This window comes from Candidatus Paceibacterota bacterium, assembly GCA_035452965.1.
GTDB lineage: Bacteria > Verrucomicrobiota > Verrucomicrobiia > Limisphaerales > UBA8199 > UBA8199.
In genome coordinates this window covers 115,343-173,013 of sequence record DAOTCE010000004.1, presented here as the reverse complement: position 1 = coordinate 173,013, position 57,671 = coordinate 115,343, and the positions used below count along the sequence as shown (strand labels likewise).

Below are 57,671 nucleotides of genomic sequence, written 5' to 3'. Positions count from 1 at the left end.
TGAGTTACATTGACCAGGCCGGGGCGGTGGAGGCGCTCCAGCATACGAAGAAGACGCTGGTGACAGTGGCCATGCACGAGGTCAAATTCATCGCCCCGGTCTTTGTGGGAGACCTGGTGAGCTTTTATACCGAGGCCGTGAAGTTTGGCAATACGTCCCTGACTGTTCGCGTGACGGTGGAGGCTCGGCGCCGCCAACCGCCGCATGAGACGGTGCGGGTGACGCAGGCGGAAGTGGTCTATGTGGCCGTTGACGAACCCGGCCACGCCGTGCCGCTATGACGCGGTGGGGCTTTCCGAGACACGCCTTTGTCTGCTTTGTTAAACCCAATCGCTCTGGAGTCGGGGCGTTGCTTGGCCTTCGAACCGGATAGGCGGCTATACCATCACCCGTTTCCGTGTGATTGCGATGTGAGTTAAGTTCGTAGCCGTTCAAGGGCCTCGCTGCGAGAAGGTGAGCATTTCCTCCTGTCGTTTGATCAGCGCGCTTTGTCCCGTGGTTGAAGCTGTGCGCGTAAACAGTTGCACTGCGGCATCATAATCCGCCAAGCTGCGAGCCTCTAAGTATGATTTCCTGGCTGGAAACAACCGACACGGCGCTTTTTCGTGTCATGAATCAGTCGCTGGCGAACCCGGCGTTTGACGGGTTGATGCCGCTGCTGGCGGGTCATGCCTTCTTCATACCGCTTCTGCTGGCGGCGGGGCTGCTGCTCATTTGGAAAGGAGGCCGCCGGGGGCGCATCTTTGTGTTGATGCTGGCTCTTGCGCTTAGCCTGGCTGACGGTTTTGTCTGCAATGTGATTCGTGACGCCATCGGGCGTCCTCGTCCGGGCTTGGCCCTGCCGGAGACCCGCGCACTGCTTCGCTCGTCCAGTCGCGGCAGCCTGCCCTCGGCGCACGCTGCCAACTGGTTTGCCGCGACAGCGGTGGTGTTTGTTTTCTACCGGCGGCGGTGGCTGCCGGTGGCGGCTGTGGGTGCGTTGGTTGCATTTTCGCGCGTTTACAACGGCGTGCATTACCCGGGAGACGTGCTGGTGGGTGCGGTGTTGGGAGCCGGTGCGGGCTTGGCGGCGGTCTGGCTGGCGACCACGCTCTGGAGCTGGCTTGGACGCCGATGGTTTCCGCTTTGGTGGGCAAGATTGCCGTCCCTGGCCAATCCGGACGCGCCGCCCATAGACATTCCCGCATCCACGACCGCGGCGGCGGCTGACCGGCAATGGCTGCGGCTGGGCTGGCTGCTGATCGCAGGACTGCTTCTGTTCAGGCTGAACTATATTGCCTCCGGCACGATCCTGCTGAGCGAAGACGAGGCCTACCAATGGCTTTGGTCCAAGCACCTGGCGCTATCCTACTTCAGCAAGCCGCTGGGCATTGCGCTCATTCAGTTTGCCGGGACGGGGCTATGGGGCGACACGGAGCTGGGTGTTCGATTCTTCGCACCGGTGTTTGCGGCAGTTCTGGGTCTGACGCTGTTGCAGTTCATGGCCCGGGAAGTGGGCGCGCGCCAGGGATTCCTCTTGTTGCTGGCGGTGACGGCGACGCCATTGCTCGGCGTCGGCTCCGTGTTCATGACGATTGATTCTCCGTTGGTGCTGTGCTGGACACTGGCAATGGTGGTAGGCTGGCGGGCGGCGCAGCCGGGCGGACGGACCTGGCACTGGCTGCTGGCCGGGCTCGCGCTGGGGCTGGATTTCCTGAGCAAGTACAGTGCGGTTTACCAGATCGCGTGCTGGGCGTTGTTCTTCGCGCTGTGGCGTCCGGCGCGGGCGCATCTGTGCAAACCGGGGCCCTACCTGGCGTTGCTGCTGTTTTGCACTTGCACGGTGCCGGTGATCATTTGGAACGCCCAGCACGATTGGATCACGGTGACCCATGTGGCCGACAACGCCGGGCTGGACAAGCAATGGCAGCCCACGCTGCGGCATTTTGGAGAGTTCCTCGGCGCGGAGTTTGGCCTGCTGAATCCGGTGTTCTTTGTGGCGGCGCTGTGGGCGGGGGCGGCGTTCTGGCGCCAGCGCAAGGAGCGGCCGCTTTGGCTCTACTTCTTCTGCATGGGCATGCCCGTGTTCCTGGGGCACGCGGCCTACGCCCTGCATTCGGGCATCCACCCCAACTGGATTGCGCCCGCCGTGCTGCCGATGTTCTGCCTGATGGTGGCGTACTGGGACGCCCGGTGGCGCGCAGGGGGGCGCGCGGTGGCGCGCTGGTTGGGCGTCGGGCTGGTGCTGGGCCTGGCGGTGGTCGTGGTCATGCATGACAGCAGGCTGTTCGGCAAGATCGCCGGGCGCCCGTTGCCGGCCGCGCTGGACCCGCTGCGGCGCGTGCAAGGCTGGAAGGATGCGGCAACGATTGTCGAAGCCGCGCGCGCGAGGCTTTCAGCAGAAGGACCACCGGCCTTCATCATTGCCCATCATTATGGCCTGACAGGATTGTTGAGTTTCTACCTGCCTGCGGCACGAGGAGCCTCGCCGCCTTTGGTTTATCCACGAAGTTCCCCCACGCCCGGCAACCAGTTCTACTTCTGGCCGGAGTACCGCTACGACACCAACCGGCGAGGGCAGAACGCCATCTTCGTTCGGCGATTGGCAGGCGATCGGCTGAAGCCGGGGTGGTTTTGGAATTGGCTTGGCGGGCGCGAGGTGGAGGTTGTCGCCTCCCCGCCGCTAGTGTCGCCACCGGCAGTGCTGGAAAGTGAGTTTGAAACAGTGACCAGCTTAGGAGTCTATGAGGTGAAGCGGGGCAGCCGGGTGTTGCACCGGCTGCATCTCTTCGAATGCCGCCATCTGCGCTAATGCGGGGCTGCGCTTGAGACAAGGTCCCGCCAGGTCCGCTGCCTTCCGGTGCAGCGCGCCACCGCATCGTCAGTCGTCCCTGGGCCGTTTTTGTGGGATCGCCTAGGGGGAGAAGTGATTGCGGCACTCCCGATTAATCGCTCCGTGAAGGTGGAGCGCCCGTGAGCAAGAGCCATCGTGACGTCAATTGTGGAATGCAAGTTCGCGGCCTCTTCACGGGCTTCTCTCCCCAGGTCGTCCGGATGCGGACTTTCAGCCGGCAGCGGGCGTTGTTTCGAGGTCTGAACAATGAGCTTGCCGACAACGCGTGTTCGTGCGAAATACGTCCTTGATGGCGTGAAGCGGATTAGGTTCGCAGACCACGCGGTTTTCCTTTGGGGTTTCGTGCCCAGGGTGTTCACCCGTGATCTGTAACATTTATCCAATTCTTGGTTCCGTAAAGCGTCTTAGTTCAAATGGTTGCGCCCGTAGCTCAGTTGGATAGAGCATCTGCCTTCTAAGCAGAGGGTCCCGCGTTCGAGTCGCGGCGGGCGCGCCACCCTTCATTAACCCTTCGAACGGCTTTTTTCCTTCGAAAGCGCGTGGGCAAGAGCGTGGCCGCAGTTGGCAGGTCCCTCTATCCAATGCGTGCAAATCCAGCCGTGCACCTCCAGAGCTTCCCGGCGCACCCTTTCCATGAGCTCGCGTGGCGGCGGAATTCCATTTCCGCGCCGGAATTCATTTTGCCTCGGCGCCGGGGCTCGGTAAAGTGACTGGGCGGCTTGCTCGCCCGACCGCTGCAACAGGATGTCCGGATGAAGAACATTGTCTATTTTGACCTCGAAACGCAGAAGTCCGCCGAAGATGTCGGCGGCTGGGAGCACATCAACCGCATGGGCATGAGCGTGGGCGTGACTTACAGCACCGCGCAAGGCGGCTACAAGATCTACGGCGAAAAGCAGGCCAGCGAACTCATCACGGACCTGCAACACGCCAGCCTGGTGGTGGGGTTCAACATCCTGCGCTTCGATTACGAGGTCCTGCACGGCTACACGTCGTTCGACCTGCGCCAATTGCCCACGCTGGATATGATGGTCAAGCTGGCGGAAACCTTGCGTCACCGGCTCTCGCTGGATTCCATCGCCACCGCCACGTTCGGCGTGGAGAAGACCGCCGAGGGGATGCAGGCCATCCAGTGGTATCGGGAAGGCAAGCTGCTCGAAATCGCCGAGTATTGCTGCTACGATGTGAAGCTCACCCGGCTCGTGCACGAATACGGCGTTCAACACCGGAAACTGCATTACCACAACCGGTTCGGGAAGAAGATGACCGTGCCGGTTGACTGGTAGCGGAACATCCCGCTTTCCCATTTCCACTTCGGCCTTTTCTTCCGCGCTTAACCGTGTTCACCTGAGGTCCTATCTATGGGCAAAGAATTCAGCATTACGCCGCGCGCCGTTGCGCGGGTCGAGACCAAGTATCGCCGCATTGTCACGCCGTTGCCGCATCCGGATTCGGTGCCGACACTGGAGAAGCTGCGCCAGTTCGAGCCGCAGTCCATGCGGGGCCAGCCGCCGCTGGTGTGGGACCGGGCCGAGGACGTCTTCGTCTATGACAAATACGGCAACCGCTGGCTGGATTGGAGCAGCGGCGTGCTCGTCACCAACGCGGGCCACGGCGCGCCCGAGGTGCGCCAGGCCATCCTGGACCAGGTCAACAGCGGCCTGCTGCACAACTACGTTTTCCCCAGCGAGGAACGCGCCGCCCTGGTCGAACAGCTCGCCAAGGTGGCGCCCAAAGGTCTCGAGAAGGTGTTTCTGCTGACGACTGGCTCGGAAGCCACCGAGTGCGCCATCAAGCTGGCGCGCACGCACGGCATCCGCAAAGGCGGCAACCAGAAGATCGGCATTGTGGGCGCGGAGCGCGGCTTTCACGGGCGGACTCTGGGCGCTCAGCAGGCAGGAGGCATTCCCGGGCAGAAGAACTGGATTGTCAACGAGGACCCGGCGATTGTGCAGGTGCCTTTCCCGGATGGCTATTGGACCGAGGACACGAGCTTCGAAGGGTTCCTCGCCACACTGGCGAAGAAGGGGCTGCAGCCGGAGAACGTCGCGGGGGTGATGTTCGAAACGTATCAGGGTGTGGGGCCGGACTTTGCTCCGGTGGAATATATCCGCCAACTCGCGCAGTGGTGCAAAGCACAGAACGCGCTGCTGATCTTCGACGAGGTCCAGGCCGGGTTTGGCCGCACCGGCAAGTTCTGGGCCTTCGAGCATTACGAGGTCACGCCCGATGTGATCTGCTGCGGCAAAGGCATCAGCAGCTCTCTGCCGCTCTCGGCGGTCATCGGCCGCCCGGAGATCATGGACCAATTTGCGCCGGGCTCGATGACCAGCACGCACACCGGCAACCCGGTCTGCTGCGCCGCGGCGTCTGCCAGCGTGAAGAAGATCGTTGCGGAAAACCTCGCCGCCAACGCCGCCCGGCTGGGCGAGATCCTGGAACCGGGCTTGCGGGCGATCCAGCAGCGCCACGGAAAGGTCATTGGCCATTACAGTTGCCGGGGGCTGGTCGGCGGGCTGCAGATGACCAAACCGGGCAAGAAGGAGCCGAACCATGACCTAGCGCATAGCATCGTCGAGCGCTGCTTTCATAAAGGGCTGCTGTTCTTCTCACCGGTGGGCGCGTGGGGGCAGACCGTGAAGATCGCGCCGCCGCTGACCATCACCGAGGAAGCGCTGTGCGAGGGCCTGGCCGTGCTCGGCGAAGCCGTGGACGAAGCGGTTGCCGCGTTGAAGTAGCGAACCCCGGCGCGCCAGGCAACGACGGGTTCTCGCCGGATTCAAGCCGCGCTGGCCAGTGCACGAAAGCCGCGACTGCTGCACTGCGGAGCGCGCGGAAAGCAGCGGTTACTTGAGGCGTGTGCTGCGTTCCTGCAGCCATTCGACGTCCACATTGCCCGGTGAGGGCGTGGAATAGACTGCCAGAGGATCGCCCCCAGGCACGAGCGGAGGAGTCGTTCGGGGGTCGATCCATTTGCGGATTTCCGAGTGGCCATCCGCGAAAGAAAAGCTGCACGCCCGATGGTGGTACATTCCCGGCAGATCGCTTGTGAAGGCATAAAGTGCCGGATTGCGGGGCGAGTAGCCGGACATATCCGCCATGAAATTGCTCCAGTTGACCCGATCCTCGCGCATGTCCAGGAAGACAAAGATGCGCGCGGGCGAGGAGACCCCGGTGATTGCGGAAAGCTTGGAATAGACCTGGTAGTTCCTGGCGAAATACCAATGGCCGTCAGTGCCACCCGGCAGCGGATCCACGCCGGGCACGGGCGCGAATCCGCCGACGTAGAGGTTCATGGACATGGTGAGGATTCGAGGTTTCTCGACCCCGCCGACGGTGATCGTCGAGCGGTCGGAGGGGCATTTGTACAGACGCACGTCCTTCGTGTAGGGCCAAAGCGGCCGCTTCATCATGTCGTATTCCGGATCCCAGTTGGCCCGGTTGCCCGGGTTAAAATCCATGTGGGCGCCCGACCAGGCGTATTGGTCGGGCCAGTTGTTGCCATAGCCGCTGGTGCTGGCGTAAACCAGAATGTCGTTGCTGTCCTCGGTGTACATGCGCCAGGCCATGCAGAGCTGGCGATGGCCATTCATGCAGTAGATGCCTTGGGCCTTGACCTTGGCAACGTGCAGCGCAGGCAGCAGCAGGGCGGCGAGGATCGCGATGATGGCGATCACCACCAGCAATTCAACCAGCGTGAATGCCTGGCCTCTTGCCGTGATCCGTTCCTGCTTCATGCGTGGGTTCACTCGCCGCGTCAACGACGCACTGGGCCTAATATAGACCATACTTGGGAGGGGAGCCAGCAAAGGAGGGCAGCAAATAAAGCCCCCTCTGGCCTAAAGCCCTCCCCCAGGCGCTGTTCCTGCCCCTGCGCCTCAGTCTGCAATGTCAATGCGGTCAATCACTCCGACAATTATCGAGCGGACGGGGGCGTTGGCGTCGCCGACGATCTGGCGGGCGGAGTTGCCTTCGTCAATGACCAGCACGCGCTCGCCGACGCCGGCCTGGAATCCGCCGTCCATCGCGATAAGGTAGCCGCCGGGCTTGCCGGACGGGTCTTCCTTCTCAACCACCAGCAGCTTCTTGCCGGTGCAGAAAGGGTGATGAATGGTCGAGACGATGTCCCCCCTGACGGTGCCAATGATCATGACGGGATGTGCAAGTCGTCCACGATGCCGATGATGGTGTGATCCACGGGGACAAACCAGGGATCGAGCGCCAGAGCGGCTTCGCGTCCGCCTTCATAGTAGATAAGTTCGCCCGGGCCTGCGGCGCGGGTCGAATCGCAGGCGACGAGCGGCTCACCTTTGGGGCTGCCTTGTTTGTCGAGGGGTTGGACCCAGAGCATAGGCACGCCTTCAAGGCCCTTATATACAGCGCACGGCGTGAGGGTGCCGATGACCTTGCCGAGCAGCATCAGGATACCTCCTCGCCCTCAAGTTCGATCGGCCTGGCCCCGGCGAACCGGGTGCCGTTGTCGAGTTGCTGCAGCACCGTCTCGTGCGGCCGGGCAATGATGCGGTGCTGGATGTATTCCTTCCGGCCACGCAGGAAGTCGCAAGCCAGCTCCATGGCGGCCTGGACTTCGTGCAACTCGCCGTTGAAGAGGCTGATCGCCTTGCCCGACATCTCGTATTCGGCGAGGCGCAGCTCCGTCAGCCGCACCCGGGTGCCCTTGAGCGCCAGCTCGGCGGCGCGAACATTGGCGGCGACCGTATCTGTTTCCAGAATAGCCACTGCGTCCTGGATGACCGGCTGTCGCTGGCCGAGGACGGCATTGTGCACCTGTTCGTGAACGTCGGGGAGGAAGGCATGATCGAGCCGGCTGGCCTGGCCGGCCTCCAGCGCCTCGTTGAGCGACTCCTCGACCGAACTGGTCGAGCCGCCAATGACGATGAGGTAACGGCCGCGGCTGACGGTGCCGGACTTAATCATGGCGATGGGCGCCTTCTTCAGCAGCGCGTCGGTGCAGCAGATGCCGTCGGCGATGCTGCTGAACTCGATGACCGCGATGGCCGGGTAGGTCCTCATTAGACGATCCTGAATGCGCCGACCAGCGTGCAGCGGCGCCAGCGGGAGAAGCTGCGCGCGCTGGTCATGCCTTCGCCGGTCGGACTGGCAATGGTGAACGAGGTGGGCCCCTCGCCCTTCCAGCCCAAGCCAGCCTGCGAGGGGCCGTTCTTCACAAAGATGCTGGCGTCGCACTCGCGCGCCATGCGGCTGAGGTGGGACAGGTTGTCGGAGTGCATGACGAAGGTGTGGCGGCGCGGATGCTCCAGCGCGATGGCCAAATCAATGCCTTCGTCGGCATCGCGCACGCGTGTGACCGGCAGGATCGGCATCATTTGCTCGGTCCAGAGCAGCGGGTGGTCGTGGTCCACTTCGACGATGCCCAGCCGCACGGATTCGTCGCAGGTGATGCCGGCCTTCTGGAGGATGACGCTCGCGTTCTTGCCAATGAGGGAGCGGTCTATCTCGGCTTCCTTGCGCGGTCCGCGGGTCTTCTTGAAGATGACCTTCTCCAGCGCCGGCAACTGGTCTTTCCAAACCAGCGCCGCGCCGTTGTATATCATGCCCTGGATCAGCTTGTCCGCCACGCTCGAAACAACGAGGCATTCCTTTTCGTCGGCGCAGATGATGTTGTTGTCGAAGGAAGCGCCGAAGACAATGTCCCGCGCCGCTTTGTCAATATCCGCCGTCTCATCCACTACCACCGGCGGATTGCCGGGGCCGGCGCAGATGGCGCGCTTGCCCGACTCCATCGCCGCCTTGACCACGCCGCCGCCGCCCGTGACGACCACGAGCCGGATGCCGGGATGTTTCATCAACGCCTGCGCGCTCTCGACAGTAGGATTGGCAATGCAGGTGATGAGGTTGCGCGGTCCGCCGGCGGCCAGGATGGCTTTGTTGAGCAGCGCGACGTTGTGGCAGGAGACGCGCCGGGCGTTGGGGTGGACATTGAAGACGACGGCGTTGCCCGCTGCGATCATCCCTATGGCGTTGTTGATGATCGTTGAGGTCGGGTTGGTGGTCGGGGTGATAGCGGCAATGACACCGTAGGGAGCAGGTTCGGTGAGGTTGAGTCCGTGGTCGCCGGTGATGGCCTGCGGCTGCAGGTCTTCCGTGCCGGGGGTCTTCTCCGTGACGAGCTGGTTTTTGAGGATCTTGTCCTCGTAACGACCCAGCCCGGTTTCCTCGTGCGCTTCGCGGGCCAGCGCCTGGCCGTGCTCGCGCATCGCGTCCCGCATGGCGGCGATGACGGCGTTGCGTTTCTGCAGGCCCATGTCGTCGAATTGGACAAAGGCGTCCCGGGCCGCGCGCACCGCCTGGTCAATGCCGTCGAAGATGCCCAATTCGCCCGCCAGCGACAGCCCGGCTGACCGGTCCGGGCGCGCACCCCCTCCACCACCGCCCCCGGTCAAATCGGCGACGATGTGCTGCGCGATAGCCTCGATTTCCTGGTCGCTAAGGCCGGACACGCTTCACCTAGTCCTTTTTGTACTTATCCACTCCGCCGATTTCCCAGCTATCCACGATGGCCATGATGACGGCGTCGCAAGGGCGGTTCTGCGTCGCCACGGTCTGGCGGGCCGAGCTGCCGGCGGCGATGAGGACCATTTCGCCGGGGCCGACCCCGACGGCGTCCGCGGCGACGACATGGCCGCCGGTTTCCTTGCCTTCCGTATCCACGGTCTTGACGACCATGAACTTCAGGCCGTCCATGCTGGCTTCCTTGCGCGTGGCGACAAGCGTGCCGACTACTTTCCCAAGAGTCATAAACGGCTCCTGCCGGGGCGGACCAACGCGGCCCGGCCCGGCGACGAGATTGGCGTTACTTCTTGGCGGCCTTCGTGCCCCGGCCCAGCGGCAGCACTTCGTCCACGTTTGTGTGCGGGCGAGGGATGACGTGCACGGCGACCATCTCGCCCACGCGGCTGGCGGCGAGGCGGCCGGCATCGGTCGCGGCCTTCACTGCGGCGACGTCGCCGCGGACGACCGCCGTGACGTAACCGCCGCCGGTCTTCTCAAAGCTGACGAGTTCGACCTTGGCGGCCTTAACCATTGCGTCGGCGCCTTCCACCATTGCGGCGAAGGACCGTGTTTCGAGCAAGCCTAATGCTTCTGCCATATGTGTTCTCCTTACGTTGTCTGTGTTGTGTGTTGCGATCAGTTCTAAACGGATTACGCGCTGCTGCCCTTCATCGGGCGGCCGGTGAGGCTGTTGATGGCGGCTTCGGCCGCTTTGGACGCGACGTCAATGTCCTTCTCTTCGCCGCCGAGATAGAGACGGCCGAAGCTGCCAAAGGCGCGGATTTCGAGGATGTTGATCTCGGCGGTCTTCTCGGCCTCGTTCGCGGCAAACGCGGCGTAGGCGGCGGGGGCCACTTCCATCGTGAAGAGGCTCTGGCCGGGCAGGATCATGTTGCCGTGCCGGGTGCGGTTGATCAGCATCGTGTGGTGGTCGTCAATCTGGCGAATGATGCTGTTGCTGTAGATGACCGGCTTGTAGCGGTCTTCCTCCTTCAGCCCGAGCGCCTCCAGGATGGCCGCGCCGGCAGAGCGCACGTCCGCCTGTGACTCCGCATGGATCTCCAGCATGCCGTAGAGGCGCTCGATGATTTGCATGCCGGGCGTGACCTTGGTGCACTTGAGCGCCACGTCGGTCACGAAGTTGATCTCCATGCCGGGAGAAATCTCAACGAAGAGGGAGGCTTGTCCAGCAATGGGCAGGAAGCCCTGCGAGACGGTCGCAAAGAACGACGCCACCTGCGGCTGCAGGCTGTCCAGAAATATGTATGAGCGTAGGTCTGCCATGATTCTATCCTTCAATATTTGGCTGCGTCACCCGTGACGGCCTGACCGGCGGCTTCCTGGAGGATCTTGATGCCGCTGCTGGTGCCGATGCGCGTGGCGCCGGCCTGCACCATGCGGCGCAGATCGGCCAGCGTGCGGATGCCCCCGGAGGCTTTTACCCCGAGCTTGTGCTCGCGCACGATCCGGCTCATCAGAGCCACGTCCTCCACGGTCGCCCCGCCGGTGCTGAAACCAGTCGAGGTCTTCACGAAATCAGCCCGGGCTTTGACGGCGATTTCGCAGGCGCGCCCCTTTTCTTCGTTGGTCAGCAAGGAAGTTTCGAGGATCACCTTGCACCTGGCGCTGCCGTCGCGGCAGGCCTCGACGACCGAGCGAATGTCGCGCAGTACCAGGGCGTCGTCGCCGCTCTTGAGCGCGCCGACGTTGATGACCATGTCAATTTCCTTGGCGCCGTGCCGGATGGCAGCGCGGGCTTCCATGGCCTTGCTCTCCGGGGGTTGCGCGCCGAGCGGGAAGCCGACCACGCAGCAGACCTTCACGCCCGAGCCGTCCAGCAGCCGGCGGGCGAGCGAGACCCACGTCGGGTTTACGCACACGGAATAGAACTTGTGCTGGCGCGCCTCGCGGCAAAGCTGCTCGATGTCGGCCCTGGTGGTGTCGGGGCGCAGGATGGTGTGGTCAATGAGTTGCGGGATGTTCAACGGCGGCGTAACGGGCGGGGGCGCGGCCGGTGCGCCCTGCGCGGCCAGCAGCTCCTTGACCCGCCTGGCAACTTTCTCCACGTCCGGCTCGGCCGGGGCGGGGCGGGGCTCGCCGACGCTGCCCAGCAGCGTGGCCTGGTGCGGGCCGACCTCGATGGGGCCTTCCTGGACGGCGTTGATGAGTTGCGCCCGCTTGCGGTGACGCTCCTCGACGCACTCGGCGGTGAGGAACATCTCCACGATGGGCGCCGCCTGCTCGAAACTGGTCTGTGCCGCCCCGAGTGTCAGCACGTTGGCGTCATTGTGCTCGCGGCTGTTCCTGGCCAGGGCGACACTGTAGCAGGCTGCCGCCCGGATCCCGCGCACCTTGTTGGCCGTCATGGCGGAGCCGATGCCGGCCCCGTCAATCATGATGCCCAGGTCGCACTGGCCGCCGGCTACCAGTCGCGCCACCGTATAGGCAATGCGGGGGTAATCAACGGCCTCCTTGCTGTGGGTGCCGCAATCCTGGACGGAGCAACCCTTCTCGCGCAACCAGCCCAGGAGCTGGTTTTTGAGCTCGAACCCGCCGTGATCCGCGCCGATGGCAAGCTTGAGGTCTTTCACGCTGGGGAATGGAAGGGTGTGACCACCCTCACCGCAACGAGTTGAATGGAGCGATTCTTGTTGGGTTCACTCACGTGCGCAACTCTATCAGCCGTCCAAGGGGTGTCAAGGGCAGGGCAATATCTCTGCCGCCGGTCCTGCCATTTTGTCGCGCACTGGGCTTACAGAACCAGCACCGCTGCTGGCATTTCCTGTCATGACCAGCACATCCTTCAGCTTGGGCGAGGCAGGCTGGATTGGGCCCGACAGCCCGGTTAGATACCGATGCGAACCCGGCGAGGCCCCTGTGTGTATCCCATGGGGAGCGCTCCCCATGGCATACACACAGGGATTGCACCATGGTCTAGCCGGTGCGACACGGTGCCGCCGCGCTGTTCTGTCCAATTTTTGGACAGTTGGCGGAAGGTGGTAGCTGGGGAACGGCGCACTCTCTCCGGTGCAGCCTGGAGCCATTAAGTGCCGAACAGACAGAAGGGTTGACGCTCTTTTGCAGGGAATTGGCGTGCGCGCCTGCTCCCGAATGAGGTAGTGACCAAATGAGCCGGGAGAGAGCGCCTTAGTCTTGACACCGGTTTCGTGTGGCTTATAGTCGCGGCTATGAACTCGATCGAGAGTCGATCCTCGATGGTTTACGCAAGGTCAACAAACTAACTCCTGAAGCCTATGCCAGAGAATCCTCCTGTACCGCCGGTTCAACCGCCCCAGACGCCACCGTCCGCTGCGTCCGGCAATGAGAGCCAGGCTCGCATGTGGAACATGTTCTGCCACCTCAGTGCCCTGGCGGGTTACGCAATTCCCTTCGGCAACGTCCTGGGCCCGCTGCTGATTTGGCAGATCAAGAAGAACGAGTTCCCCTCGGTGGAGGAACACGGCAAGGCGGCTCTGAACTTTCAACTCACGGTGCTGATTGCGCTGCTCGTCGGCGTCATTGCTGCCGTCCTGCTGTCCTTTGTCTGTATCGGCTTCCTGCTGGTCCCGGTGGTGGTGGTGATCGGATTGGCCGGGCTGGTCTTCGCGATTATCGCTGGCATCAAGGCCAACAACGGGGAAGCCTATCGTTACCCGTGGAGCCTGACACTGGTGAAGTAGGTCCGGGCACAACAGCCCGCGAGACATCGCGAGCCGGGATTGCGTTTGCGATCAGAGCGCTCGCTGCAAGATCGCGCCCAACTCTTCCGGGGTAAGGGCAATCGGGTTCGCCTTCATGCTGCTGGCCTGGAAGGCTTTCGGCACCAGTTCGGCGGTGTGCTCGGCAGTGAGGCCGTAATGGCCCAGGCTGGGGATGCGCAGATCGGCGACCAGCCTGCGGACCCACTCGACGCCGGCCTCGGCAGTCGCGGTCGCGCTGCCGGTCAGCAATCGCGCCACCTCGTCGTAGCGGCGCAGACCGCCGGCGCCCGGCAGGCGCTGGCGCAGGGCACGCAGGTTTCCTTCCATCACGTGCGGCAGCAGAGCGGCGCAGACGGCCCCGTGGGGCGCGGGGAACTGGCCGCCAATGGGCCCGGCAAAGCCGTGCACGGCTCCGAGGCCGGCGTTCGCCAGCGCCAGTCCGCCGAAGAGGCTGGCCACGCACATATCCATCCGGGCAGCGGCGTGGCGGCCATCCGCAAAGGCAGTCCGCAAGGAGCGGGCCGCCCGGCGGATGCCTTCCACGCAAAGCGCATCGGTCATCGGGTTGGCGCGAGAGGAGACGTAAGGCTCGATGAGCTGCGTGAGAGCATCGAGGCCGGTGCTGGCGGTGAGGGCGGGCGGCAAGTCATAGGTCAGCTCCGGGTCAACGACTGCCACCTTCGGCAACATGAAGGGACTGCGCAGGCTGACCTTCACGCGATGCTGCGGCGAGGCAAGCACAGCGTTGCGGGTGACTTCGGAGCCCGTGCCGGCGGTGGTGGGGATGGCGATGAACGGGACCGAGGGCTGGGTGAGCGCCTTGCCGTGCCCGATCACTTCGAGGTAGTCGAGCAACTCGCCGGAGTTGGCGAGCATGGCGGCGATAGCTTTGCCGGCGTCCACTACGCTGCCGCCGCCGAAGGCGATGATGAGGGTGCAATGCAACTCCCGCGCGAGCGCCACACCTTGCCGGACAGTCTCGGGCTTCGGCTCGCCGCGAACCGAGAAGACGCTGCTGGCCAGACCGTGCTCCCGCAACAGCGCGAGCACCGGAGCCGCCCGGCGCGGGTCGGAGCCGGTCACAACCAGGACGTTCGGCCCGAAATCCCGGGCGAGCGGGCCAACGTCGTGCAGCGCGCCGGCACCGCAGATGATGCGGGTTGCCGTGGCAAATTCAAAGCGCATGACTGGGGGAACCAAGCCGACCGCGCGTCACCAGGCGGACTCTTCCGGGAAAAGACTTGTGAATTTCACGCTGGCGCGCGGCTCGGCCATCATGGGCGCGACGGCATCGCGCCAGGCCTGGTAATGGGCGGTGTCCTTATGGGCCGCGGGCGCCTGCGGGGTGCGGTAGGCTTCCACCAGCACGAAACGCGTCGGGTCATCCTGCTGCTGAACGCAATCAAAGCGCGCAATGCCCGGTTCCTTGATGCTCTCCCGCGCATTGGCCAGGCTGGCCTGTTTGAAAGCCTCAACGAATTCCGGCTTCACGTGAACATGGACATGAACGACTAGCATATGGTTAAGGCGTTAGATCCGAGATGCCCGAATGATGCTTCAAGCCCGCGGCCGGCTCAATCCTAATCGCGCCCCCGCGAAGTCACTTTTTGGCGGGCGCAGCCTGGTTGGTGTCATTGGGCTGGTAGAGACCGGCTTTGATGAACGGCTCCAGGCAGGCCTCGTAGCCGGCGCGCTTGATTTCCGCTAAAGGGATGAAGCGCAGGGAAGCGGAATTGATGCAGTAACGGAGGCCCGTGGGACCGGGGCCGTCATTGAAGACGTGGCCGAGGTGCGAATCTGCGGCGGTGGAGCGCACTTCAGTGCGGACCATGCCATGGGAATAGTCCGGGCTCTCGGCGACCGCGTTGGTCACGAGCGGGCGGGAGAAGCTGGGCCACCCGCAACCGGAGTCAAACTTGTCCAGCGAGCTGAAAAGCGGCTCGCCCGAGACAATGTCCACGTAGATACCCGGGCGGTGGTTGTTCCAGAACTCGTTGCGGAAGCTCGGTTCGGTGGCTGACTGCTGGGTGACAGCGAACTGCATCGGTGTCAGCTTCCGCTTCAGATCGGCGATGGGGGGCTTTTGGAATTTCTGCATGGCAGCATTGGTGCTTGAGGGTGAACCACTGGGGGGAGTAGTGGCGGTGGTCTGCGATGAGGCGCGCGAGCAGCCAGTCAGAAGGAGCGCCGACAGCGCGGCGGCTGTGGCCAGGCCAGCTACCGGTTTCACCATGTTCATGGGGGAAAATAGCACAGACGAAGCCGTGCCCAAAGTGGCAAGTATCGGGGACCGAATTACCGCAGGAGACCTTTGAGCAGGGGGGGGCGACACCTCGAACCCTTGACCCGGCACATTAGAATTCCACAATCTCCGGCCAGGTAGCCGGCAACCGCACCCGAGGCTTGCCTCTGTGTTACTGAAGCAGGGTTCCGGTCATGCCCAATGCCGGAGATTCCCTTGAGGTGTTATTCCCCCGCTACTTGGAACCGGAACGGTGAAAGATGTACCAGCCGTAGCCATTCAGGTTGAAGTCGGGAAGGGCGGTGTTGAGCGGTTCGGGCATGCCGGTGATCTTCACCGCGCCAAAGCCTTCCTGACTGGGCATTTCCAGCGTGCCGGCCGCGCGGCGGCTGGAAAGGTTGATCAAGACAAGGAACTCGTCCTTGGCATCACGCCGCAGGAAGCTGACCACTTCTCCGGGAGCCGAGTTCTGGACCCAGATAACGTCCTCGTTGCAGAAGGCAGCGTATTTCTTGCGAAGCTTGATAAGATCCCGGTAGATGTCGCGCAGCGGCGGGCGCCCGCCGGGATTCCAGAACACCGGCATTTTCTCAAACATCGCCGGGTCGCCGGATTCGGTCGCATCGCCCACTTCCTGGCCATTGTAGAAGAGCGGCACGCCGTCGAGCGTCAGCATCAGGACCTGGGCCGCGAGCGCTCCGCGCAAGCCGTAGCGCACCGTCGCGCGGGTCTCGGATTGATTGTCGGTGAATCTGAGGTGCAACACGCCCTTGGGGAACTGCTGATGGGTGTGCTCAAACGACTGCCTCAACATATCGGCGGTGGATACGCTGTCCATGACGTTCTTCAGCCACGAGTAGAGGTTCCAGGAGTAATCCATGTCGAAGGCCTTGGTCAGCAGCGATGGCCGGGCGCCCGCGTCCGCGATGATAATGAGCTGAGGGTTGACCTTTTCGAGTTCAGCCCGGGCAGTTTCCCAGAAATCCACCGGCACCGTGTAGGCCACATCGCAGCGGAAGCCGTCCAGGTTGAAGTTCTTCAGCCAGTATTTCATCATGTCAATCATGTAGCGGCGCAGGTCGCTGTTCTCGTAATTCAACCCGGCCACATCCGTCCAGGCGGGATTGGGCGGGATGATCTGCCCTTTCTCATTCTTCAGGTAATACTCGGGATGTGCCATCAGCGCGCTGTCCCAGGAGGTCTGACCGGCCACGATATCTATGATGATCTTCATGTCGCGCTTGTGGACTTCCTCAACCAGTCGCTTGAAGTCGTTGGTGGTGCCGCAGGCGGGGTTGATGGCATGAAAGTCGCGCACGCAGTAAGGGCTGCCGAGAGTGCCCTTCTTGAGCTTCTCGCCGACCGGGTTGATCGGCATGAGCCACAGGATGTCCACGCCCAGATCCTTCAACTCATCCAATCGGCTGGTGATGCCGTTGAAATCGCCGGCCGGAGAGAAGTTGCGGGTGAAGACCTCGTACACGACCGCGCTCCGCAACCAATCGGGTGACTTGCGGGCGCTCGGTGCGGCGGATTCCGTCTCCGCCGCGCCAGCGACGTTGAGCGTGAGCGAGCCAATGGCGATGGCGGCAAACAGGCGATGCAGTTCTTGCTTAATCAGGTTCATGATGTTAGCTGGCAATTTCGGTGTTGCGGGCGAGGCCCTATGACGCGCCCCGTGCGAAGGACTCAATGAATCTACTAGAGTAAAATGTGCAATTCCGTTTCTCACTGAACCCCAAACCAGGAATCAACTCCCAGTCATGTTGCATATTGTAGGCGAGGGTGTGCGGGAGGGCAAAGGTTGTCAACTGGAAAGGTAGGGCGTTCTCGCCGAGAGCGCCGGGGGACGGCGGTTTGCGGCAAAACCGCCGTGCCTTCGCTTAGGATTGAGGTGGATAAGGATGACCGGAATTAATGGTTGTCATTTGGCCGGAAATCCGCATGATAGGGTGATGTCTAGTCGTTTCCTTCGCGCCGTCCTCCCCGCCTGCTTCCTCGCTATCGCCTGCTGTGCCCTGTCCGGCATGGAAGACCGAATGGTGGATGAATCTCTGATACCCAAACTGCCGCCATCGCCCGATTGGTCGAGCATTGATGTCCCGCCGCAAGACCCGGGCAAACCCATAGCGGCACCGTCCTACGGCCCCATCGCCCCGGCGGCGCGCCAGCCGGCCGGCGCGCTTTCGGGCAAATTGGTGTTTATGAACTGCGGGCACGGCTGGACGTATTTGTCGTCTTGGGTCTTGCTCCGCCCCGAGCTGTTGGAGATGAACGAGGATTACGGGAATATTGACCAGTTGAACATGTTCGCCACCTACTGCTTCAACGCGGGAGCGGTGGTAATTCCCTGCCGGCCGTTGGGTTACCAGAACAACGAGGTCGTGCTCGATAATGATGCCACCTCAGTGGCTTTTGCCGGCACCTGGTTCAACAGTTTGGCCACCAATTACTTCTACGGCACCACCGGGGACGTGGCATACCGGTACGCGAATTTGTCAGACACGGAGACGGCGACAGCGACATACACGCCGACCATCCCGGCGGCGGGCTACTACCCCGTGTATTGCTGGGCATCTCACGGGGGCAATCGAGGCGACCAGTTGTATCGGATTATTCATACCGGTGGCGAATCCCAGGTACGCATTCCCCATTACCGGGTTGGCAACGGGTGGGTGTACCTGGGGGAATACTACTTCAACGCCGGCGCCAACGCGGCGGTGGGGGCGGTCATTGTGAGCAACCTGCGGTCCTCGACCAATGGCAGCGTTGTCATCGCCGACGCGATCCGGTTCGGGAACGGCATGGGCAGTATCAACCGCGGAGGCGGTATCTCGAACTACCCGCGGGAAGAGGAAAACTGCCGCTACTGGGTGGAGGCGGGCCTGGGCGTGGGGATGCCGACTTCCATTTACGATTCGGGCTCCGACGATCAGAGGGATAGCTGGTCCACCCCGCCCCAGATCTCCGCGGAGATGAACCGTGCGGAATCCGGGACCGTGAATGACCGCATACACATTAGCTTCCATTCGAATGCGGGGGGCGGGCGCGGGACGGTTGCCCTGATCACCGGCGACCCTACGCCCAACCAGGCGGAACTGGCGCAGATTTGCGGCGCGGAAGTCAACAATGATCTTGTGGCACTCGGATCGCCGCCGCTGGAGTTTCCCTGGCACAACAACACCACCGTCACCTACTCCGGGGGCTACTCGGAAATTGACGGCCGCTTGTTCGACTACGAGATGCCGGCGACGATCATCGAGGTCGCATACCATGACGACGAAACGGATGTCGCGCTGCTGAAGGATGCGAAAGCGCGGGCGGCGGTCGGCAAAGCGGCAATGCACGGGGTGGTCAAATACATGGACACGTATGGTTCGGGACCGCTGGCGTTTCTGCCCGAGCCGCCCACCAACCCGCGCGCGCTCGGTTCCACCAATGGCGATATCACACTGCGATGGGCCGTCCCGCCGAGCGTGGGCGGCAGCCAGGCACCCACCAATTACGTCATTTATCGTTCCACCAATGGTTATGGCTTCGGCCATCCCGTCTCGGTCGGCAATGTAACGAGCTACACCGTGTCGGGTCTGGCAGCGGGGACAGATTATTACTTCAGGATCACGGCGGCGAATGCGGGCGGCGAGTCGCTGCCTTCGGAAGTAGTGGGCTGCCGGACCCCGGCCACGAGCGACGCGCCGCGGGTGCTGGTGGTGAACGGGTTCGACCGGTTCGATCGCACAACGAATTTGCGCATGAACATTGGCGCGCGAAACTACGGCCCCCCGGACGGCAGCGGAGCGATCGAGCGGGTCTGGCCGCGCCGCGTCAACGCCTTCGATTACGTCGTGCCGCATGGGAAAGCCATCAGCGCTCACGGGATGGCCTTTGATTCCTGCCAGAACGAGGCGATCACAAGCAATCTAGTTCAACTGTCGAACTACAATGTTGTGATTTGGGCCTGCGGGAACGAGACTGTCGCCGGGGAGACTTTCAGCAGCGCCGAGCAATCCAGGGTCAGCGCGTACCTGGCCGGCGGGGGAAGGTTGTTTGCTTCGGGCGCCAACATTGCTTACGACCTGGACCGTGTCTCGGGGCCGACCACCGCCGATCGTAATTTCCTGCACGAGCAGCTTCGCGTGGCATTCGCCAATGACAACTCGGCAATTTACACGGCCGTTTCTGTGGCGGGCGCAGTCTTTGCGGGCCGCGCCAGTTCCACGATTGATGATGGCTCTGGCGGCATATACTGGGTGCAAAGCCCGGATGTGGTCGCGGCTTACGGGCCCGGGACGGCGCCCGCGCTGAATTATTCGGGCGGCTCAGCGGCCGCGGTGCAATACGACGGTTCCGCGGGCGGGGGCCGCGTGGTGTTCTTCGGATTCCCCTTCGAGACGATCACCAGCAGCACCCGGCGAAACCAGTACATGTCGGACATCCTGACGTTCTTAATGCTGCCACTGGCCACCAACGTAGCCGCGGCGATCATCACTCCTCCGGCAAACGGAACGGCTTACCAGGGCTCGAATGCCACCCTCACGGTCACCGCCACCGGGACTCAGCCCGTCAGTTATCAATGGCGGTTTAATGGCGAGAATGTGGCCGGGGCGACCACCAGCGTGTTGACGCGGTCCCCGGCACAAACGTCGCATTCGGGCAATTACGATGTCGTGGTCTCCAACGCCTTCGGCATGGCCACCAGTCAGGTCGCGACGCTGGTGATCTACTTGTATCCGGAGGTGTTGTACTCGGACAACTTCGACGTCAGCACGGCGGGCAACTGGACGCTAAACCGATCTTCGGCAGATACGCGGGTGACGTTCAATTGGAACTATGGCGCGCTGGGCATTCCGTCAGCCCCTGGCGCGGGCGGCACCACCCGCGGCCTCAAGTGCGAGGCCAACATGGCGAACGGCGTTGCCGCGGCGCTGAGCCTCTCACCCGTGGGACGGAGTTTCTCGGGGAACTACCGCCTGCGGTTCAACCTGTGGATGAACGCCAATGGACCATTCCCTGCCGGCGGGACCGGCTCCACCCAGCATGGCACCGCCGGCGTTGGCACCGCCGGGACCAGCGTGCTCTGGACGGGCTCGGGCACCACGGCGGACGGAACCTGGTTCGCCGCGGACGGTGAAGGACAAGCCGGGGATACAACCGGCATAGCCGATTTTTGTGCTTTCAGCGGGACAGCGATCCAAGGAGTCGCTACGGGTGTGTATGCGGCCGGGACGGCCTCGAACGCGCGCGGCAACCTGAACTCGTATTACGCGGCGGCATTCCCCGGCGGCCAAACCGCCCCGAGCGCTCAGTCCCAAACCGGCGCGCTCGAAGTGGGTAGCATCGGATTCGCCTGGCGCGACGTCATGATTACCAAGCAGGGAACGACTGTGGAATGGGCGATTGATGGCCTGCGAATCGCGACCGTTAGTAGCGCGGCTTTGCCGGGAAGCAATATTTCGCTCGGGTATTGGGACTATTATGCTTCGCTCTCGGATAACACGAATTTGAGCTTCGGCGTTTTTGACAATGTGCGCGTCGAGCGCCTGACCTCCAACGCGCCGCCTTACATCACCAGCCAGCCGCAAAGCCAGATGGTGAAGGCGGGGTCCACTGTGACGTTCGGCGTCGTGGCTGGTGGCGTTCCTGCGCCCAGTTATCAATGGCGGTTGGATGGCACGCCGATCCCGGGTGCCACCGCCAGCAGTTACTCGCGCGCGAACGTGCAAACCGGGGGTGTTTACTGTGTGGCGGTGGCCAACGCGGGCGGCCTGGTCACGAGTGCCGATGCCCTCCTGACCGTCAGCCTGCCGCTGCCGTCGAAGTTCGACGTCGTCAGTGTGCTGCCTGACGGCCGGGTTCGATTCGTCCTGAGCGGCGAGCCTGGGAGCTATGAGATCGAAACCAGTGCCAACCTGAGCCAATGGTCCACGTTCACGAATTTGACCATTGTGACCGATACGATTGAGTTCACCGGCGATTCGAGCACGAACGCGCCGCAGCGGTTCTACCGGGCGAAATCAGGACCGCAAGGACCGTAAGGAAGCCGGGCGCCCTGGCTCAGCCCATAAGGCTGCCAGCCTCATAAGGACTGTCCGGGTATACTGGAGTCCAGTGGTTCAGGTTTAGCGCCACCTGCTGTTCCTCGGCCAGGAAGATTGATTCGCGGTTGGCGGCCATTTGTTTCAACTCGGCCTCCACTTCGCCGTCCAGGGGCGTGAACTTTCGCGCCGCCTCGATGGTCTTGTCGAACAATTCCAGGAAGGAAGTCGGCAGCGCGGTCGCCACGCCTTTCTGCGACAGGACGAAGCGCATCGCCAGCTCAACCTGGCGCGGCTCCTCGACCGAGTTATACCACCATTCGCGCGTTCGCTGGCCTTCCTTGGGCCACCGGCCCCAGGAAATCGGTTTGATGGATATCACCCCGGTCCCCTGCTCGTTGGCCAGGGCCAGCACATCTTTGCCGAAATCCCGCAGATAGTATTCCACGAAGTTGATGGGGAACATCACGGTATCGAACTTGAACGCTTTCAACGCTTGCACCGCGCTCTTGGTCGTATGCGCCGAGAAGCCGATGAACCTGATCTTGCCCGCCTGCTTGGCCTTCAGCGCGACCTCCAGCGCCCCGTCGTTCCCAAGGGCATCGGTGACTTCCGCCGGCCGCACCAGGTGGTGCAGTTGGTAGAGGTCGAAATAATCCGTCTTGAGCCGTTGCAAGGACCGATCCAACTCCGTTTGCGCGCCTGCCTTATCCCTTTTCTTGGTTTTGCACGCAAGATAATACTTGCGGCGGGCCAGCCCTTGCAGGCCAATCCCCATTTTGATCTCCGCATCGCCCGATCCGTAAGCGGGAGCGACATCGAAGAAATTCACGCCGCGCTCGAAGGCACTATGGAGCGCGGCGGTGCATTGCTCCTGGTCGTGCTTGGCAAGCACCAGGCCGGGGAACCCCACCACCGAGACCTTCATGCCGGTCCGGCCGAGGGGTCGGCGTTGTAGCTGGCCGGCCTTCGGCGCCGGCTTCGCGCTCACGAAAATCCTTGGCCCGCCCAGCGCCGCGGCGCCAGCGGCACCGCCGATGGTCTTGAGGAACACTCTTCGTTTCATAGTCACTTGGCTGATTCTGCGTTAATGCGCATACTCTCCACCCTTCCGGGCTCTGGCGCAAACTCGAACGAAGGGGGGGGCAGGAGAAGCTTGAACCGCATGGCCGGATGGCACAGGCTGTCGGCATGAATCAACTCACCCAACAACTCCGTGCCAACCACGTGCCTGGAAACGCTTCCGCAACGGGTGTGCGCCTGCTGACGGTTCCCTGGGCGCTGGTGCTCGCCTTGCTGGCGGGGTCGGCTGCGCCAAGTGCGCAGGCAGCCCAGTCGTTTAGCCTGACTCCATTGTGGAGCACCGCCCCGGACACGGCTTATGTTTGGTCCAGCACCAACCACACCCAGAGGAGCATTGCCGGCAATCCCGTCACCGGCCACCTGCTGACCGTGAGCCGCTATCCGGCCACCAACGCCGCGATCTACATTCTCGACAGCAACAACGGTGCGCTCCTCGGCCAACTCGATACCAATGGTGTGCACCTGGGGGAACTCAACTTCCCGCTCAACGTCGTCGCGGTCGCCTCGGATGGCGTGATTTACGCGTGCAATTTGACGGTGGATTCCACCAACGCCCCCACGGGCAACAACGGCCCCTTCCGCCTGTACCGCTGGGCCAATGAGAGCGCGGCGCCGACGGTGGCGTATGAGGGCGACCCGAGCGATACGGACACAAACATCCACCACCGCCGTTTCGGCGACAGCCTGGCCGTGCGCGGCAGCGGCGCGAACACGGAACTGCTGGCCGGCACGCGCGTCGGCAAGGTGGTGGCGCGGTTCAGCACCTCGGACGGTTTCAGTTTCCAGCACCAGAAACTGGATGCGCCCGAGTTGCAGGGGATAAGCGCCATGGTGACCATCGCGTTTGGTCCGTCCAATACATTCTGGACGAAGGTGGAGAACGGCTCGCTCACCGATCAACCGTTGCAGCATTTCAGCTACAACGTGGGCGCCGGCACCGCCGCGCTCATCCAGAGCTATCTGGGCATTCCGGGCGGCCCGCTCAATTTCGATGTCAGCCGCAACCTCCTTGGCGTCGTGCGCGGGATTGCGCACGAGTTCCGGTTGTTTCGACTAACGAGCAGTGGCCTCATTCAGCAGGGCGCCACAATCCCCTTTCCCGGCACCAATTCCAACGGCAACCTCACCGGCGCCGTCGCGTTCAGCCCGGACAAAGTCTTCGCGTTCGAGTCCAACAATGGCCTCATGGCGTTTAGCATTTCGACACATACGCTGGTTCCCTTCTCCTTGAACCTCACCGCTCCAGCCGGCCAGCCCACGCTCACCTGGCCGTCGGCCGAAGGCTTCCTGTACCAACCGCAATTCCGGACTTCGATGTCGAATGCGGGCTGGACCAACCTGGGCGGCGCCACCAACGGAACGGGAACTGGCATTTCAGTGGTGGATGCGCCTTCGGGCGACACGCGGTTCTACCGCGTCCGCGCCGACTGACGACGCGACGACTGGCCTGAAAGCCATATCCAACCGTCGCGGGCTCTCTCGGCCCTGGCGGCAATGCTTACGCTCTTCCCGGCGCAACACCGGCGCGACCTTTATGGGAGCGAAATCCGCGTCGGTGGGGCTTTGACGAAGCGGGTTTCACGCAGGTAGATCGGCTCCAGCTTTTCGCCGGGAACAAAGTCGCTTTGCCCCTGCGCCAGCCGTCCCAAAGTCGTGGCGCGGGGAAAACAAACGCGGCTGCCCGGAAACCACCGGGTCACTTCCGGTCCGATCAGGTTGCCGCCGGCTCGCTGGCGGGATTGCACCTCCGCAAAGCTGGCCAGCCGTAATGGCTCAACCTCGCGCCGCGACTTCGCGCTCAGGTCGTAGCCGGCCAGATAGAACTCATTGCGCTGCGCATCAATTACAACCTGGAGGTGCCCGAAAATTCCCTCGGACTGGGCTTGCGCCGCGAGGCATTCGGCGCTGCTGATGCCCAGGAGCTTCACGGGGCGGGCCAATTGCCAGCCTTGCGCGAGCGCGATGGCCAGGCGGATCCCATTGTAAGAGCCCGGCCCCAGGCCGACCGCCAGGCAGTCCACTTGTTCACGCTCAAGTTGCGCCTGCCGCAGCGCTTCAGCCACCAGACCCAGCGCATTCGTCGAGCGAGCATCGGTTTCGACCGCCTCGCCCACTGCCAGCGGCTCGGCATCCGTTCGTCCGTGCAATACCGCCACGCTCCTCTGGGGCGAGGAAAACTCAAGAGCAAGAATCGTCATAACTGATGCGCCGCTCCGTCTCGCCGAGCACCTCAATCCGCACCCAGCGGAAAAGGCAATCGGGAATCGCTGATTGGCGGCTGGGGATGGGCGACGTTGGACTCGGGGCCTCCCCAAGCCATCGTTCCGCCCACTCAATGACCGTCACGCCCGCCGGACCCAGGTACGCCTCAAGGCCGGCGGCGGCGATTTGCTCTGGCGTGTCCAGCCGATACAAATCCACGTGGTTCAAGGTCAGCCGGCCGCCGGAGTAAATGTTCACGAGGGCAAACGTGGGCGAGTGCACGCGCGCCGTGATACCCAGCCCGCGCGCGAGTCCCTTGACCCATTGCGTTTTGCCCGCGCCCAGGTCGCCCGTCAGGCCAATGACCAGCCCGCTTTCTGCCGCGCGGCCCCATTGCTCTCCATGCGCGATCGTTTCGGCGGGATTATGCGAAATGAGCGTAGCCATGGCCGGTGAATGGGCGCACGCCGTCCTTGTCCCGGATGGTAATTCCCTCGCCCGCCTTGATCTTGCCAATGCAAGTGAGCGGCAGCTTCGGGAAGTGCTTTCGCCACTCGTCCAGGAGCGGCACGGCATCGCGGCTGGCGACCGTAAACAGCAGTTCAAAATCCTCCCCGTCAGTCAGTGCCGCCAGCAAGGCGGGCTTGGAGGTCGCGTGCGCGCGCGCCGCCAGGCGCGCCTGCCGGCTGATGGGAATGGCGCTTGCGAGCAACTCCGCTCCCACCCGGCTGGCGGTCAGGATATGGCGCAGGTCGCCCGCCAGGCCGTCGCTGATGTCCAGCATGGCATGCAGCGAGAAGTGCTGCGCCAGCCACTGCGCCTCCGCGAGCCGCGGCTCGAACGTGAGATGCTTGCCCGCCAGCGACCCGCCCAGTTCGCCGGTGACAAAGATCGCATCGCCCGCCTCGGCGCCGGACCGCAACACCCCTTTCCCGCGGGGCACCCAGCCGAGCAAGGCGACCGAAATGAAGATGCCGCCGGGGTTGACGGTCGTCTCCCCCCCCACGATGGCCACACCGTGCCGGCGCGCCAGCGCGTTCAGGCCGGAGTAAATCGCTTCGACCCGCTCGGGCTTGAACTCGCGCGGCAGGCCAATTGTCACCAGCGCCGCGCAGGGCGTGCCGGCCATGGCCGCAATGTCGCTCAGGCACCGGCCCAGCGCCTTATGGCCGATCTGCTCCGGCGCGGCGTCGGCCGTGAAGTGAATGCCTTCCACGACGGCATCCGCCTTGAAGAGCAACAGCCGGTCCGGTACGCCGGCGTCCAGCACGGCGCAGTCGTCACCGGCACCCACCACCACGGCGGAGTTGGTCGGCAGCGTGCGGGTGAGGAGGCGAATCAGCTCAAACTCGTTCATCCGCCTCCGTAGCGTTGCTGGAGCAATAACGTCCCGAAGTTCAGTGCGTTGAACAAGACATGCGCCGCAATCGGGGCCAGGAGATTGTCGGTGCGCTCGTACAGCGCCGTCAGCACCAGGGCCAGGACCATCAGCGGCACAAACGTGGCCACATTCAGGTGCACCGCCGCAAACAGCAACGAGGTGCCCCACAGCGCCAGCCGCGGAAACCCCAGGTGCTTGACCATCGGATACAGTATGCCGCGGAACATCATCTCCTCCGCCACCGGCGCCAGCAGCACCGCGGTCGCGCCCAGCGCCAGCTTCCCTCCCCAGGACAGCGAGACGCGCAGCGCCTGCACGGGCAGTTGTTCCTGGGGTTCCAGCCTGAAGTGCGGCAGGTGCGTCATGACCAGCGCGGAAGCCTGCTGCAACCCCCAGCTGACCGGCAGGAAGACCAGCGCCGCGAGCACGCCCAGCAGCAGCGCCCGGCGTCGCCGGTTCGCAAATCCGAACGCCTCCGCCCAACCGGTCTGCTGCTCCCGCAGGAATCGTCCAATCAAAACCAGCCCGGCGCCCTGAAAACTCAGCGTGGCCACCAGCATCCGCCCGATCGAAGTGCCGGCGGCCTCCACCCCCGAAAACCGCTGCACCCATGCCCCCACCAGCAATCCGCCATTGGCACACACCATCAGTGTCACCAGCCGCCGCACATACGCCTCCGGCGGCCACGGCTTGCTCGCCAGGACCAGTATCACCGCCAGGCAGATCAGCGCCACCGCGGCCAGGGGAAAGAAGAATTTCGAGCTGACTTTTGCCCCGGCGCTCGCGTAGTGCTGCGCGCTGACCAACAGCGAGCCGGCGTAAGCGCAGACCATGACGCTTAACACCAAACGGATGAAGGTATCCACCTTCCAGGGCTTGGCCGATAGCATGCAGCCAAGCTATCCCACCCATCCGCAAGTGACGATGCAAAAAGCGGCCTTTTGCTTTCGCCGACGATGCAGGCTATGGTGGTTTCCATGAGCAAAGGCCCCAACCGGCTAGCGCGCGAGAAATCCCCCTACCTGCTCCAGCACCAGCACAACCCGGTGGACTGGTATGCGTGGGGCGAAGAAGCCTTCGCCAGGGCGCGCCAGCAAAACCAGCCGATCTTCCTGAGCATCGGCTACTCCACCTGTCATTGGTGCCACGTCATGGAACGCGAGTCATTCGAGAACCCGGAGGTCGCCGCATTCCTCAACGCCCATTTCGTCAGCATCAAGGTGGACCGCGAAGAAAGGCCCGACGTGGACAAGATCTACATGACCTTCGTCCAGGCGACGACCGGCCAAGGCGGCTGGCCGCTGAACGTCTTCCTGACCCCCGAGCTGAAGCCCTTTTACGGCGGCACTTACTTCCCGCCCGACGCCCGTCAGGGCCGGCCAGGCTTCCTGCAGCTCCTGCGGCAAATCCAGGAACTCTGGCAGACTCGCCGCGCCGAGCTGGCCAACTCCGCCGCGGACATCCACTCCCGCCTCGAACAACTGGGCGGCGGCCACGAAGCCCCAACCGCCCTGGTCTTGACCGCCGACGTCCTGCGCGAGGCGGGCGCCCTCCTCAAGCAATCCTACGACGCGTCCCATGGCGGCTTCGGCGGCGCGCCCAAGTTCCCCCAGCCCGGCCAGCCGCAATTCCTGCTGCGCTACGCCCGGCGTTTCCATGACGCCGAGGCAGCCCGCATGGTGCTCCACACCTGCGAGCGCATGGCCGCGGGAGGCATCCACGATCAACTGGGCGGCGGCTTCGCCCGTTACTCGGTGGACGCCGCTTGGCTCGTGCCGCACTTCGAGAAAATGCTCTACGACAATGCGCAATTGGCGCAGTTGTATCTCGATGCGCACCTGGTCAGCGGGGAAGCCCGTCATGCGGACGTGGCGCGGGATATTCTCGATTACGTGCTGCGGGACATGACCCATCCGGACGGCGGCTTCTACTCCGCCGAAGACGCCGACAGCGAGGGCCACGAAGGCAAGTTCTACTGCTGGACGCGCCGGGAGCTGGAAGAATTGCTCACGCCCGGGGAATTCGGAGTGGCGGCGCGCTACTTCGGCATCACTGAGCAGGGCAACTTCATTGACCACAGCCACCCCCAGCCCCTGCCGCGCCAGAACGTCTTGAGCGTGGTCGAGCCTGATCTTTCCAAACCGGACCAGGCCCTGCTCGCCACGGCCAGAAGCAAAATGTCGGCTGCCCGCTCCCGGCGCGTGCGCCCGCAGCGCGACGACAAGGTGCTGGCTTCCTGGAACGGCCTGATGCTCGGCGCGATGGCGCGAGCGGCTGCGGTCCTGGGCGAACAGAACTACCGTGCCGCCGCGGAGAAGAACTTCGCCTTTCTCCAGGCCCGGCTTTGGGACGCTGAAACCCACACCCTCTACCACCGCTGGCGCGAAGGCGAGCGCGACCAGGTGCAATTGCTCCAGGGTTACGCCTTCCTGCTGGCGGGCGTCATCGAACTCTACGAGACCAGCCTCAACCCGGCGCACCTCGAATTCGCCATCGCCCTGGCCGAGGCCATGCTCAGCCGGTTCTACGACACCACCAACGGCGGGTTCTGGCAAAGCCCCGCCGGCGCGCCAAACCTCATTCTGCGCGTCAAAGAGGCCTACGACGGCGCCGAGCCCTCCGGCAACTCAGCGGCGGTCCTGGCCTTGCTGAAACTTGGCCACATGACCGGTCGCAAGAATTTCACCCGGGCCGCCGAGCAGAGCCTCCGCCTGTTTGCCGGCCGCCTCCAGCAAGCCCCCCAGGCCGTCCCCTGCCTTCTCCAGGCCCTCGATTTCTGGCTGCACGAACCCCGGCGGGCATTGGTTGCCGGCAATCCCGCCAGCTCCAAGGCCCGCGCGTTGCTGCGCGCGGTTCACTCGGTCTATCAACCCAACAAAGTCGTGCTCGGCAACACCGGCCCCGTCGAGCCTTTCGCCAGGACACTGCCGGCCAAAAACAGCCCCGTGGTTTACCTCTGCACCGGCACAGCCTGCCAGCCGCCGACCAATGACCCGGCCAAGGTCAGGGCGCTGCTGGCGAAGCCCGACCACGCCGCCTGACACGCTCTCCTGGAAGCGGGCGACAACACCCTGCCCTCCGCCCCCTCCCCCGGCTGGAGACCAGGCGATTTTATTTGACTATAGCCGGGGCAGGGCCCCGCCGCACCAGGGAGTCTCTCCGTATACGCACCGTATCCACACCGTATCCACACCGTAGGTTCACAGGCACAACCCTCTATAATCCCGGAACTTATGGCAATTCACCCCCCAAACGGCTCGAAAACCGCCATAACTCATTGCGACACAAGCACTTGTGCCTGAAAGACTACGCGTGGATGACCCGGCCGTAAGGCGGAGGCGGGCGCGGGCTGATCGCACCGAGGTCACGCGGCGTCTGGACGAATCGGGGCTTGTCAGCGCGGCTTCTGAATCGTATAGAATACTAACCTTGTACGCGTAGTGGCACCTAGAACCAGAACTGGCATCTTTGGCCCCCGAGGCATTAACCCCCATCGGGCAGGTATGTTTTTCCACAAACCGTTCCCGCGCAAGCTCCTGGCAATCCTCACGGGTGCGGTGGTCCTCCTGTCCGCCGTGTTTCCCGCCGGCGCGATCATTGACGCCAGCCTGCAAATGCAGCTTGGCAATCCCAGCGGCGCCACCGCCGACACCAACAATTACAACCACTACCTGATCCAGCGCCCGGTCGAGGCCATGGATTACAACGCGATGCTGGGCCAGCCCAACTGGGCGAGCTGGAACTTCACCTCGGCTGACACGAGCAACGCCGTGGCCCGCTCCACCCGGTATTTCACCGACACTTCTCTGCCGCCCAATTTCTACCAGGTTGCTTATGACGACTACGCCGGGTCCGGCTGGGACCGCGGCCACCTGTGCCCTTCGGCCGACCGCCTCAACAGCCGGACCAACAACGACATGGTGTTCCTGATGTCGAACATGATGCCGCAGGCGGGCGACCAGAACTCGGGCGTGTGGGCGCAGCTCGAGAGCGACTGCCGCGCCATCGCGGGCACCAACAACGAAATGCTGATCATCTGCGGCCCAAGCCGGTTTACCGGCGCCACCATCGCCTCGGGCCACGTCGCCGTGCCGGCCTACACGTGGAAAATCGCCGTCGTGGTTCCCCTGGGCGACGGGACTGCGCTGGATCGGATCAACTACTCCACGCGGGTCATCGCCGTGACGATTCCCAACTCAAACTCGGTCGCCGCCATGAAGTGGACAAACTTCGTCACCTCGGCCAGCGCGCTGGAAGCCGAAACCGGTTTCACCTTCTTCACCGCCCTGCCCCCCAACCTCGCCGCCGTGCTGCGGAGCAAGGTGGATGGCCAGGCTCCTCCGGAGCCGGGGATCGCGGGCTTTGCGCCGACCAGCGGCAACGTGGGCATCAGCGTCACCATCACCGGCACCAACCTGAACTTTACCACCAACGTAACGTTCGGCGGCACTAGCGCCTCTTTCACCATCAACTCCAGCTCCAACCTGACCGCCACGGTTCCCGCCGGTGCCAGCTCCGGCCCAATCATCGCCGCGACCCTCGGCGGCACGGCGGCCAGCCCCGGCAGCTTCATCGTCGGCACCAATGGCCAGCCGGATCTGGCCATCGCCCTCACTCACACCGGAGACTTCACCCAGGGCGATATCGGCGCCACCTACACCATCATCGTCACCAACGCCGGCACCGACGCGTCCAGCGGCTCCGTCACGGTGACGACCACCCTGCCGGCTGGCCTCACCGGGACGGCGATTGGCGGGACTGGCTGGAGTGCCGACCTCGGCACGCTGACCTGCACCCGCTCCGACAGTTTGCCCGCCGGCACCACCTACCCGGCCATCACCCTCACCGTCAACGTGGCCACCAACGCTCCCGCCAGCGTGACCAACGTGGCGACCGTCGCCGGCGGCGGCGAAACCGACTTCGCCAACAACACCGCCAGCGATCCCACCACCATTCTCCCGGCCAGCACCGGCGGCGGCCTCGTGACCCTGGTTGGCTGGGACGTAAGCTGGTTGCCCGACGGCACTAATAACTTCGGGCCTTCGCCCATGGCGCCGACCACCAATGCCGGCAACCTCACGCTGATTGGTTTGACGCGCGGTTCCAGCGTTGGCACGAACGGGAGCGCTGCCAACCGCGCCTGGGGCGGCAACACCTGGACGAACACCTCGCCAGAAACAGCGATAGCCTCCAACCGTTTCGCCACCTTCAGCGTCGCCGCCAATGCCGGCTACACCCTGTCCTTTGCCTCCATCAGCAAGTTCGACTACCGTCACTCCGGCACCGGTCCGACCAACGGGCTGCTCCAATACCAGATCGGATCAGGCATCTATTCCAACATCGCGGTTCTGTCCTACCCCTCGACCAGCAGCGCCGGCGACTCCGTGAGCCCGATCGACCTGTCCACATTCCCCGACCTCCAGAATGTCGGTGCCGGCACCAATGTTACCTTCCGCATCGCCAACTGGGGCGCCACCAGCGGCAACGGCACCTGGTACATCTTCGACAAGGACGTTTCCTCGGCCCCGGATTTCGCGGTCCAAGGCACCGTTTTGCCGGCCGCTGCCCCGGTTGCAGACCTGGCCATAGGCTTATCGCATTCCGGCAGTTTCACACAGGGCGACACCGGCCGCAGCTACAGCATCACCGTCACGAACATCGGCGCCGGGGACACGGTCGGCACGGTCACGGTGACGAACGTGTTGCCCGCCGGACTGGTCGCCACCGCGCTCAGCGGGAGCGGTTGGTCCGCCGATTTCGGCACCCTGACCTGCTCCCGTTCCGATGCGCTGCCCGCAGGCGCCAGTTACCCGCCGATCACCGTCACCGTAAACGTCCTGACCAACGCGCCGGCCAGCATCACCAACACCGCTACCGTTCTGGGCGGAGGGGAAATCAACCTCGCCAACAACACGGCGAGCGATCCGACCACCATCATCGCCCTGGCCCCCGTCGAGCTTTGGCGGCTCTACTGGTTCGGCACCACGGCCAACGCCGGCGCAGCCGCCGACACCGCCATCGCCACCAGCGACGGCATGCCCAACTTGCTCAAATACGCCCTGGGCCTGGACCCGCTCACGCCGGCCGTCAACCCCGTGGTCGGCGACATTGACACGGGCTACCTGCGCCTGACGGTGCCCAGAAATCCTGACGCCACCGACGTCAGCTTCCATGTGGAAGTGGCAACCGACCTCCTGGGACAATGGAGCACCAACGAAACGACCGTTGACATTAACACCGCGACGTTGCTCCAAGCGCATTACAACACACCGGTGGCGTCCTCCGACCGCGCCTTCATCCGGCTGCGCGTCTCGCGGCCATAGCCCGAGCACACCCTGACGCCGGCGGCCACGACTTCTTGAGTCCCCTTGGCCGAGGCTGCTACTATTCGGCCATGAAGAAACTTCTGGCGCTGGGTCTGGCCGTCCTGGCAGTGGGCGGCTGCAAGTCGCGTCCGCTTTCGGTCTGCGTTTCTCCGCGGGTGACAGGTCGCGTGTTGGCGGCGGACACCCTCCAGCCGCTGGCCGGCGTGAAGGTGATCCGGAATGAACGAACGGGGGAGCCCAGAACCACCGAACCCGGCAAAGGCGGCGCGGCGCTGCAAGCCAGGAAAGAGGTGCGCACGGACCGGGACGGCTTGTTCGTGCTGGAGGCCGAGCGTGTGTTGAGCCCGCTTGGGGGAGGAGGCTGGTTCTCGGTGGACCTGCTCTTCGAGCGTGCCGGTTACGAACGCTTCAAGACGAATTACTCCATCCTCAACCTCAGCACCAACTCCTGGAAGGACGAATCGGCCCTCAGCGCCGGTGATATCCTCCTCCCGCCGGCGCGCAAGTAACCGCAACGCCACTGGCTGGCTGGCGAGGCCGCCACCGAGGCCGCGCTGCTTGCAGGCCGCGTGCCCTCACGCGGCGCACCGTTGCTACGGCGACCGCCACCACCGCAGGCGCAGGGCGTTGCCAATGACCACCAGGTCCGACAATCCCATCGCCGCCGCGCACAGGATGGGGCTCAGGAATCCAAGCGCCGCCAGCGGCACGCCGATGGCGTTGTAGAAGAACGCCCAGAACAGGTTCTGTTTGATGGTGCGCAGGGTCGCCCGCGCCAGTCCGAGGCTCTCGGGCACCGCCTCGATTTCGGACTTCAGCAGGATGATATCCGCCGCCTCCCGCGCCACATCGCTGGCCCGGCTCACCGCGACTCCCAGGTCGGCTTGTTCGAGTGCCGGCGCGTCGTTGATGCCATCGCCGACAAACGCCACGCGCCCGCCCTGCTGCTGCAGTTTCCTCACCAGCTCCGCCTTTTGCTCGGGGCGCACCTGGGCAAAGATATTCTCCGGCCGGATGCCGGTCTGGCGGGCGATGCTCCCGGCGGTCAGGGGATTGTCGCCGGTCACCAGGTAGAGCCGCAATCCTTGCCGCTCAAGTTTGCGGATGACTTCGGCGGCGCCGGATTTGAGAGCGTCCTTCACCGCGAACAAGGCCTGCAACGAGCCTTCCACCGCCAGGCCCACCACCGTAGCACCTTGGGAAGCCCATTCCTGAACGAACCCTTCCCCCGGCGCCAGGTCCACACCCGACTCCCCTAGCCAGCGAAGAGACCCGAGCCGGGCTGTGCCGCCCGACTCCTGATTGGCCACGACTGACGGGTGACCGGGTTTGAGATTGGCCTGGACCCCGGCTCCGCGGACCTCCCGCCAGTCCGCCAACGCCGGTCCGCCCGGCGAAAGCCGCGCGACGGCCTGGCTGATGGGATGCGAGGAGTGGCCAGCCAGGGCGGCAGCCAGCGCCGTGATGGAATCTCGAGCCTCAGAACCCGGACTGCGCACCTCGCCTTTCTCCCACACCTTGACCACCTCCGGCTGGCCCTTCGTCAGCGTCCCCGTCTTATCGAAAAGCACCGCGGTGACCCGGCCGGCCTTTTCGAGCGCCACGCCGTCGCGGATGAGAATGCCGCGCTGCGCCGCCGCGTTCGAACCGGCCATGATGGCAACCGGCGTGGCCAGTCCCATCGCGCACGGGCAGGCGATGATCAGAACGCCGGCGGCGATGATAAACGCCGCGGCCAGCGGACCTTCCGGCAGGTGCGCCGGCCAGAGGAACGGCGACAGTGCGTCGTGCACCTGCCGGGTCCAATCGGGCGCAAGTCCCCAGGCAAGGCCGGCCGCGAGCGCCACCACCACCACCAGCGGCACAAACACGCTGCTGACCCGGTCCCCCAGCCGCTGAATATGAGCGCGGCTGGTCTGTGCGCGCTGCACGGCCGCAATGATGTGCGCCAGGGCCGTCTCCTCGCCGGTCGCGGTGACGCGCATTACCAGATGGCCGTTGAGGTTGGCCGTGCCCGCGTAAAGCCGGCTCCCGGCGGCCTTGTCCACTGGCACGGATTCACCGGTCAGCATGGATTCATCCACCGCCGAATTGCCTTCCTCCGCTTCGCCGTCAGTCGGCACCCGGTCGCCCGGCCGCAGGACGACCCGATCCGCCACCCGCAAGTGCGCCACCGGAACCTCGTGCTCCGCGCCGTCGGGCTCGCGCCGGCGCGCCAGGGCGGGCGCAAGATCCAGCAACTGCCGCAAGGCGCCGGACGCCCGCGCGCTTGCGCGCGACTCCAGCCAATGCCCCACGCTGATCAGCGTGATGATGGCGGCGGCTTCCATGAAAAAGAGGTGGCCGCTGGAACGGCTGAGCAGCGCCCAGGTGCTGTAGGCGAAGGCGGTGGTCGAGCCCAGCGCCACGAGCGTGTCCATGTTGGAGCGGCCGGCCTTGAGCTGGCTCCACGCGCCGCGATAGAACGGCGCGCCGGCGACGATTTGCACGACGCTGGCCAGGAGGAAGGAAAACCACTGAAACCAGCCGCTCATGCCCAGACCGAAAACCCACTCGCCGATCATCATGGGCGCGGTGCCAAGGACACCCACCCACAGATTAAGGCCCCACCCGCCCAGCTTGGGCCGAACCGCGTCCTGAGCCGGGCCCTCGACTGCGCGGGCCTGATAGCCCGCTTCCTGCACCGCCCGCACGACCGCCCCGATATCTTGCCGCGCACCGGATGCCCAGCGCACGGCCGCCGAGCCGCCTTCAAGGTTCACCGTCGCAGCGCGCACACCGGAGACGCCTTGGATGGCTTCAGTGACATGGCGCGCGCAGTTCGGGCACGTCATGCCCCCGATGGCGAACGCCGTTGCCGAGGGCGAGGCGGAATGCCCCGCAGGTTGCTCGATCACCTCAGTTGTCTGGTCGCTGTGCATCGCTCGTTGTCCGGGCACAGTCTAACCCAGGCTGCGTGGATGTGCCAAACCACGCCCGTAAGAACGTGCCGGGTGCTCGCTCGCAAGGCGAGGGCCGCTTCTCATTACCACCGCGGCTTCAGCCCGGTGCGCGTGCGCGGCCTTTGAGACACGCCCCGTCAGAGCTTCCAGCCCTTGCGATACCGGCGGCGGATGAACGGGTCGGCCTCCCGCGTGTTGGTCACTTTGCACGCCGCCGTATTCCACTCCAGGCTCCGGCCGGTGCGGTAGGCGGCATTGCCCAGCAGGACGGCTTCCGTCAGCGGACCGCTGTAGTTGAAATTGCAGAGCGCAGGGGCGCCTCCCTTGCAGGCGGCAATCCATTCTTCGTGGTGACCGATCGAGTCGGGGATGGAAGGAGCCGGCGGCGCGAATCCCGCGAAATCCGCCTCCGGCAGCAGCCGTCGCCGGCTGTAGTCCGCCAGCAACATTCCCTTGGTGCCGACGAAGAGCACGCCGGCTTGCCAGTCGGGCACTTTCCCTTCCTCGATCAGCTTGGGCAGCTTCCCCCCGTTGTACCAAGTGAGCTGCGTTCCAGGCAGCGGACCGCGCGCGGGGAATTGGTAGCGCACAATCAGCCAGCCCGGCGTCGTCTCCGCCTGTGGAGGCGGACCTTCGGCCTCGATCTTCGTCGGGGCGCGCAGCTTCAGCGCCCAGAAAGGCAGGTCCATATAATGGCAGCCCATGTCTCCCAGTGTGCCCCCGCCGAAATCCCACCAGCGCCGCCAGCCCTTCGGATGGTAGGTCGGGTGATAAGGCCGCGCCGGCGCCGGGCCGAGCCACAAATCCCAATGAAGCCCCGCGGGAACAGGCGGCGTCTCCACCGGCCGCCCTTGCCCCTCCCAGATTCGCTCGCACCACACATGGACCTCGCTGACCAGCCCGATGGTCCCGGCCTCGATCAGTTCCACCACGCGCCGGTAGTTGGCCGTGGCGTGGATCTGCGTGCCCATCTGCGTGGCGACCTTGCGCTTGCGCGCCTCGTTCGTGACGGCGCGCACCTCGAACACATCATGCGCCAGGGGCTTCTCGCAATACACATGGCGGCCGGACTTCAGGGCTGCCATTGTAGCCGCGGCGTGCGTGTGGTCGGGCGTGCTGATGACCACGGCGTCAAGGTCCCGCTGGCCCAACATCCGGCGGAAGTCGGTATAAGTTCTGGCCCGGGGGAATTTGGCCTGCGCCGCGGCGAGCAACTGGTCGTCAATGTCGCAGATGGCGACGATGTTCTCGCTTTGCACGCCGTTGATATTGGCGCGGGCGCGGTTGATGGTGCCCACCACACCCAGGTTGAGTTTCTCATTGGCGGAGAACTTCCTGGCGAAGCCCGGGGTTGTCGCCAGCCAGAACCCGCCGGTCGTCAGCAAGCTGGTCTTAAGAAATGTGCGCCGTGATATCGAGTGATCCATAAAATGATTCGCTGTCGGCAGTTGTCTATTTGGTGCTGCCTGCGCGGGCAGGGCCCGGCGTTCGGCCGCTCCCTTTCAGCCTTTCCTGGAGCGGCGGATAGGGCCGTCCGGTGATCAGGTTGGTGCCATCGGAAAATCCCTCGGGCCGCCCGGCAAGCTGTGCCACCATCCGCGCGCGCCAGCGTTCCAGCAACGCGCGCTGCGACGCGACTTTGGCCAGGTCATGCTCTTCCCGCGGGTCCTGGAGCAGGGCAAACAGGTGCTCCGTCCCGTCCACAGGCCGCCAGATATACTTGAACTGGCCATCGGTAAGCGCGTGGAAGGCCTGCTGCTTGCTGTAACAGGGCGCGTGCTCGAAATGCAGGTGCTCGCGGACCACTTGCCGCTCCCCACGGAGCACGGGAACCAGGTTCACCCCGTCCATCGGCCGAGGGCAGTTTGCGCCGGCCAACGCCAGCAGGGTGGGCATTACATCTTCGAGGCAGACCGGTCGCAGGCAGTGCAGACCCGCCTTGAACCCCAACTCCGGCGAGCCCGCCACGAGGAAGGGTATGTTGGCCGAGCCCTCGAACGGCTCGCATTTCCTGTAATAGCCGTGGTCGCCCAGCATCTCGCCGTGATCGGACGTGACCACAATTATCCAGGGCCGCTTGGTCCTCTGGCGGCGCTCCTTGAACTCGGCAATCAGCGGCGCGATCTGGTCGTCCAAATGTTCGATCAGGCCAAAGTAGCCTGCCTGGGCCCTGCGCAGCGCGTCGCCTTCCAGCAACACGCGGTGGCCTGCCTTATCACCTTCGGGCGAGAGGGCTGGCCAATTCACCCAGTCGCCGTGCGCCGGCGCGGGCAACTTCTGCACCATGTAGGCGTCAAAATACCGCCTGGGCGGAAAGAGCGGCGGATGGGGCGCGTAAAACGAGGTCGTCAGAAACAGGGGCTGGTCGGGGGCGGCTGCCCTCAGCGTCTTGCGGGCCTGTTCGACAACCCAGGCGGTGGGATGCAGATCATCGGCCAGCGGCCAGGGCGCGGCCTGCCAGCCGTTGTTGGACAGACCGAGCCTGGTCACCAGGTTGCGAATGCCGCCTGTGTCGGGGGCAACTTGCTTGAGAAAGGTGTCATAGTCGTCTCCCGCCACATAGGTCGAACCGCGGATTTCCTTCTGGTAGCCGTACGACTCGGTCTCAGGCTTCTGATGCATGTAACGCCCGACCAGCAGGGTGCGGTACCCGGCGTCCGCGAGCAACCGGGGCATGGTGGGATGGGTAATGGGTTTGGCCGCATAGCCGACCACGCCGCTGGTGGCTGGAAACAGCCCCGTGAGCATCGCTGCGCGCGCCGGGATGCAGGAGGGACACGTCGAGTACGCTCGCCGGAAGAGCGCGCCTTCCCGGGCCAGCTTGTCCAGATGCGGCGTGCGCACGGCCGGATGCTCAAGCAGAGACAAACAGTCCCCGCGCATCTGGTCGGGCATGAGGAGGAGGATGTCAGGCTTGGCGGCTCCCGCCGCACCGGTGGCGGCCAAACAAATCAGCAGCCCTATCCAGGCGCCAAATCGACACCCCAAGCGGAGGATCGCAGTTTGCTTCACGAGGATGCAGGCTAACCAGCGGGCTTGCCCAGTGTCAGGCCGAAACTTATTCACGCGCGCTCAAACCACCACCGTCGGCACTTTGAATTCCGCCGCTGCTCAAGTCGGGCTTCCGGGCCTGGCCTGGCTTTGCTCTTCCCACTCGCGGGCGCGATTGAGCGCCTCCGCCCAGCGGCGGCGGCGATGCGCTACCTCGTCCCGCTTCTTTGCGGGCGCGAAGGTCCTGTCCGGCTGCCAGGTTTTCCCGACCTCGGCGCAATCCTTCCAAAACCCGACTGCCAGGCCCGCCAGGCCGGCCGCGCCCAGCGCGGTGGTCTCGGCCACCTTGGGCCGGGTGACCGGCACTTGCAGCAAGTCCGCTTGAAACTGCAGCAGCAGGTTGTTGGCGGAAGCGCCGCCGTCCACCCGCAATTCGCGCACCGGGAAGCCCGAATCCTCCTGCATCACTTCGAGCACGTCCGCCACCTGGAAGGCGATGCCTTCGAGCGCGGCGCGGGCGATGTGGCCGGCGGTGGTGCCGCGCGTCAGGCCGGTGATGGTGCCGCGGGCGTATTGGTCCCAGTGCGGCGCGCCCAGCCCCGCGAAAGCCGGCACGAGGTAAACGCCGCCGCAGTCGGGCACGCTGGCGGCCAGGGCCTCGACGTCCGCCGAGGATTTGATGAGCCCGAGGCCGTCCCGCAGCCATTGAACGACGGCGCCGCCGATGAAGACACTGCCTTCCAGGGCGAAATTGGTCTGCCCGCCGGTCTTCCAAGCGACCGTGGTGAGAAGCTGGTGGCGGGAGGCGACGGGCTGCGGCCCGGTGTTCATCAGCATAAAGCAGCCGGTGCCGTAAGTATTCTTGGCTAGGCCGCGCGTGAAGCAGTTCTGGCCGAACAAGGCGGCCTGCTGGTCCCCCGCGATGCCCGCGACCGGCACCGCCCCGCCAAACAGGCTCGTGGCGGTCTCGCCGTAGACCTCGCTCGACGACCGCACCTCGGGCAACAACGCGCGCGGCACATCCAGCAGGCGCAGCAATTCGTCGTCCCAGGCGCCGGTGTGCAGGTTGAACAGCAAGGTGCGGGAGGCGTTGCTGGGATCGGTGAGGTGGAGGGCTCCCCCGGTCACCTTCCACAGCAGCCAGGTGTCAATCGTGCCGAAGGCCAACTCGCCGCCCTCCGCGCGCGCCCGGGCGCCCGGCACATGGTCCAGCAGCCAGCGAATCTTGCTCCCCGAGAAGTAGGCGTCAATGACCAGGCCGGTCTTGCGTGTGATCAGGTCCCCGTGGCCCGCGCGCTTAAGTTCGTCGCAGAACCCGGCGGTGCGGCGGTCCTGCCAGACGATGGCGTTGTGGATGGGCTCGCCGGACCGGCGGTCCCAGATGACCGTGGTCTCGCGTTGATTGGTAATGCCGATGGCTGCAAGGTCCGCGGCGGTCAGCCTGGCGCGGGCCAGCGCGGTCCGGGCCACCTCAACCTGGCTGGACCAAATCTCGATCGGATCGTGCTCCACCCAGCCGGCCTGAGGATAGAGTTGAGAGAACTCCTTCTGGGCGCTGGCACGGACCGCCCCGGCGTGATCAAAGACGATCGCACGCGAGCTCGTGGTGCCCTGATCCAATGCCAGGATGAAAGACATGGGGGTTAGACAGCCGGGGCTCAGGACAGGCCCGTCGGGAGCGGCATGCTTCCCGCAGTTGGATCAGGATCGTGATGCACGTTGGCCAGGAGTTAATATTGCCGTTTCCCGGGCACCAGCGCAGCGCGGTGTTTCGCCACTTCCTGCTGGATGTCGGCGACGACATCGGGATGCTCGGCGGCAACGTCAAAGCGCTCCCCCGGATCACTCGGCAGATGGAACAACAAGGGCGGATCGTGCTTCTGGGCAGTGTCCCTGCCGTAGCCGGCGAACGTGGTGAAGTGGGCCTTGTAAGGGCCCTTGCGCATGGCATAGACCTCATCCCCATTGTAGTAGATCATCAGGTTCCGCCGGCTGGGACCCTTGCCTAGCAGCAGCGGCGTCATGTCCACGCCGTCAATGAGGCGATCGGAAGGGACCGGCGCTCCGGCCAAACTCAGGCAGGTGGGGAAGAGGTCCAGCGAGGAAGCCATCTCGCGGTTGACGACGCCCGCCTTGATCTTGCCCGGCCACCAGGCGATGCCCGGCTCGCGCATGCCGCCCTCCCAGGTGCTGCCCTTGCCGCCCCGCAACAGGCCGGCGCAGCCGCCAGCCTGGTCCTTCACCAGCCACGGCCCGTTGTCGCTCGTGAAGAAGACCAGCGTGTTCTTGTCCAAGCCTTGCTTGCGGAGGGTGTCCAGCACCCGGCCGACGCTCCAATCCAGCTCTTCCACCACGTCCCCATACTGGCCGCGCGGGCTGGTCTTTTGGAACTGCCTGGAGGCGAAAAGCGGGACGTGCGGGTAAGTGTGCGCGAAGTACAGGAAGAAAGGCCGCTTCCGGTTCTGCTGGATGAAGCGCACCGCCTCCTCCGTGTAACGCCTGGTCAGGGTGCTCAGGTCGGTGGGCTGCTCGATGGGCTGGTCGTTGCGCATCAGCGTGCAGTTCCACCATTCGAGCTTGGGGTTGAGGCTCATGGAGGCGTTCCTGGGATTGCCCTGCGCGGGCTCCATGTCGTTGGACCAGCGCAGGCCGTAAAAACCGTCGAAGCCGTGGGCGGTGGGCAGGTTCTGCGGGTAATGGCCGAGGTGCCACTTGCCGATGGCCTGGGTGGCGTAGCCCTTGCCCTTGAGGGCGCGCGCGATGGTGATTTCCTCCGGCGGCAAGCCGCCGGGTGAGTTCTTTGTCTGCACCCGATGCTTCAAATCGCCCGACATGCCGCTGCGAATGGGCAGCCGCCCGGTCAGCAGCGCCGCGCGGCTGGGCGTGCAAACGGTGGCCGCGACGTAAAAGTCCGTGAAGCGCATCCCCTCGGCGGCCATGCGGTCGAGGTTGGGCGTGCGGATGGTAGGATGGCCATAGCAGCTCAGGTCGCCGTAGCCCAGATCGTCGGCCAGAATGATGACGACATTAGGCAACTTGTCGGCTCGCGCCGCAGCGGGCAGGCTGGGCAGGAGCGCAATAAGGCTGGCTCCGACCAGGGTTGGGAGGTGTTTCTTCATAGGCGAGGGAAAGACTCGTCACTTATCCGCACTGGCGCTCTTCTGCCTCTTCTTCTTGCCTTTCTTGGCTTTGGCGGGTTGCCCCTGCTCGGTGTTCTTCGTGGGCATCGGGGCGTCGACCGCCTGGCGCCAGGCGGTGAGCCGGGCGTGCAGTTCTTCTGCCTTGTCGGGCAGCTTCGCCGCGAGGTTGTTTGTCTGGCTAAGGTCTTCGCGCAGATTATACAGCTCCAGATGGCCGTCCTCGAAATACTCCTGGAGCTTCCAGTCGCCGGAGCGGATGGCGCCGGCGGGGGTGGTGCGCCAGGAGCCGACGCCAGCGCCCAGGTAACCCGGGAAATGCCAGAAGATGGCGTCGCGGCCGAGCGCAGCCTTGCCGCCGCTGGTCAGAGTTTTGAAGTAACTCACCCCATCCAGCGGATGGTTGGCTGGCGGCTCGGCACCTGCGACTTCGAGCAGGGTGGGATACAGGTCCACGCTGTTGATGGGCTGGTCGCAGGTCGCGCCGGCCGGAATGCGGCCCGGCCAGCGGAAGATATAGGGCACCCGCACGCCGCCTTCGTAGAACATGCCCTTGCCGCCGCGCAAGGGAGCATTGTCGGTGATCCCGCCCGCCGCCTTAATGCCCTCACGAGCGTAGCCGCCTACGCCGCCGTTGTCGCTGGAGAAGATCACCAGGGTATTCTCCGCGAGCTTCAGTTCGTCGAGCAGCGCGAGCACCCGGCCGACGCTTTCATCCACGCTGGCGATCATCGCGGCGTAAGTCGGGTTGTTGTGCCCGCCCACGGGGGGCTTGGGCTTGAACTTCGCGATGAGGTTGGCTTTGGCATCGTGCGGGGAGTGAACAGCGTAATGCGGCAGATAAAGGAAGAACGGCCCTTCCTGGTGGCGTCGGATGAAATCCACGGCCTTATCCGTCAGGAAATCGGCCAGGTAAGTGCCCTTGGGATACTCGACTGGAGGCACAGTGACGAAATTAAAATGCGCTCCCGCGCTCACAATGGCCTCATCAAATCCGCGCTGGCCCGGGTGATGAGGGCCGTCATCGCCGAGGTGCCATTTGCCGAACATGGCGGTGGCGTAGCCCGCTTTCTTCAGAGACTGCGCGAGCGTGATTTTGGTCAAAGGCAATTTGGTGACGTTGTCCACCGGCCGGAGCGAACGGCTGCGCCAGTCGAAGCGCTCAATGCTGCCGACGGTATAAACCCCGGTGCGCGGGGCGTATTGACCGCTCATCAGCGCGGCGCGGGTGGGAGCGCAATTGGCGCCACAGGTGTAGCCGCTGGTAAACCGTATCCCGCTCGCTGCCATGCGATCAATGTTAGGGGTTTCGTAGTACTTGCTTCCGAAGCAGGCCAGGTCGGTATAACCAAGATCGTCAGCGAGAATGAAGACTATGTTGGGGCGCTGGGCGGCGGCGCGAGAATTGACGGCGGTGGTCAGACAAACAAGCAGGACGAGACAGGCCTTGAGAAGGCGCTCAAGATTACGATGTTTCATGCGGTATACTGCGAGCCGGCGGCATGGGAATGCAAATCGTAAATAGTGGATAAGGCCTCGATCTTGGGTGGGGCCGCCTCGCCGAGGCGGCCAAACGATGGCGCTTTCGGCGAAAGCACCCTGCCAGACTGAGGGATTACAAGGGTGGCGCACCCATCAGGAGTTGAACCTGAAACCTTCTGATCCGTAGTTCGGATTTTATAACGCAGAATTTGTGCCAGTCCGCAGGAGGTTGTTTTAGGGAAGAGCATCATCGCCCGTGGCAACGGGCACGTAATGCATCTTAGTTTTTTTAGCGGGTGAAGCGATTTGGACGGAAGCGTTTTTTATAACGCAGTCGGATGTTTTTATAACGGCGGTTGAGTTGTCAGGGTTGTCAGGAGAAACGGCGGGAGCCGGAGCACCCGAGGGAGCCACACCATTCTTACCCTGCTCGTCTGCGAGCACGACGGCGGGAGTCAATCCCCAGAAGGCATCGCAGACCTTCTTCTTTACCGCTCGCATGTAGTGGCGCTTGACGGTCTTGATTATGTCCCCCGTTACATAGCAGACCTTGTACGGGTCTTGGGTTAAGGCGTTGTAGTAGGTTGCAAAACCGTGCCTCAATCCGTCTTGCACCCACTCCCCGTTCAAGACCGCTTTGCGTACCTTGCGCTCACGATTGCCGAGGTTCCGCAGGGCCACGAAGGGTTGGTCTTTCGGCGTGTTGTCTCTGTGCCATCTCAGCCAAGCGAAAAGCGTCTCCTTGGCGGGGGCTTCAAGGATAAACCTCCGTTCCTCCCGCTTGCCCTTCTTCACGTAGATTTCGTGGGTCTCAAAATCAATGTCCTCCCATTCAACCCGAGCGCCTTCGGAGGGGCGCAATCCAGCAAACGTCAGCAATGCGTACATCCCAACCAAATCCTTCTCACTCGTGGCAACGTGTCGAAGGAGTTGGCAGACTTTTTCGGAGTCATAGAACTTGGCAGTGAAGTCCTCGGATTTAATTAGGATACCATCCGTGGGGTTCTCTTGGCGCAAGTGCCGCTTGTGCTTCGCCCAAATGAAGAACATTCGGATGAATCGCAGATATTTCCGATGGGTGTTGCGGTTCTTGGCGGGGAGCTTGTTCAGAACGTCCTCGACCATTTGGTGCGTCACATCCTCAATCTTGAGTCCTCCCCACGTATTACGCAGAAATCGTGCGTAGAACTTCACTTCGCCAACCATCCGCTTACCAATGGGTTTGATTTTGCTCGTGAGCTTGGACTCTTTCCACTTGTCCACCAGTTCGGCAACAGATGGTTTGGATTGGCGAGTCGCCTCCTTGCCGAGATGGGCGAGGTAGAAGTCAGCAGCATCTTCGGGGGTTTTGGAGTATGGGCTGAGTCGGTCAAGGATTTTGGAGTAATTTTCAGCCATGACCAACTTGTCATTCGGAACGTCGGTCTGTGCTCTGTGCTTTGTAATGGTCTCTTCCACGCTCCGTGCCCAATCAAGAGCGTCCTTCTCCGTGGCGAATGTTTTCCGCTCCTTCATGTGCCATCTAGTCGAACGGGCGGAGCCGAGCCAGTACACTGACCCGTCTTGTCGGACAAGTTTGTAAACTTGCGGGAATGTCCTTCTGATAATCATGGGAGCAATGTCTGCACTTCTTCAATTGTCATCTTCGTGTTCATCATGCCGCACAACATAACACTGATATTAGAACATGTCAAGTACAGAATAAGGATGGATAAGTCCGCTAATACTAAAGCCCGCAACTTTAGTATCGGTATTCCCACTCTTTTCCGAAGCCCGCCCGAATCGCTCTCCCCTACCAATCAATTCGGGCACCCGACTCTGAATCCCCAGCCCACGCCTTCGCCTTGAGCCGCTCCGTCAAGAGCTTCGTCGGCTCGTGATTGGGGCGGTTCAGGTACTGAATCCAGATGGCAGGAAAGTTCTCGTCCCGTTGAAACCGCAGGGCATCCCATTTGTACAAGCGATGCACCCAGAAGCTGTGCGTCTTTCCGTCTGTGCTCTCGCCCTGCCGAAACGCCGTGTGTATCAGCCGGAAAGTCTTTGTGCGGGGGTCAATTGCCAAATCATACGGCCCAAGCCCCATTGTGGTAATGCGGGTGAACGAGTAATCGCTGTCGTTTGAGAAGGCAAAGACGCCGGTGCAGTATTCAGCAGCGAGACCACAGCCCGAGCCAGGCTTGACGGCAACGAAATCGGGTCTCCCGTCGCCGTTGAAGTCGCCGCAGTAAACAGCCGACAGATACGGCCCGAGGACAAACTCGTTGTACGTCTTGAACCGCCTTCCGTCGGGGAACTGAACTACGGCGGTTGTGAAATCCGAATCGGGGTCATGGGTTTCCGTGACGGTGGGGAAGCGTTGCGGAGCCTGCGGGTGAACCCAGATGTTGGATGCGCCTTCGACATAGGCGACTATTGGGAAACGTGGCCACGGCTTGCCATTCAGGAATGGGGTGTAGTCGGCAGCAATCCACTCGTTTGTGCCGCCCCAGCACGCTGCACCAGCCAGCACCAGAAGGAGCGGCCAGAGCAAACGAGTTGTGTATGCTTTTCGAGCCATCGCAGCCGTACCTAAACCCTGCACGGCTTCGTTGGCAAGACCGGAGACGGCTGGGTTCAAATGTCCAGCTAGCGCCTCCATGAACCTGCCCCGCAGTAGGGCACCATCAATTGAGAACGGGACTCAACCCTCCCCGCAACTCCGTTCGGCTTCCGCAATCATATCCGCCAGCTTCAAGCCCAGAGCCGTAGCAATTGCCCTCGCCGTGTCCAGATTTGGGCTTCTTTCCTCACGTTCCAGAAGACCGATGTACGTTTGGTGAAGCCCAGCCATCTTCGCCAAAGCCGCACGGCTAAGCCCCTTCCTTTCCCTGTGCCTTTTGACCACACGGGAGAAGGCGTCTGACATCGGCGATTGGGTCTGAGCCATCCATGCCAGATTGCCGAGTTGGACAAAAGAGCGTCATAAGACAGTTGTCTTGGCACGAGATTTGCGACATTCAGAGGGGGCAACGTAGCCGTATTGACATGAACTAACAGCATAAGGACCACGGATGAGCAACACGACAGGTTACCGTTCACTCGAAAGTGAAGTCGGAAGACTTGAGGGACAATGGCCGAAAAAATCCTCGGGAGACTACAGCCTCCAACAATGTCTGACAGATTTCAAGGAGGGACTCCAACCTGATGAACAATTGCTGGGTTGGATAAACGCAAATTCGTTTACGTTTAGCAGGTCCAGTCTCATCCCGTCCGCCTTACAGCCACCGTGCCTGTCTTCCCTGTTGCTCTTGACGGACAAACGGCTTGTCATCGTTGTACAGCACATAGTACGAATCGAAATTAAGTCCTTGCCGCTGGAGTCAATCACTTCGGTTGACGTGAACAAGGGAACGTTTTGGGGGAATGGGATTGGGGGAGTTAAGATACAGGAGGTCGCCCGTACAACCTCACTGGCGTCCTTGACACCGGACTTTGCCGAGAAGTTTCTCGCCACATTAAACAACGCTCTTGCAGCCGCAAAGGCCAAGAACACGACTCCGCCCCCAACACCCTCCGCTGCCCCAGACCCGATAACGCAATTGGAGAGACTGGCTGAATTGAAGGCGAAAGGTATCCTAACCGAAGAAGAATTCGTTACGGAAAAGCGGAGAGTGCTGGGAGCATCGAATACGCCTTCTTCCCAAGGCCGCCAGCAGATGGGTGCGGAATACGAGGCTCCTCCGATCATTGGAAACCAATCGGTGCCGACACCGCCGCCTTTGTTTGACGTGGTGCTTGATGCGGTTCCCGCCGATAAGAAAATCGCCGTCATCATGGCGATTCGTGAAATCAAAGCGGGTCTTGGTTTGGCAGAGGCAAAGTTGTTGGTAGAAACTCTGCCAAGCACACTGCTTACCGGTGTAACAAATTCGGAAGCCAACAACGCAAAGCAGAAACTGGAGAAGGCTGGAGCATCAGCCCTGCTAAGGCAGACCTAAGCCCCATTACGCCCGAGGCATGGGTGTGTCTCGTCAATGCACCCCCCCAACGGAAAATTTTGGGCCGATTAACGCTTTCCACACGCCGCCAACTTTTTTCAGGGAGCGAGTACTTATTCCTGTACTCAAGCATTGCCAGACGAATCATCCCTTGCGGTTGCTTCGTCCCGTTTCTGGCGTTCGACGTTGTGCAACGATTCGTCCTCGGCAGTCCACAACATCATCTTCCATCCCTGCGGCATGAATCTGGCGCAGAGTTCCTGAATGTGCGGCTTTTGGACGAACGAGCAATCGTCGGCGGTGATGAGAATGACCTTCTCGGCTGGGTCGTAAGCGCAAACCTTGTACCCGCCGAAATCGCTAAACGTGGCATTTTCTTTCACGAAATCGAATCCGTTTTTGTTCAGGTGGCCCACGATGTAATCTTGGCGCTTTGCTGATACGGTGGGAGGGATGTGCCACGGCAAAGCCAGGGGGGCCAATGGTTCGGAAGCCGCAAACACCGGACGGGACTGCTGCCGCTTCTCCGCACTCCCCCGACTGCCGCTGTGCCCGTTGCAGCGCATTGAAGCGCAATGCGGGGCGTGGCGGGCGCTTTCCGTCGCCGCACTTGCCACGCTACCCGACTTTTCGCCTTCGCCCATTGAAGGGGCAACGGCGACACCACGGGCAACCATCGGGCCTGATAGTTTCGTTCCCTCCCCGCCCGAGAATCCCGAAGCTGCGCTTGAAGCGCAACTCTGGGTAACGGCGGGAAACCCGAAACCGCTTGATGCTGAAATCGAGGGAACGGGTTCGTTGAAGGATGAAGACCCTTCTTCAAATCCAAGCGAAGCGGTTGTCCCGTCCTGTCGTACTGGACAGGACTGCTCTGCTATCTTTTCCTCTGCTGTCTTTTCCCTACCATTTTTGGGGAGTAGTCCCCTGCCGTTTTGCGGGAGGGGTGCCCCTTCCACTTTTTGGGAGGGGTGCCCATCTTGGGCAGGGGTGTGCTGAGTCAACTTGTTCGGGTCAAGGGCGAGGTACTCCCCGTACTTGTTGACATCGAAGATGTAGTACTGCTCGCCCGCCCTGCCCGCCAGGTTCAATATGCCCAAGTCAAGGAGCGGTTTGAGATGCTTGCGGATAGTCCTTTCCTTTTTGCCTAAGCTCTTGGCGATGTCGCCAACGTGAAAATGCCATCTGTGGTCCTCGTGCTCGGTCTCAACGCCTTGACGCCAGAGGACGTAAAGCAGTATCTGGAGCGCAGCGGGTGCATCCTTCAACAAGAGTGTCAGCGACACTGCGTACTTCGTGTAGTAGATGGTTTGTTCCATACCCAATCCTTTCAAAATGTGGGGTGCCCTCGGAAATCTTTGGAACGTTTTGCATGGATTGGGTGACTTCTGGGAGGGCACCCGAAAATCAGTTTGCTGGTGTACCCAATCCATCACGCAACTAGTACATAGCGATGAAACGGCGAAAACGATTGATCCGCCTGCGGTTGCATTATGACGGCCTTTCCCGAGTCAACCGAGGCATCGTGCAAAATGAGGCAAAACAGCGGGCAAGTCGCCCGTGGCAAGGGAAGATTGCCCGAAGAAACGGCGAAAAGCCCTTCTCGGGAGACGCTCGATAGCGTTTGATCGAAGGAAGTCGAAGACGCCTGTAATGGCGCTTCAAGAGCCAAGAAACCACCCAGCCTTCGGGGCTGACTTATGTATGCTTATTCCGTGCTTGACCAACGCTAATGCGTCTGATATTCTCTAAGGCAACATCACTACTACGACTACCCAACGCCGTAGCACTGACGTTTACGGGTTGGCTCCCAAACACTCGCAAACGGAAAGAATGTGCTCATGCAGACAGAAGTAGTAGTGACGGAAATCCTCCAGTACCACAATGCGGTTGTCCAAGCCGACAAGACCATTGCGGATAATCGAAAGAAGCAAATCGAAGACGCATGGAATTGCGGCAGTCGGTTGCTCAAAGCCAAAGCTGAATGCCCGTCTAACGAGTGGGGCAAATGGTGTAGGGAGAATCTCCCGACACTCAGCACCTCCAAAATCCAACGCTACATTAGGTTAAGAGAAAAGTCAGACCTGACTGAATGCTTGGCGAAATACAAGACCCTCAACCAAGCGTACATTGGCCTGGGCATCACGGGTAAGCAGAAGCGGGTAACGGTCAAGGCGGCTCGCAACAACGGCGGCGGTGGAAGTGGCAATGGCGGGAAGCCCGACAAGCTCAAGTTGCGGCTCAAGGGCAAGGGCGGTGGCTCTTTTGACATCAACACGCTTCCGCAGCGGTACCAAGACCAAGTACGGGAGCAATCCAAGACCGCTCCCCTTGTAAGCGACAGCATCGCTGCCACCGCCAACTATCGCAGCAAACCCGTTGCCGTAAAAGCCAACCGCTGTGAGACCGCCTTGCGTCTGATTGGTGAGCTTGCCGAAGTGCTGGAGCGGGACATGAGCGCCACGGAGGAAAACGGTGCCATATACGGGGCGATGAAGCCGCTTGCCAAGTGGCATACAGCTATGCGGGAGTCCGTCGGAAGTCGCAATGGCGGCGTCTTGGAAGCATTGAAGCATTCCCCTCTCTTTGTTGACGTTTGCAGGATTAAGGAGGAGGCGTTGGCAGCGTAGAGGCGGAGTGCCGTAATCGGAAGCAACCCCGTAAACAAGCGATATGGACAACCCCGTAATACTTCAAGGAGACGCCTTGAGCGTCCTCAAAACCATACCCGACAACAGCATTGACATGTGCATGACCTCGCCGCCGTACTGGAAGTTGCGGGATTACGGGACAGCGCCCTTGACCTGGGATGGAGACGCTCAATGCCAACACGAGTGGGAAAACGCCGACAAGCGCATTGCGTATGCGTCCTGCCGCAAGTGTGGGGCGTCGAAAGGGTCATTAGGCTGGGAGCCAAAGCCTGAATTGTACATCAAACACCTTTGCGACATTTTTGATGAAGTAAAGCGAGTGGTGAAACCCGAGGGTGGTTGCTGGGTCAATCTTGACGACAGCTACTTAAAGACAAAATGCCTTGCCCAAATTCCGTCACGGTTTGCAATCGAAATGACGCATCGGGGATGGATACACCGCCAAGAAATTATATGGCACAAACCGAAGGTCATGCCCGAATCCTGTAAAGATCGATTCACACGGGATTTCGAGAAGCTGCTTTTCTTCACCAAGCAACCGAATCACTACTTCGAGATGCAATATGTGCGGCTGGCACCAGCAAGCATCAAGCGGCAAAAATACGGGGTAAAGTCCAGTCGGTATCAGTTTCGGGCATCGGGCGGTATTGACTTGGAGCAGATGAAAGGACGCTTTTACAACGAAGATCGTGGACGCCATTTGCGTGCAGTATGGAGCATAACGCCAACCACATCTCGGGTAGAGCATCCCGCCACTTATCCCGAAGAGTTGTGTCGGAGACCGATTGCTGCGGGTTGCCCCATAGGCGGCATTGTGTTGGACCCATTTATGGGAGCGGGGACAACAGGCGTCGTTGCGTTGGAGCAGGCCAAGGACTTTGTGGGGATTGAGTTAAGCCCTGAGTACATTCAAGCCGCCGCAAGGCGACTTGCGCCTCTTCTGCCAGCTTCGTTTGCCGAGTAGGCGCTAAAACGCCTTTACAGGCCCGCCTGGACTCAAGACACCCGTAGGGCAAGGCGGTTGTCACCCGCCCCCATTCCGAGGCCATCCCCCCGTCGCCAGCCCCCTGTTTACAAATCCACCCCCTCCAAGACCTGAAAAAAACCTGATTTTACTGGGTTTTTGTTGACTTCGCCGGGTGTTTATTATACATTTGTTTGTGTACATGAAAACAGCAGTTTACCTACGGGTTTCAACGGCTAAGGGTACCCAGAAGACCGACAGCCAAGAATACGAAGTGAAGCGGTATTGCTCTGCTCGGGGCTGGAAAGACCTTGAAATCTACGTGGACAAGCTGTCGGGCGGCAAAACCTCCCGCCCAGCACTTGACCGCATGGTGAAAGACATGCGGGACGGGAAGATCGCCCGTGTAGTGGTGTTCAAGTTGGACCGCTGTGGACGCAGCCTAACCCACTTATGCCTTCTCATTGATGAAATGAACCGTCTCGGCGTCCCGCTCATTTGCACGAGCCAAGGCATTGACACCAGCGAGAACAATCCGTGCGCCAAATTCCAACTGGACGTGTTGAAAGCCGTTTGCGAATTCGAGCGCAATCTCATTCGGGAGCGGGTCAATGCGGGGCTGGCAGCAGCACGGGCCAAGGGCGTCCGCCTCGGCAGACCCAAAACCCTCCAATGGCGGCGGGAAGATGTTCTGGAACTGCGGAAGCAGGGAAAGGGTATTCGGGAAATCGCTCGGGAACTGAAAATGCCCGTCGCCAGCGTGTTCAAGGTAGTGAAGGAGGCAAAATGAAAAGTCAAAATTTGGAGGCCGCATTTCAGTTGTTCAGCGAATTCCAAATTGCACTGCGGATGTCGCAAACGGACGCAGTTGAGACCAAGGACGGATTCGCCGCAATCTTGATTTCTCAACTTTTGGAAGAAACGTGCCACACGCATTGGCTGCTCCAGCGAATGCAGGAGGCCGCCCAATGAAGCCGTACATCATCCGCCGTGTTCCGTATCTTTTGAGGGGAACATCAAGAATCGTGTGGGGAATTGTCTTGTGCGAGACGGAAGGGCTTGCTCTGTTATGGGTCCAAACCCCTGATAATGTAATCCCAAGCATCGTGGTGATTGCCACGGAGTCCGTGACAGACAAGGTTTTCGTAGATGTCAATGTGAACACCTTCGCATTTCCGAAAGAGCTTTTGATGGACGTGGGGGGCAAGATGAAGGCGCTTGGCCAGATGTTTGTGGAAGAGGACTTCAAGGATTTTTTCAAGCCCGATACCCTCTGGCCCGATGACGATTGAGAGAACCAAAAAGAGAACGGAGACAACATGAGCGAATTCATTCGGGACAACATGGGCCGACTCATCGGCCAACGCATTGAGAACGGCGATGTCTCGTACATGCGGGATGGAAATGGAAAGCTGAAAGGCCAGTACATCAAGTCAGCCGACAAGACGTATGATGGTCAGGGGCATTACGTTGGCCCAGGAGACCAAACGCTGCGAACGCTCGACAGCGAAAAGTGACAACCAACATCGAAGTCAGATTTGCCGACGGTGAGACCGCCGTTGTGGCCCTCGATTTCAAGAGCCATGCGGTGATTGACCTTGTTGTGCGGGGGTGGGCCTTGCTGTACCAGCGAGAAGTGGCGGAGTGGAAACCGACTACGGCGGCGGCGGAGTTTTGGTACGAAGCCAAGACGAAGCAGATGAACCGCTACGATGACCGATACTACCACGACATGCTTGTTGACCTCTTGCCCATTGCGGCAATGCAGAGGAAGCTCGGGAAGTAACGACTTCTGGGGCAGTAGCCAAAGGCATTCAGAGTAGCGCCAAAGTCATCAGCAACAACGTAAATTGTCTGGGCGACGCTAATGCCGCCCCCAGACGAGAACGGGAACCAGCTTCCGTTACGGCGACATCTGCAAGCGGAAGAAAAGTTGGTTCCAAAAGTCCACGCCAAAATACAGCGGATACGCAATGCTATTGCTGGCCGCCTTGAAGGGCGGACCTTCGCTATACCAGTTCTTCAAATCATCAGAGACTTGTAACTGGTATGTCACGCCGAGTATGAGATTGCTGAACGACGGTGTGACCGCCCCAATCGAGTCCATCAATGTTAACGTTAAACGTGGTGCTGCCTCGTATTGGTAAAGTTGCTGAACCTCGTTAGTGGAAAGGGCACGGTTGTAAATGCGGATGTCGTCCAGCCTACCGCTAAACGAACTTCCACCGTAGGTTGTACCGATGAACCACGTTCCACTCGGTCTTAGATAATTCGTAATCGAGGAAGGTGTTGTCTGCCTCCAAACGCCATCCAGAAGAAAACTGCAATCATTATTGGTTCCAAACACGATAGCAAAATGATGCCAGTTGGTTGAGGACGGAAAGGACGGGAAAATGCTCCATACGGAATACCCACCTTCCCAAACATTCGTAAGCCAAAGTCTTGTGTTCGGCGTAAAGGTAACGCCATTTGCTTGGTAAACAAAATTGAAATCCCATCGGTTTTCGGGGTCCTGCAAGACACTAAAAACTGGATAAACGGAAAAATTGCCGCCGCCAGGCAGACTGGGGTTTTCAATTTTCATCCAAAACGAAACCGTCATTGGTGAGGCTTCCTTCGGAAAGGACTCTGATAAGAGTTGGATGTAAGATTGCGACTGCGGAAAAAACGAAAAGCAGTTTGAGGTGAGTCCAAAGCGATCCGTCGCTAACAGGGCATTTACCACAGTCCCATTGTTGCCGTTTCCGCTCGCATCAATCGCATTCCCATTGAAGGGATAATACGCAACCAGCCCGTCGGTGAGAATGCACTGCGGGACTGATTCGTATGCGTAAAGCTGCTGTACCTCCGAAGCGGAGAGAGCACGATTGTAGATGCGAACGTCGTCCAAATCCACGTTTGAGTTCTGGTAGCCCGCCGAAAGGTTTCCCGCATCGCCCAAAGTCAGATTGGCGAATGTCGTCATCGGGAAAGCCGTGAGTTTGTTAGTGGTGATTTGCCCATCTCGGTAAACGGTTGTCTGGCCTCCCTCGGCGACGGAAACAAATAGGTGATGCCAAACATTCAAAAACTCAGATGCGGGTCCGAACGAGAGCGGACCATCGCCCGGTTCGCCGCCACCGCCGCCGCAGTGGGCGTATGTCACATTCCCGTTACCCTGATGAATCACTGGGTTCGCATTGCAGTAGAAGTTAGTATCGTTGAGTTCGCCGATGGCATATCCCTCATCATAATTGTTTAGACGCATCCACATTCCAAAACTGTACGATCCTGCCAGATTCACGGGGATATTGGCGAATTGCATTATTGCGTTCTGAAAGTGAAATGCGGCCTTTGTGTTTCCGAAGCGGTCTGTGGTCAACACCGTGTTTGTATTGACGGTTGCGTTGTGTCCGTTCCCGCTCGCATCATTCGCATTCCCGTTGAAGGGGTAATATGCAACAAGACCGTTTGTGAGAAACGTTTGCGAATACCCGTTGACTGCCAATCCCAAGGCGAGGGTGAGCAACGAGACCGTCTTTAGCATCGTTTTAATGTTCATTTTGATATCGTGTGCCGATGGACTACTACCGACCTGCCCAAATAGACCGCCCAAACAATGGACAATTGCGATTGGTTTCTGGACAGCACGCTTGTGGATTGCCCGAAGGCAAATGGCGCTTCCACTTCCCATCTGACTAGACTAATCAGTTCGCACCATTGGAGCAGCAAGGTTCTTGCCAACGGTTTTGTCATCTTGCCTCTGTCGGCTGCCCTGGCGACATGGCGGAAATGGTGCGTCATCGGCAAGGATTCAAAGCCCTGTTCACAAATCCCGTCCAGCCTCTCCATTTGGGGCCGGAGCGCCCTGATTGGAAGGGACGGGTGGAACTACCCTGAAACGACTCAATCCTTCCTGCCGCAAGCAAAGCCATTGACCCGAGAGGATGCCAAATCCGAAGGCCGCTACACCGTACCGCCGCAATCTTTTCCGTTGGCGAAATGGCGGGAATGGGGTGGCTCTTGGGAGTGCGGCCTTCGTGCAAGCGGATTTCTCCAAAGGGTGTTTCCGCATCCCCAAAACGGCTCCACTTGTCAGGGTTTTGTCAGGAGAAAATGACCGCTTGCGGGGTTCTTGTTCTGCGTAAGTGCTTGATTTTGAAGTGGCGCACCCATCAGGAGTTGAACCTGAAACCTTCTGATCCGTAGTCAGATGCTCTATCCAATTGAGCTATGGGTGCAACCCGCTCGCGGCAGGCGCTTCAAGCCTGTCGCAGGATGGAGCTGCCGGACAGCCGGACGTTCCATCTAACGGGTACTCTGCCAGACCGTGCGGCAATGGCAAGTTGAATTGGAGGGCCTCAAGCAGGGACCGGCCCAGCGCACCTTGCTGGCGCCAGAGGTCGCTTTTTGCATCGCCAAGCCTGCCGAGGTGAATAGGATTCAGGCACATGCGTGTCGGCAGCAGGGAAGCAGGATGAAGACGATCGTAATTGCCATCGGCGGCAACTCGCTGATCAAAGACGCGAAGCATATGAGCGTGCCGGACCAGTACGCCGCCGTGGTGGCAACGGCTCGCCACGTCGCGGACTTGCTGGTGCGCGGTTACCGCATCGTCATCACGCACGGCAACGGTCCCCAGGTCGGTTTCATCCTGCTGCGCAGCGAGTACTCGCGCGGCATTTTGCACCAGGTGCCGCTCGATTCCATCGTGGCGGACACGCAGGGGGCCCTTGGCTATCAGATCCAACAGGCCCTCGATAACGAGTTTCGTCGCCGGGGGCTGATGAAGTCCGTTGCCTCCATCGTCACGCAGACTTTGGTGGACAGCAACGATCCCGCATTCGCGAACCCAAGCAAGCCGATCGGCCAGTTCTACACTCGCGCCGAGGCCGAGGACCGCATGCGGGTCGAGAAATGGGCCATGGTCGAAGATGCCGGCCGGGGCTGGCGCCGGGTGGTGGCGTCGCCCAAGCCGGTCCGCATTATCGAGTCCGAAGCCGTAAGGCATCTGGTCAAGGACGGTTATGTAGTGATCGCGGCGGGCGGCGGCGGCATACCGGTAGCTGCAGACGAACACGGCATGCTGCGTGGGGTGGCGGCCGTGGTGGATAAGGACCTCGCCTCCGCAGTGCTGGCCGGGGCGATTGGCGCGGATCTGTTGGTGATCGCCACGGCGGTGGAGAAAGTATGCCTGAACTTCGGCAAGCCCGGCCAGCGCGCGCTGGACCGGATGACGGCGGCCGAGGCCAGGCAATACATGGGAGAAGGGCATTTCCATGCCGGTTCCATGCTCCCCAAGGTTGAGGCTTGCCTCCAGTTCCTCGAACAAGGCGGCCACGAGGCATTGATCACCTCGCCGCAAGCTTTGCCCGCCGCCCTGGACGGCACAACGGGCACCTGGTTGGCAGGCGGCTGACTCCGAGCCGGCGCTCCACGCTTCAATTTGGTCCGCGCTGCAAAGCCGGCACGTCAACTTGCCGGTCATCCCGCAGGGCCCGATCCGCCGGCAACACTTCGCCCAACCACAACCGCTGCGAGGTCCAACGGGCCGGTGGGTCAGCCCAGAACGGATCGCCCGCCGGCAGCCCCAGCGGAAGCAGCCCCGCGCTGCACAAGTATAGACTGCCGGTGGAGATGTAGGTCTCCCCCAAAGGCAGCTGGTGTCCGCAGAGACCGACTTGCAGCCAGCCGTCCTTGTCGAACGTGTGCGGTGCCTCGATCGTGCGTCGGATGACCGCGGTGAGCGCCCCTCGCACCTGCGCGGGCGCCACCCGCTCGGGCAGTTCGTGCAGCAGGGCCATCTGCCCCAAGGTTTGGAACGCGCCACACCGATAGGTGATCGAGCGGCCCACGACGGGATAGGTTCCATCTGGCGCGATCATGCGCTCTTGGATTTCCGCGTACCGCCGCGACCGGCGCAGCACCGCGGCGTAGCCCGCCTCGAACCGCGCGTCCCGCCGGCGCAACACACCGAAGATGTCCACCAGCGTGGGATGAATCACAAAGCTGTTGTAATAATCGCACCGATAGTACGGTCCGTCGGCATAGACCCCGTCTCCCGCATACCACCCCAGCATCTGGCGCAGATATCCTTCGAGCCGGTCTGCGATGGTCGGCTCGCCCAACTCCAGCAGCGCCGCCTCGATGGCCGCGGCGAACAGGATGTGATTGTTGCCAATCGGTTCGATCCCGCGCGACGCCTTGAGCGCGGCCGCCAGTTGCCGGCGCACGCGCGGTTCGAGCGGATCCCACAGCGCGCCCGGCGCCCGCAGAATGGCCTGGGCCAGGAAGGCCGTGTCTACGAGCGGCTGCTGTCCGTCGCCGAAGTTCATGAAGTCGGGGGACTGGGGATCGGTCGCGGCGTCCAACGCCAGCCACGCCAGCTGAAGAAGGCGCCTTTGAAGACGGGCTTCCGGGCCCTCCAGGTCCCGCCTGGCCAGCCAGGGGGCGAGGCCCACCACCAAACGCGCCACCGCTTCAAGATGAGTGTAGCGCCGCAACCTGCCCGCGTCGCCCGGTGTCTCGACCGGCATCGCCTTTCGCAACTCGCGCCGGGACAGGTGTTGCAGAACTGGTGTGGCGAGCCGTTCCGCCACGCTCAGCCAATAACGCCGGTCGTCTCGCCCGGTGGCAGCAGGCGGCGGTGCTGGTCGAGCAAGTGACGCCTTGGCGCCCGCGCCAGCCGTGCCCCAGATACCGGCGGCCGCGGCTGTCTTAAGGAAATCACGACGGGTTGGCATGACCTGGCGAGGATTGTCTGGACGCTTCTTGTTTTGCCAGCTTGAGAATCCAGCGCCCGTAGAGATAGATCATCACAGCCGAGGCCACGCCGATGGCGGCGAAAACATACCATGTCACCCCAACATGATGTGACTGGTAGAGCGCGTGGGTGAGTTGGGCCGGGGTTTCTCCGGTGACCTCGACCAGCTTCTTGAAGGCTTCCCCGATCGGCAGTGCCTGTTCGGTCACCTGCGCCGGCGACAGGCCCCGCTCGACGAGCATCTGCCGGGCGAACACGTCCTTAGCCGAGAAGATATGGTAGAGTTGTGGGCCGAGTTTGCCCTCGATGGTCCAGCCAATCAGGATCGGCGCCTGGGAGAAGCCAATCCACATCGCTTTCTTGTCCGGCGGCGCAATGTTGCCAAGGAACTCACTGAACTTGGGGCTGGCCAGCATCTCGCCGATGCTGAAGACGATCATCGCGAGCACCG

Annotated in this window: 49 protein-coding genes, 2 tRNA genes and 1 pseudogene (2 of these 52 running past the window's edge); 19 read left to right on the top strand and 33 right to left on the bottom strand. The window is 62.1% G+C overall.

All coding sequences use genetic code 11. The features are described from left to right. From P5205_05785 to P5205_05765, 5 genes are all read left to right on the top strand, one after another. Window positions 1-281: the 3' portion of a hotdog domain-containing protein gene (locus P5205_05785; GenBank protein ID HSA09864.1), read on the top strand. 94 nt of this gene lie to the left of the window's left edge; only the last 281 of its 375 coding nucleotides appear in the window; its start codon lies beyond the left edge, outside the window; it ends in the stop codon at window positions 279-281. Between the two features lie 284 nt (window positions 282-565). After that, complete coding sequence (locus P5205_05780) at window positions 566-2,791, top strand: glycosyltransferase family 39 protein (protein HSA09863.1); 2,226 nt, start codon at window positions 566-568, stop codon at window positions 2,789-2,791. 461 nt (window positions 2,792-3,252) lie between these two features. Then, a tRNA-Arg gene (locus P5205_05775) sits at window positions 3,253-3,329 on the top strand. Window positions 3,330-3,585: 256 nt separating this feature from the next. Next, window positions 3,586-4,119: a ribonuclease H-like domain-containing protein gene (locus tag P5205_05770; GenBank protein ID HSA09862.1), complete on the top strand. Its 534-nt coding sequence runs from the start codon at window positions 3,586-3,588 to the stop codon at window positions 4,117-4,119. Window positions 4,120-4,194: 75 nt separating this feature from the next. After that, the gene (locus P5205_05765) at window positions 4,195-5,571 is read left to right on the top strand and encodes an aspartate aminotransferase family protein (protein HSA09861.1); all 1,377 of its coding nucleotides are present in this window, start codon (window positions 4,195-4,197) and stop codon (window positions 5,569-5,571) included. Window positions 5,572-5,679: 108 nt separating this feature from the next. On the opposite strand, the gene P5205_05760 is transcribed toward P5205_05765, so the two are convergent. From P5205_05760 to rpiB, 10 genes and pseudogenes are all read right to left on the bottom strand, one after another. Next, entirely contained in the window at window positions 5,680-6,570 is an 891-nt protein-coding gene (locus P5205_05760; protein ID HSA09860.1) for a prepilin-type N-terminal cleavage/methylation domain-containing protein, read from the bottom strand. Between the two features lie 141 nt (window positions 6,571-6,711). Then, entirely contained in the window at window positions 6,712-6,984 is a 273-nt protein-coding gene (locus P5205_05755; GenBank protein ID HSA09859.1) for a EutN/CcmL family microcompartment protein, read from the bottom strand. Beyond that, window positions 6,981-7,253 carry a EutN/CcmL family microcompartment protein gene (locus P5205_05750; protein ID HSA09858.1) on the bottom strand — a complete coding sequence of 91 codons (273 nt, stop codon included), beginning with the start codon at window positions 7,251-7,253 and terminating at the stop codon, window positions 6,981-6,983. Before P5205_05750 ends, P5205_05755 begins: the two co-directional genes overlap by 4 nt. Continuing rightward, window positions 7,253-7,867: a BMC domain-containing protein gene (locus P5205_05745; protein HSA09857.1), complete on the bottom strand. Its 615-nt coding sequence runs from the start codon at window positions 7,865-7,867 to the stop codon at window positions 7,253-7,255. The genes P5205_05750 and P5205_05745 overlap by 1 nt, the downstream gene beginning before the upstream one ends. Continuing rightward, complete coding sequence (locus tag P5205_05740; GenBank protein HSA09856.1) at window positions 7,867-9,315, bottom strand: aldehyde dehydrogenase EutE; 1,449 nt, start codon at window positions 9,313-9,315, stop codon at window positions 7,867-7,869. The genes P5205_05745 and P5205_05740 overlap by 1 nt, the downstream gene beginning before the upstream one ends. A gap of 7 nt (window positions 9,316-9,322) precedes the next feature. Continuing rightward, window positions 9,323-9,613 (bottom strand): EutN/CcmL family microcompartment protein, encoded by a 291-nt coding sequence (locus P5205_05735; GenBank protein HSA09855.1) that lies wholly within the window; start codon window positions 9,611-9,613, stop codon window positions 9,323-9,325. A 55-nt stretch (window positions 9,614-9,668) separates the two neighbouring features. Beyond that, complete coding sequence (locus P5205_05730; GenBank protein HSA09854.1) at window positions 9,669-9,965, bottom strand: BMC domain-containing protein; 297 nt, start codon at window positions 9,963-9,965, stop codon at window positions 9,669-9,671. A 53-nt stretch (window positions 9,966-10,018) separates the two neighbouring features. Then, entirely contained in the window at window positions 10,019-10,654 is a 636-nt protein-coding gene (locus P5205_05725; GenBank protein HSA09853.1) for a hypothetical protein, read from the bottom strand. Window positions 10,655-10,662: 8 nt separating this feature from the next. Continuing rightward, window positions 10,663-11,352: a deoxyribose-phosphate aldolase gene (gene deoC, locus P5205_05720; protein HSA09852.1), complete on the bottom strand. Its 690-nt coding sequence runs from the start codon at window positions 11,350-11,352 to the stop codon at window positions 10,663-10,665. Between the two features lie 177 nt (window positions 11,353-11,529). Beyond that, window positions 11,530-11,958: pseudogene (gene rpiB, locus P5205_05715) on the bottom strand (ribose 5-phosphate isomerase B). 747 nt (window positions 11,959-12,705) lie between these two features. Here rpiB and P5205_05710 point away from each other — a divergent pair. Continuing rightward, the gene (locus tag P5205_05710) at window positions 12,706-13,047 is read left to right on the top strand and encodes a DUF4870 domain-containing protein (GenBank protein ID HSA09851.1); all 342 of its coding nucleotides are present in this window, start codon (window positions 12,706-12,708) and stop codon (window positions 13,045-13,047) included. A gap of 51 nt (window positions 13,048-13,098) precedes the next feature. Here P5205_05710 and P5205_05705 read toward each other — a convergent pair whose 3' ends face one another. The 4 genes from P5205_05705 to P5205_05690 all read right to left on the bottom strand — a co-directional run bounded on the left by P5205_05705 (window position 13,099) and on the right by P5205_05690 (window position 16,937). Beyond that, window positions 13,099-14,253, bottom strand: coding sequence for an iron-containing alcohol dehydrogenase (locus P5205_05705; GenBank protein ID HSA09850.1), 1,155 nt, complete (start codon window positions 14,251-14,253; stop codon window positions 13,099-13,101). A gap of 27 nt (window positions 14,254-14,280) precedes the next feature. Next, window positions 14,281-14,586 carry an antibiotic biosynthesis monooxygenase gene (locus tag P5205_05700; protein ID HSA09849.1) on the bottom strand — a complete coding sequence of 102 codons (306 nt, stop codon included), beginning with the start codon at window positions 14,584-14,586 and terminating at the stop codon, window positions 14,281-14,283. Window positions 14,587-14,668: 82 nt separating this feature from the next. Further along, entirely contained in the window at window positions 14,669-15,166 is a 498-nt protein-coding gene (gene msrB, locus P5205_05695; protein ID HSA09848.1) for a peptide-methionine (R)-S-oxide reductase MsrB, read from the bottom strand. Between the two features lie 379 nt (window positions 15,167-15,545). Continuing rightward, window positions 15,546-16,937 carry an alpha-amylase family glycosyl hydrolase gene (locus P5205_05690; GenBank protein HSA09847.1) on the bottom strand — a complete coding sequence of 464 codons (1,392 nt, stop codon included), beginning with the start codon at window positions 16,935-16,937 and terminating at the stop codon, window positions 15,546-15,548. A 328-nt stretch (window positions 16,938-17,265) separates the two neighbouring features. On the opposite strand from P5205_05690, the gene P5205_05685 reads away from it, so the two are divergent. Further along, a complete protein-coding gene (locus tag P5205_05685; GenBank protein ID HSA09846.1) occupies window positions 17,266-21,345 on the top strand; it encodes an immunoglobulin domain-containing protein in 4,080 nt (1,359 codons plus the stop codon). 19 nt (window positions 21,346-21,364) lie between these two features. On the opposite strand, the gene P5205_05680 is transcribed toward P5205_05685, so the two are convergent. Continuing rightward, the gene (locus P5205_05680) at window positions 21,365-22,411 is read right to left on the bottom strand and encodes an aldo/keto reductase (GenBank protein HSA09845.1); all 1,047 of its coding nucleotides are present in this window, start codon (window positions 22,409-22,411) and stop codon (window positions 21,365-21,367) included. Between the two features lie 125 nt (window positions 22,412-22,536). Here P5205_05680 and P5205_05675 point away from each other — a divergent pair, with 125 nt between their 5' ends. Then, window positions 22,537-23,859: a hypothetical protein gene (locus P5205_05675; protein ID HSA09844.1), complete on the top strand. Its 1,323-nt coding sequence runs from the start codon at window positions 22,537-22,539 to the stop codon at window positions 23,857-23,859. A 101-nt stretch (window positions 23,860-23,960) separates the two neighbouring features. On the opposite strand, the gene tsaB is transcribed toward P5205_05675, so the two are convergent. From tsaB to P5205_05655, 4 genes are read right to left on the bottom strand one after another with little or no spacing between them, the layout of a single operon-like run. Continuing rightward, on the bottom strand, window positions 23,961-24,626 hold the full coding sequence (gene tsaB / locus P5205_05670) for a tRNA (adenosine(37)-N6)-threonylcarbamoyltransferase complex dimerization subunit type 1 TsaB (GenBank protein HSA09843.1): 666 nt from the start codon (window positions 24,624-24,626) through the stop codon (window positions 23,961-23,963). After that, window positions 24,607-25,077 carry a tRNA (adenosine(37)-N6)-threonylcarbamoyltransferase complex ATPase subunit type 1 TsaE gene (gene tsaE, locus P5205_05665; protein HSA09842.1) on the bottom strand — a complete coding sequence of 157 codons (471 nt, stop codon included), beginning with the start codon at window positions 25,075-25,077 and terminating at the stop codon, window positions 24,607-24,609. The genes tsaB and tsaE overlap by 20 nt, the downstream gene beginning before the upstream one ends. Continuing rightward, window positions 25,055-25,987: a thiamine-phosphate kinase gene (gene thiL / locus P5205_05660; GenBank protein HSA09841.1), complete on the bottom strand. Its 933-nt coding sequence runs from the start codon at window positions 25,985-25,987 to the stop codon at window positions 25,055-25,057. Before thiL ends, tsaE begins: the two co-directional genes overlap by 23 nt. After that, window positions 25,984-26,901, bottom strand: coding sequence for a CPBP family intramembrane metalloprotease (locus P5205_05655; GenBank protein HSA09840.1), 918 nt, complete (start codon window positions 26,899-26,901; stop codon window positions 25,984-25,986). The genes thiL and P5205_05655 overlap by 4 nt, the downstream gene beginning before the upstream one ends. Before the next feature lie 87 nt (window positions 26,902-26,988). Here P5205_05655 and P5205_05650 point away from each other — a divergent pair, with 87 nt between their 5' ends. The 3 genes from P5205_05650 to P5205_05640 all read left to right on the top strand — a co-directional run bounded on the left by P5205_05650 (window position 26,989) and on the right by P5205_05640 (window position 32,846). After that, window positions 26,989-29,052, top strand: coding sequence for a thioredoxin domain-containing protein (locus P5205_05650; protein ID HSA09839.1), 2,064 nt, complete (start codon window positions 26,989-26,991; stop codon window positions 29,050-29,052). A 462-nt stretch (window positions 29,053-29,514) separates the two neighbouring features. Beyond that, window positions 29,515-32,334 (top strand): DNA/RNA non-specific endonuclease, encoded by a 2,820-nt coding sequence (locus tag P5205_05645; GenBank protein ID HSA09838.1) that lies wholly within the window; start codon window positions 29,515-29,517, stop codon window positions 32,332-32,334. Between the two features lie 71 nt (window positions 32,335-32,405). Further along, window positions 32,406-32,846 (top strand): hypothetical protein, encoded by a 441-nt coding sequence (locus P5205_05640; GenBank protein ID HSA09837.1) that lies wholly within the window; start codon window positions 32,406-32,408, stop codon window positions 32,844-32,846. 84 nt (window positions 32,847-32,930) lie between these two features. Here P5205_05640 and P5205_05635 read toward each other — a convergent pair whose 3' ends face one another. The 9 genes from P5205_05635 to P5205_05595 form a co-directional block, all read right to left on the bottom strand. Beyond that, the gene (locus tag P5205_05635) at window positions 32,931-35,276 is read right to left on the bottom strand and encodes a cation-translocating P-type ATPase (GenBank protein ID HSA09836.1); all 2,346 of its coding nucleotides are present in this window, start codon (window positions 35,274-35,276) and stop codon (window positions 32,931-32,933) included. Between the two features lie 140 nt (window positions 35,277-35,416). Next, entirely contained in the window at window positions 35,417-36,706 is a 1,290-nt protein-coding gene (locus P5205_05630) for a Gfo/Idh/MocA family oxidoreductase (protein HSA09835.1), read from the bottom strand. 25 nt (window positions 36,707-36,731) lie between these two features. Next, window positions 36,732-38,291: a sulfatase-like hydrolase/transferase gene (locus P5205_05625; protein HSA09834.1), complete on the bottom strand. Its 1,560-nt coding sequence runs from the start codon at window positions 38,289-38,291 to the stop codon at window positions 36,732-36,734. Window positions 38,292-38,390: 99 nt separating this feature from the next. Continuing rightward, window positions 38,391-39,908 carry a glycerol kinase GlpK gene (gene glpK / locus P5205_05620; protein HSA09833.1) on the bottom strand — a complete coding sequence of 506 codons (1,518 nt, stop codon included), beginning with the start codon at window positions 39,906-39,908 and terminating at the stop codon, window positions 38,391-38,393. 92 nt (window positions 39,909-40,000) lie between these two features. After that, entirely contained in the window at window positions 40,001-41,389 is a 1,389-nt protein-coding gene (locus P5205_05615; GenBank protein ID HSA09832.1) for a sulfatase, read from the bottom strand. 18 nt (window positions 41,390-41,407) lie between these two features. Then, a complete protein-coding gene (locus P5205_05610) occupies window positions 41,408-42,886 on the bottom strand; it encodes a sulfatase (GenBank protein ID HSA09831.1) in 1,479 nt (492 codons plus the stop codon). Window positions 42,887-43,123: 237 nt separating this feature from the next. Continuing rightward, window positions 43,124-44,404, bottom strand: a complete 1,281-nt coding sequence (locus P5205_05605) for a site-specific integrase (protein HSA09830.1) — start codon at window positions 44,402-44,404, stop codon at window positions 43,124-43,126. 277 nt (window positions 44,405-44,681) lie between these two features. Then, window positions 44,682-45,446 carry a hypothetical protein gene (locus tag P5205_05600; protein HSA09829.1) on the bottom strand — a complete coding sequence of 255 codons (765 nt, stop codon included), beginning with the start codon at window positions 45,444-45,446 and terminating at the stop codon, window positions 44,682-44,684. Between the two features lie 123 nt (window positions 45,447-45,569). Next, window positions 45,570-45,794: a helix-turn-helix transcriptional regulator gene (locus tag P5205_05595; GenBank protein HSA09828.1), complete on the bottom strand. Its 225-nt coding sequence runs from the start codon at window positions 45,792-45,794 to the stop codon at window positions 45,570-45,572. A gap of 145 nt (window positions 45,795-45,939) precedes the next feature. On the opposite strand from P5205_05595, the gene P5205_05590 reads away from it, so the two are divergent. Then, the gene (locus tag P5205_05590) at window positions 45,940-46,866 is read left to right on the top strand and encodes a ribosomal protein L7/L12 (protein HSA09827.1); all 927 of its coding nucleotides are present in this window, start codon (window positions 45,940-45,942) and stop codon (window positions 46,864-46,866) included. Window positions 46,867-46,991: 125 nt separating this feature from the next. Here P5205_05590 and P5205_05585 read toward each other — a convergent pair whose 3' ends face one another. Next, window positions 46,992-48,182 carry a hypothetical protein gene (locus P5205_05585; GenBank protein HSA09826.1) on the bottom strand — a complete coding sequence of 397 codons (1,191 nt, stop codon included), beginning with the start codon at window positions 48,180-48,182 and terminating at the stop codon, window positions 46,992-46,994. A 522-nt stretch (window positions 48,183-48,704) separates the two neighbouring features. On the opposite strand from P5205_05585, the gene P5205_05580 reads away from it, so the two are divergent. The 6 genes from P5205_05580 (at window position 48,705) to P5205_05555 (ending at window position 52,264) form a co-directional block, all read left to right on the top strand. Further along, complete coding sequence (locus tag P5205_05580; protein ID HSA09825.1) at window positions 48,705-49,493, top strand: hypothetical protein; 789 nt, start codon at window positions 48,705-48,707, stop codon at window positions 49,491-49,493. Window positions 49,494-49,536: 43 nt separating this feature from the next. Further along, complete coding sequence (locus tag P5205_05575) at window positions 49,537-50,478, top strand: site-specific DNA-methyltransferase (protein ID HSA09824.1); 942 nt, start codon at window positions 49,537-49,539, stop codon at window positions 50,476-50,478. Window positions 50,479-50,680: 202 nt separating this feature from the next. Then, a complete protein-coding gene (locus tag P5205_05570) occupies window positions 50,681-51,268 on the top strand; it encodes a recombinase family protein (protein ID HSA09823.1) in 588 nt (195 codons plus the stop codon). 178 nt (window positions 51,269-51,446) lie between these two features. Further along, on the top strand, window positions 51,447-51,770 hold the full coding sequence (locus tag P5205_05565) for a hypothetical protein (protein HSA09822.1): 324 nt from the start codon (window positions 51,447-51,449) through the stop codon (window positions 51,768-51,770). Window positions 51,771-51,797: 27 nt separating this feature from the next. Next, window positions 51,798-51,995 carry a hypothetical protein gene (locus P5205_05560; GenBank protein HSA09821.1) on the top strand — a complete coding sequence of 66 codons (198 nt, stop codon included), beginning with the start codon at window positions 51,798-51,800 and terminating at the stop codon, window positions 51,993-51,995. Next, on the top strand, window positions 51,992-52,264 hold the full coding sequence (locus P5205_05555) for a hypothetical protein (GenBank protein HSA09820.1): 273 nt from the start codon (window positions 51,992-51,994) through the stop codon (window positions 52,262-52,264). The genes P5205_05560 and P5205_05555 overlap by 4 nt, the downstream gene beginning before the upstream one ends. 117 nt (window positions 52,265-52,381) lie before the next feature. Here the strand turns inward: P5205_05555 and P5205_05550 are convergent, their stop codons facing one another. Then, entirely contained in the window at window positions 52,382-54,019 is a 1,638-nt protein-coding gene (locus tag P5205_05550) for a hypothetical protein (GenBank protein HSA09819.1), read from the bottom strand. 602 nt (window positions 54,020-54,621) lie between these two features. Continuing rightward, a tRNA-Arg gene (locus tag P5205_05545) sits at window positions 54,622-54,698 on the bottom strand. A 236-nt stretch (window positions 54,699-54,934) separates the two neighbouring features. Between P5205_05545 and arcC the strand changes: the two genes are divergently transcribed. After that, window positions 54,935-55,876: a carbamate kinase gene (arcC, locus tag P5205_05540; protein ID HSA09818.1), complete on the top strand. Its 942-nt coding sequence runs from the start codon at window positions 54,935-54,937 to the stop codon at window positions 55,874-55,876. A 22-nt stretch (window positions 55,877-55,898) separates the two neighbouring features. Here arcC and P5205_05535 read toward each other — a convergent pair whose 3' ends face one another. Together P5205_05535 and P5205_05530 are read right to left on the bottom strand one after the other, a co-directional pair. Further along, window positions 55,899-57,200, bottom strand: coding sequence for a DUF2264 domain-containing protein (locus P5205_05535; protein ID HSA09817.1), 1,302 nt, complete (start codon window positions 57,198-57,200; stop codon window positions 55,899-55,901). Continuing rightward, a protein-coding gene (locus P5205_05530; GenBank protein HSA09816.1) for an MFS transporter crosses the window boundary here: on the bottom strand, window positions 57,184-57,671 show its end. 1,108 nt of this gene lie beyond the right edge of the window; 488 of the gene's 1,596 nt are visible here — the last part of the coding sequence; its start codon lies off the right edge, out of view — the gene reads right to left on this strand; it ends in the stop codon at window positions 57,184-57,186. The genes P5205_05535 and P5205_05530 overlap by 17 nt, the downstream gene beginning before the upstream one ends.

Coding starts and splice junctions, on each gene's coding strand:
- P5205_05780 (HSA09863.1), top strand. CDS start 566: ATGATTTCCTGGCTGGAAACAACCGACACGGCGCTTTTTCGTGTCATG.
- P5205_05770 (HSA09862.1), top strand. CDS start 3,586: ATGAAGAACATTGTCTATTTTGACCTCGAAACGCAGAAGTCCGCCGAA.
- P5205_05765 (HSA09861.1), top strand. CDS start 4,195: ATGGGCAAAGAATTCAGCATTACGCCGCGCGCCGTTGCGCGGGTCGAG.
- P5205_05760 (HSA09860.1), bottom strand. CDS start 6,570: ATGAAGCAGGAACGGATCACGGCAAGAGGCCAGGCATTCACGCTGGTT.
- P5205_05755 (HSA09859.1), bottom strand. CDS start 6,984: ATGATCATTGGCACCGTCAGGGGGGACATCGTCTCGACCATTCATCAC.
- P5205_05750 (HSA09858.1), bottom strand. CDS start 7,253: ATGCTGCTCGGCAAGGTCATCGGCACCCTCACGCCGTGCGCTGTATAT.
- P5205_05745 (HSA09857.1), bottom strand. CDS start 7,867: ATGAGGACCTACCCGGCCATCGCGGTCATCGAGTTCAGCAGCATCGCC.
- P5205_05735 (HSA09855.1), bottom strand. CDS start 9,613: ATGACTCTTGGGAAAGTAGTCGGCACGCTTGTCGCCACGCGCAAGGAA.
- P5205_05730 (HSA09854.1), bottom strand. CDS start 9,965: ATGGCAGAAGCATTAGGCTTGCTCGAAACACGGTCCTTCGCCGCAATG.
- P5205_05710 (HSA09851.1), top strand. CDS start 12,706: ATGTGGAACATGTTCTGCCACCTCAGTGCCCTGGCGGGTTACGCAATT.
- P5205_05705 (HSA09850.1), bottom strand. CDS start 14,253: ATGCGCTTTGAATTTGCCACGGCAACCCGCATCATCTGCGGTGCCGGC.
- P5205_05700 (HSA09849.1), bottom strand. CDS start 14,586: ATGCTAGTCGTTCATGTCCATGTTCACGTGAAGCCGGAATTCGTTGAG.
- msrB (HSA09848.1), bottom strand. CDS start 15,166: ATGCAGAAATTCCAAAAGCCCCCCATCGCCGATCTGAAGCGGAAGCTG.
- P5205_05690 (HSA09847.1), bottom strand. CDS start 16,937: ATGAACCTGATTAAGCAAGAACTGCATCGCCTGTTTGCCGCCATCGCC.
- P5205_05685 (HSA09846.1), top strand. CDS start 17,266: ATGTCTAGTCGTTTCCTTCGCGCCGTCCTCCCCGCCTGCTTCCTCGCT.
- P5205_05680 (HSA09845.1), bottom strand. CDS start 22,411: ATGAAACGAAGAGTGTTCCTCAAGACCATCGGCGGTGCCGCTGGCGCC.
- P5205_05675 (HSA09844.1), top strand. CDS start 22,537: ATGAATCAACTCACCCAACAACTCCGTGCCAACCACGTGCCTGGAAAC.
- tsaB (HSA09843.1), bottom strand. CDS start 24,626: ATGACGATTCTTGCTCTTGAGTTTTCCTCGCCCCAGAGGAGCGTGGCG.
- tsaE (HSA09842.1), bottom strand. CDS start 25,077: ATGGCTACGCTCATTTCGCATAATCCCGCCGAAACGATCGCGCATGGA.
- thiL (HSA09841.1), bottom strand. CDS start 25,987: ATGAACGAGTTTGAGCTGATTCGCCTCCTCACCCGCACGCTGCCGACC.
- P5205_05655 (HSA09840.1), bottom strand. CDS start 26,901: ATGCTATCGGCCAAGCCCTGGAAGGTGGATACCTTCATCCGTTTGGTG.
- P5205_05650 (HSA09839.1), top strand. CDS start 26,989: ATGAGCAAAGGCCCCAACCGGCTAGCGCGCGAGAAATCCCCCTACCTG.
- P5205_05645 (HSA09838.1), top strand. CDS start 29,515: ATGTTTTTCCACAAACCGTTCCCGCGCAAGCTCCTGGCAATCCTCACG.
- P5205_05640 (HSA09837.1), top strand. CDS start 32,406: ATGAAGAAACTTCTGGCGCTGGGTCTGGCCGTCCTGGCAGTGGGCGGC.
- P5205_05630 (HSA09835.1), bottom strand. CDS start 36,706: ATGGATCACTCGATATCACGGCGCACATTTCTTAAGACCAGCTTGCTG.
- glpK (HSA09833.1), bottom strand. CDS start 39,908: ATGTCTTTCATCCTGGCATTGGATCAGGGCACCACGAGCTCGCGTGCG.
- P5205_05615 (HSA09832.1), bottom strand. CDS start 41,389: ATGAAGAAACACCTCCCAACCCTGGTCGGAGCCAGCCTTATTGCGCTC.
- P5205_05610 (HSA09831.1), bottom strand. CDS start 42,886: ATGAAACATCGTAATCTTGAGCGCCTTCTCAAGGCCTGTCTCGTCCTG.
- P5205_05605 (HSA09830.1), bottom strand. CDS start 44,404: ATGAAGGAGCGGAAAACATTCGCCACGGAGAAGGACGCTCTTGATTGG.
- P5205_05600 (HSA09829.1), bottom strand. CDS start 45,446: ATGGCTCGAAAAGCATACACAACTCGTTTGCTCTGGCCGCTCCTTCTG.
- P5205_05595 (HSA09828.1), bottom strand. CDS start 45,794: ATGTCAGACGCCTTCTCCCGTGTGGTCAAAAGGCACAGGGAAAGGAAG.
- P5205_05590 (HSA09827.1), top strand. CDS start 45,940: ATGAGCAACACGACAGGTTACCGTTCACTCGAAAGTGAAGTCGGAAGA.
- P5205_05585 (HSA09826.1), bottom strand. CDS start 48,182: ATGGAACAAACCATCTACTACACGAAGTACGCAGTGTCGCTGACACTC.
- P5205_05580 (HSA09825.1), top strand. CDS start 48,705: ATGCAGACAGAAGTAGTAGTGACGGAAATCCTCCAGTACCACAATGCG.
- P5205_05575 (HSA09824.1), top strand. CDS start 49,537: ATGGACAACCCCGTAATACTTCAAGGAGACGCCTTGAGCGTCCTCAAA.
- P5205_05570 (HSA09823.1), top strand. CDS start 50,681: ATGAAAACAGCAGTTTACCTACGGGTTTCAACGGCTAAGGGTACCCAG.
- P5205_05565 (HSA09822.1), top strand. CDS start 51,447: ATGAAGCCGTACATCATCCGCCGTGTTCCGTATCTTTTGAGGGGAACA.
- P5205_05560 (HSA09821.1), top strand. CDS start 51,798: ATGAGCGAATTCATTCGGGACAACATGGGCCGACTCATCGGCCAACGC.
- P5205_05550 (HSA09819.1), bottom strand. CDS start 54,019: ATGAACATTAAAACGATGCTAAAGACGGTCTCGTTGCTCACCCTCGCC.
- arcC (HSA09818.1), top strand. CDS start 54,935: ATGAAGACGATCGTAATTGCCATCGGCGGCAACTCGCTGATCAAAGAC.
- P5205_05535 (HSA09817.1), bottom strand. CDS start 57,200: ATGCCAACCCGTCGTGATTTCCTTAAGACAGCCGCGGCCGCCGGTATC.